The organism is Vibrio sp. 1978 (genome assembly GCF_033344345.1).
Genome location: NZ_JAWPOP010000029.1, coordinates 1 through 54,077 on the forward strand (window position 1 = coordinate 1; position 54,077 = coordinate 54,077).

The following is a 54,077-nucleotide window of genomic DNA, read 5'->3' on the forward strand; positions in this document are numbered from 1 at the left end:
GGTTGAAAGCACCGGTCTTGAAAACCGGCATACGTTAATAGCGTATCTAGGGTTCAAATCCCTATCTCTCCGCCACTATTAAGAAGCCTCGCTAGAAATAGCGAGGCTTTTTTCATTTCCGCACATCTTTATTACTCTATCTGTGCTTGTCAAAAATCAATTCCATATGCGATCTACTTTTCGACAAAGTAATATTGGTATCGGTATTGGTTGTGACGTTTTGATTTTTGCTAAGAAGTGCAGTTGCCTCTAAAGCTGTTCATCCTCATCACTGCATGCTGTCCCGATAAGGTTGTTGGAGATGCTGTTGAACCATCTATTGCCTTATCGTTCTCTTAAAGCACTACCATTGCTTCTCTAGCCCCTTTTACGGGAATAAGCATACTCAAATAGCCACTGTTTCACTGATGTATCTTTTTGTTTTACTCAGTCTAGCGACGCGCGTGCTCTATTGCCTAAATCTAGCTACGTCTTAAAACCATACTTCTACAGGCTAAAGTTACGTATTCCTGCATCTTTTAAAATTGTTTTGGATTCTGCTGGAATGACAGGATCAGAGTAGTCAAAAGAGAAGAGTGAAAGTGAAACGATAGTGAGTTACTAGGAAGTCGGGCACTACTTGGGAGCCAATGAATTTGATAAACATCTTGATGACCAAGGACTAAAGGGTTAGTAGCAGGCAATAAAAAAGCCGACAGTAAGCTGCCGGCTTCGTTAGGTCACCTTTAGTTAGTCATTCTGTACTAGCGTGAGAGCTTTACGAGAGACTTCGTGAGCAGCTTTGGTTAGATTTTGCTTCTCTAGTGTGTCTGCTAGGAATGCATAGTCAGAGACGTCAGAGCGAAGCTTTAAGGCGATCTCAAAGTGATCCTGGGCTTCTTGCCACTTCTCTTGACGGAAATAGAAGTGCGCTAATGCGCTATGGGCAGCGGCGTTATCCGGTTCTTTCTTCACTACTCCCTCTAAGAAGACCACGACAGGGTGGGTATCTGGCAGATTTAGATCTGGCAGTAGTTGATAAAGCTCTGGGGCTGGTTGTTTTTTTAATGCTTCTTTTAGCACGGTAAAGGCTTCTGCATCAGCTTTTCGTGTGATGAGTTCTCGAGCAAAACAGGCAACGAGGTGTGTGTCTTGTTTCACTTTACGTGAGAGGCTATTCCATTGGGAGATTAGCCCTTCGCTACCCTGTTGCTGCGCTACTTCATGGAGTAAGCCGCACTGCGCCTTTTGAATCAGCTCTGCATGTTCTTCTTCCGTGATGAGTTTTGCTTTGGTTAGTTGTGGCAAGAGGTCAATAAGAGGTTGCCACAACTTTAGCTGCATGTACGTTGTTTTCAGCAAGTTCAATACAATAGAGTTACTCGCATACTGACTTTTTAACGATTGCAAGGTATCGAAAGCGGACTCGAACTCGTTGTCGCGGATAAATTGTTTCGCTCGAGTCAGTTCTACTGCGAGATGGGCGTTCTCTTGTTGGCTCGCTAGCTCTAGATAGTGATCTCGTTTTGCTTTATCACCTTGGCCTTGTGCGGCTTCAGACGCAACCAAGTAGCAAAGCAGCGGCATATCGTGATGATTTGCCCAGCGAGTTACTTTCTTCTCAGCACCTTTCCAGTCACCTTCTAGAAGTTTAATAATGCCTTCATTGGTGTATCGGCGGGAATGGCGCATTTTGCGAACACTGAAGTAATTCCATGTTGTAGAACTAGCATAAACTAACTTCTTAATCAGGTACTCAAGCAGAAAAAGACCTGCGAGTGCAGCGATAACGAAAACCACTAATGTCGTTACGCTCATCTCGATCGTTTTCTCGGCAATGGAGATGAGTACATAGCCTTGCTGACCAGAAAACTGGGTGCCAACAAATAGTCCTGCGCCTAGTACAACAAATAGGAAAATAAGACGAAACATTACTTATCCTCCATGCCTGTCATCGTTGTGACTTCACGACGTAGGCGTTCACGGATGACATCTGATAGTTGAGACTGACTTTGCAGTTTTGTTGGGTATTCCACTTGAATATTTTGCTGACTTAGTAGGTTAACCGTTTTGTTGAACTCTTTAACAGAATTATCGTCTTGGTTGAAGAAAGCTAATGCCCATTTGTCTGCTGTTTTTAGAGACGTGGTGTAAATTTCACCTTGCTCTTGGTACACCGCTTTTATTGCCGTTTCCAATTTGGCTTTGATGTTTTCTTTCAGGTAAAAGTGTTGCTCAGGAGAAAGCAGTGGAATGACGTTACCATCGCGCGTGCGGAAGGTAATGAAGTTTTCTGAAAAGTCCTTCAAAGAGGTCATTAAGTTATCTTGCCAGTTTGCGATATCTTCAGACACTTCAGTGTTTTCTACGGCTTCAGCTTCAGGTAGCAGTGCATTGGCGAGAGGGAGCTTGTCTACTTGCTGTTGTAGGGCAGTTAAGCGTAGTACCAATCCATCACGGTCAATTAGCGGGATAGTGCGAAGTTTGGTGATATCGTTCGCCATTGCTTTACGTAGTTTGACGAGGCTAGGGTCATTCAGTGCTGCAATGCGTTGGTCTGCACTTTCCATCAGTTGAGTCGCGCTTTCTACATCGTGCTCTAAGAACAATTTACGACCAGCTAATTTGACAAGGTAATCGGCTTCCGCTAATAGCCAGTCGTTTGGTCGACGACCTTTCACATCGGCAACGGCGAGCTGTAAGCTTTCAATGCTCTTCTGTTGCTGTCCAAGTACCACTTCCGCTTTGTGTGTCACGGTTGTTGCTTTCTCGATGGTTTCTTCTTGTACCCGGCTGAGCTCTTGCTTCATGGAAGCTTGAGTGCTTTCTAGCTGACTTTTTAGTTGGGCGATCTGCGCTTGGTAATCGGCTTGCTGTTGATGCACCTTGTACGCGAGGCCACCGCCAAAAATAATCGATAAGATGATAGCGACCGTGCCTAGTTTGACACCGCGTTTACCTTGTTTTTCTTCAAACTCGACTTTGGTTGGCTCTGCTGTTTTTGGGGGCTCGGCCGCTTGTGGTTGCTCTTTTTTAAGGTCCGCATCCTGCTGCGATGTGGTTTTTTCGACTAGCGGTGCCGATGAGGTTTCTTCGGAAAGGTTTTTATCGTTATTTTTTTGGTCGTTATTTTTACTTGTCATGCCTATATCCTGTGTAGCTAGGGCTGGAGAGCCGCCAGTAATTCTTGGTTGGATGCGCTTCCCGTGCATCTCACGCGAGTGAACCCCCTTTGAATTGCGATGTCAGCGATACGCTGACTGGGGATATACAACTCTTGTTGATTAAGCCAAGTCAATTGCTCCGACGTCAATTGGCTGCACAAATAATCCAGTTGTTCACCACTGGTGACAATAATCTGGTTAATTTGTAGGTTTTTCCATAGTGAGATACAGCTTACTGGATCGAATGGGATGAATTCTCTCTTGTAAGTCTCACTATAGTGAACTTTTGCGCCACGCCTCACCAATGCATCTTTGATCAGCTCTCTTCCGCCGTTACCACGAAGGATAAGAACTTGTTGTTGTGCCACATTGTTGAGCTCTGGCAGTCGCAATAAGTGTTCACTATCACTGACTTGGGGATAGTGTACTTTCTGTTGGGTACATTTGCTTAAATAGTGTGCTGTTTTTTGACCAACGGCAAGGTAAATAGCTTGTTTCGGCCATGACATCCCGTTGCTGGCTAAGATTTGCTGTGCACATTGCACTGCATGTCGACTAACAGCGATAACAATTTGAGCTTGATGTAGATGTTTAGAGAGGTGCGTGTCCGTGAGATCGGCGACAATGTCGATCAGAGGATGGTGATATGCGGAAATGCCGTGCCTTTCGAGCAGAGAGCAAAGCGCGTTGCCTTGCTCTCCCGGCCGAGTGACCAACACTGCCATGGTTATTCGTGATCTGCGTACAGCTTAGTTAGGATTTCACGAGCGCCGTTATCTAGCAGCTCATTGGCTAGCTGCACTCCTAATGCTTCGCCATCTTTACGATGGCCACGAATTTCACCACGAACAATTACGCTGCCATCTGGTTCGCCAACTAATGCGCGTAACCAAATGTTGTCGCCGTCTAGTAGGGCATAGCTGCCGATTGGTACCTGACAGCCGCCTTCTAGGGTCAGATTCATTGCGCGCTCACACAAAACGCGGTCTACGGTGTCTTGGTGGTTAAGTGGCTCAAGCAGCTTAAGCAGTCTTTCATCGTCAAGGCGGCACTCAATACCGACAGCACCTTGGCCTACCGCTGGTAGTGATTGCTCTGGTTCGATAAAGCTACGAATGCGTTCTTCAAGCTTCAATCGTTTGAGGCCAGCCGCAGCAAGAATGATTGCATCATACTCACCCGCATCTAACTTACCAAGGCGAGTGCCCACATTACCGCGAAGCTCTTTGATGATGATGTCCGGACGATATTCTTTCAGTTGGCATTGACGGCGCAAACTGCAAGTACCAACCACGGCACCTTGAGGGAGCTCATCAATGTGGCTATAGGTATTAGAGATGAAGGCATCACGAGGATCTTCACGCTCACAAATGGTCACGAGGCCAAGGCCTTCTGGGAAATCGACGGGTACGTCTTTCATTGAGTGAACGGCGAGGTCTGCGCGTCCTTCTAGCATCGCGACTTCAAGCTCTTTTACGAACAAGCCTTTGCCGCCAACTTTTGCTAGTGGTGTATCTAAAATCACGTCACCTTTGGTCACCATGGTTACTAACTCGACTTCCAAGCCAGGGTGAGCGGCTTGAAGGGCGTCTTTAACAAAGTAAGCTTGCCATAAAGCAAGAGGGCTTTTTCGAGTTGCAATGCGAATCGGTGTGGATTGTGTCATGATCTTCTCAATGCTGTTTGGATTTGGGTTTATCCTACCATTCTCATCAAGAAATGCTTACTGTTAGTTCGTTATCTCTGAAGGCTATGAATGGAATTACATGACGTTATGAAAATAGTGTGACTGGATTCTCAATTAGACTAAGGACTATTATTAGTAATAGGTAATAAGAGCGACACTACCGCGCGATTAATTTTGTGACTAAAGTATGGTTTTGTATCCAGAGTGATACGCGGGCGTGAAGCTTTACCCGCACCAATAAAAGTGTTAAATTGATCACGTTTTTAAGCCATTTTGGTTTAAAACGTCAGCAGATTTTCGTGATTGTTCAACCAAGGAATTCCCCTTGCAGGCTTACACCCAAAAAATCATCCAGCGACTAGATAATTTGAATCAGCAGCGAGTTGATCGCGCGCTGGCGCTTATGGATTCGCAAAGCCAGCAAGTCTTCCATTTGATTCCTGCCTTGTTGAACTACAACCATCCTGTAATTCCTGGCTATTATGATGCCGATGTCCCTTTTGGTGTGCATGGGCTTGAACTAAATAGCATTCAGCAACAATTCATAGATGATATTCAACTTGCCATTGGTCAGCCGCTCAAGACGGTAGAAAAGCCCGCTATATTGGGTTTGTACACCATGGGCAGTACCTCCTCGATTGGTCAAAGTACTTCCAGTGATTTGGATATTTGGGTGTGTATCTCACCAGAGATGGATTGTGACGAACGCGAGTTATTGACCAATAAATGCTTACTCATCACGGATTGGGCACAAAGCAAAGGCGTGGAAGCGAACTTTTTCTTAATGGATAAAGAGCGCTTTAGAAGCAATCATTCTGAGGAGATGACAGGTGATAACTGTGGTTCATCTCAGCACTTACTTTTGCTAGATGAATTCTATCGTAGTGCGGTGCGTATTGCCGGACAGCGTTTGTTATGGCAAATCGTGCCGCCAGAAATGGAAGAGTGTTACGACGAGTACGTTTCTCAACTGTGCAGTGATGGTTACATCGACTGTAGTGAATGGATCGACTTTGGTAAATTGAACTGCATTCCTGCTGAAGAATACTTCGGCTCGAACTTGTGGCAGTTATACAAAAGCATCGACTCTCCCTACAAATCGGTATTAAAAGCCATCTTGCTAGAAGCTTACTCGTGGGAATACCCGCATACTCAATTGTTAAGCATCGACACTAAACGTCGTTTCTTTGCCCATGAGCCTGATCTCTATGGCATGGATGCGTACTACTTAATGTTGGAAAAAGTAACCCGTTACTTAGAGCGAATTCAAGACGATACACGTTTGGATTTAGTGCGTCGCTGTTTCTATCTCAAAACCCATGAAAAATTATCTCGTGAGCCGAATGTTGGCTCAGTAGCTTGGCGTCGTGAAGCGCTGAGCGATATGATTGCAAAATGGAATTGGGATGCCAGTGTCGTTGCAGAGCTCGATGACCGCCGTAATTGGAAGGTTGAACAAGTAAAGGTGGTACATCATGCATTGCTGGATGCGTTGATGCAAAGCTACCGTAACTTGATTCAATTTGCGCGTCGTAACGACATCACTTCTGCTATCAGTCCGCAAGACATCAGTATTTTGGCCCGTAAACTTTACGCAGCTTTTGAAGTATTGCCGGGCAAAGTAACGTTACTAAACCCACAGATTTCACCTGATCTGCACGAGCCTGACTTGAGCTTTATCGAAGTGAAAAAAGGGGGAGTGAACAAGTCTGGTTGGTACCTCTATAAACAACCACTTATTGCGCACCGCATTTTGGGGCAACCATATCTAGAGCATCATGAATACTTGAGTAAGTTGGTTGCTTGGGCATTCTTCAATGGCTTGATTACTGAATCGACTCGTTTACATGCCGTGGTACGTGAAGCGCAGCTAGATATTGATAAGTTTTACCAAATGGTGAGTGACTTACGAAATACTTTTGCGTTGCGTAAGCGTCGTCCATCTATGCAGGCGCTAGCGAGTCCTTGTGAAATAAGCCAGCTTGCGATGTTCATCAACTTTGAAAATGATCCGACGTCTGAACTTTCTGGTCGTTCGTTGAAAGTGGATGTTAAGAACACCGATATTTTTAGCTTTGGTCCAGAACATAAAAATTTAGTCGGCAGTGTTGACCTTGTTTACCGTAATTCTTGGCATGAAGTGCGTACGCTGCATTTCAAAGGGGAAACGGCGATGCTGGATGCACTGAAAACCATTTTGGGCAAAATGCACCAAGATGCGTTGCCACCAGAATCAGTGGATGTGTTCTGCTATGCGAAGAACATGCGTGGTGTGATGCGTAATATGGTTTACCAGCTTTTAGCTGAATGTATCGACTTACGCTTGAAACCAGTAGAGCAAGAGAAACGTCGCCGCTTTAAAGCGATGCGTCTTGGTAACCAGACTTATGGGTTGTTCTTTGAACGTCGTGGTGTGTCGGTGCAGAAGCTAGAAAATTCCATCGATTTCTACCGCAGCATTTCCACTAACAAACTCAAAGGCTCGCCGCTGTTAATGCTCGATCGTGAGCAAGAATATCAAATGCCGGAAGCGGTGGATGGGTTTGCCAGTGAAGGTCTGGTGCAGTTCTTCTTTGAAGATAACGAAGATGGCTTCAATATTTATGTGTTGGATGAGTCAAATCAAGTAGAAGTGTATCACCAATTTAGTGGCTCCAAAGATGAAATGATTTCGTCTGTAAACAGTTTCTACACGTCGGTAAAAGACGATAGTCGCGTCGCGTCGAAGTTTATTAATTTTAACCTGCCTCAGTACTATCAAATTATTCACCCTGAAGAGGGGAATGCGTATATCATTCCTTACCGTAATGACGGTTGTTCACCGAGTCGCCCGACCAAAACTGTGAACGCGTAATTAAACCCGTATCAATAAACAAAAAGAGCACTTCGGTGCTCTTTTTGTTTTGGTGACGATTGACCAGAATTATGCCCAATCAATGGCTTCGCCTGCGTGCTTTTCACACTCTTTCTTCACCATTTCAAATAGCTCCATACCCGTTTTTGAGCAGGTCCATTTACCTTCAATAAGCTTGAAGTGGAAACCACCAGATTTGGACGCTAGCCAGATCTCATGCATCGGCTCTTGGCGATTAATGATGATTTGGCTTCGGTCTTCAAATTCCAATGTCATTACGTTGCCAGTGACTTCGTAATCAATGTCTGCGCCTGAATCATCGATGGATTCTTCGATGATTTGCATCTGCGCATCCACCAGTTGATGAAATTCAGTATCGTTCATCCGTCTATCCTATTGCTTTTCCTGAGTGTGGTGCGATTATAGGGGGCATTGATTCAATAATCACGATATGCGAAATGAAAAAATTAGTTACTGTGTTGTTTGTGATGGTTGCCGCGACCTTAGCGGGGTGTGGTCAGTCTGGCTCACTATACATTCCAGATGACACTCAACAGAATGAGCAATCACAATAAATAACCGCACCTTAGGGTGAAATTAGGGTTCAGCAGTCGAATAAAATAAGGGAAGCGAATTTTGGATTACTTCAACTATCAGGATGATGGCCAGCTTTGGGCCGAAGACGTCCCACTTCAAGCTCTTGCAGAGCAATATGGCACTCCTCTTTATGTATATTCTCGAGCCACGCTAGAGCGCCATTGGAAGGCGTTTGATAGTGCTGTGGGTCAGCATCCTCACCTGGTTTGCTACGCGGTGAAAGCCAACTCAAACTTAGGCGTATTGAACACGCTAGCGCGTTTGGGATCGGGTTTTGACATCGTGTCGGGTGGTGAACTTGAGCGTGTGATTGCCGCAGGCGGTGATCCGAAGAAAGTCGTCTTCTCTGGTGTTGGGAAAACACCGGCAGAGATGAAGCGCGCTCTTGAGCTAGGTATCAAATGTTTCAACGTTGAATCTGAGCCAGAGCTAGAACGTTTGAACAAGGTTGCGGGTGAGCTTGGTGTGATTGCGCCAATTTCTCTGCGTATCAATCCAGATGTCGACGCGAAAACACACCCTTACATTTCGACTGGTCTTCGCGACAATAAATTCGGCATTGCGTTTGATCGTGCGCCAGATGTTTATAAATTCGCGCAAAGCCTGCCGAACTTGAATGTGCAAGGTATCGACTGCCACATTGGTTCTCAGCTGACCAATATAGACCCATTTATCGACGCGACAGACCGTTTATTAGCCCTGATTGATGATTTAAAAGCGCAAGGCATTAACATTCGTCACCTTGACGTCGGCGGTGGTTTGGGTGTGGTCTATCGTGATGAATTACCACCTCAGCCTTCTGATTACGCCAAAGCGTTACTAGGCCGTCTTGAAAATCACCAAGACTTGGAGCTGATCTTTGAGCCAGGCCGTGCAATTGCTGCGAACGCAGGTATATTGCTAACGCGTGTTGAGTTTTTAAAACATACTGAGCATAAAAACTTTGCGATTATCGACGCTGCAATGAACGACTTGATGCGTCCTGCGCTATACCAAGCATGGCAAGATATTGTGCCAGTTTCACCGCGAAAGGGTGAAGCTCAGACTTACGACTTGGTTGGTCCTATTTGTGAAACCGGCGACTTCTTGGGTAAAGATCGCGCACTCGTTTTGCAAGAAGGTGATCTACTCGCGGTTCGTTCAGCAGGTGCCTATGGTTTTGTGATGTCTTCGAACTACAATACTCGTACCCGAGCGGCAGAAGTGATGGTGGACGGTAAACAAAGCCACTTAGTTCGCCAGCGTGAGGAGCTGACCAGTTTGTGGCAGCTGGAACAGATTCTACCGGAGTAACACACAACAAATGCATTTCCACTTTTCCAAAATGCACGGTTTGGGCAACGACTTCATGGTCGTCGACTGTATTACCCAGAACGTGTTTTTCTCGCAAGACCTGATCCGCCGCTTGGCGGATCGTCATACTGGCGTTGGTTTTGACCAATTGCTTGTGGTAGAGGCCCCTTACGACCCTGAAACCGACTTCCATTATCGGATTTTTAATGCCGATGGTAGTGAAGTTGAACAGTGTGGTAACGGTGCACGCTGTTTTGCCCGCTTTGTTCGCTTGAAGGGGCTGACCAATAAATACAGCATCAGCGTGAGCACCAAGAAAGGAAAGATGATTCTCAACATCGAAGATGATGGGGAAGTGACGGTCAACATGGGCGTGCCAGAGTTTGAACCGAACAAAATTCCTTTCAAAGCGAAGCAAAAAGAGAAAACTTACATCATGCGAGCAGGCGACAATACCTTGTTTTGTGGTGCTGTGAGCATGGGTAACCCGCACGTAGTGACCGTGGTCGACGATGTGGATACGGCAGAAGTGGAAACTCTCGGTCCGCTGCTTGAGTCGCATGAGCGTTTCCCAGAGCGCGTCAACGCTGGCTTTATGCAGGTGATGAGTCGTGACCATATTCGTCTTCGAGTTTATGAGCGAGGCGCAGGAGAGACACAAGCTTGTGGTAGTGGTGCATGCGCGGCAGTCGCGGTTGGGATTCTGCAGGGCTTGTTGGATGAAAACGTTAAGGTTTCTCTACCTGGTGGTGAATTGCGAATTGCATGGCAAGGTCCTGGCAAGCCGTTGTTTATGACCGGACCTACAACGCATGTATTTGATGGTCAATTATCTTGCTAGTTGAAGAAAAAGGAAACGGTTTGTCTCAAGTAGAAGCAGATGCCTTAACGGCTGAAGTAGTGGCCGAGTACCTCAAAGATCATCCAGACTTTTTTGTGCAACGTCCGGAGCTTGTGGATCGTTTATCTTTCCCACACTCAGACTTAGGCGCGGTATCTTTGGTGCACATCCAAATGAATCGTCAACGTCAGCGCATTGAAGAGTTAGAGGAAGAGATCACTACACTAATATCGCTTGCGGCGAACAATGATCGCACCTTTTACGAATTTATGGATTTGCAGGGGCAGATTCTAAAGTGTGGTGACTTTAAACAAGTCATTCATTCTATCGAAGATAAAGCCAAAGCATTGGGCTTACGTGCGTTTGTTCGATTGTTTAGTCAATGCGACGCATCGATTCAATTGAGTAAGGAAAGTTATCAACGCTTTGCGACCACTCACTTAAATGGCAAAGATGCGTACTTAGGACGTCTTCGCAAAGTGGATCGTGAAGCTTTGTTTGGCAACATGGAAGTGCCGGAAATGGGTTCCTATGTGGTACTGCCGCTCGTGAAACAGCAAACACTGGGCGTGCTTGCTTTTTCTAGTGAAGATGGCGGCCATTTTCAGCCAGATATGGATACCTTGTTTTTGCGTCACCTATCATTAGTAGTGGCACATCTCGCTCAAACACTGGTATGGCAAAGTTACGATGACGACAACTCCCAACAATCCTCTGCCAAATAGTCTGCAAAAGCCTCTTGAGCGCTTCTATGAATTCTTACGAAGCGAAAAGGGGCTTAGCCTACATACTCAGCGCAATTACAAACAGCAGCTAGAAACTATGGCGCAGCACTTAGCTGAAATGGGGCTCAAAGATTGGTCTCAAGTGGATGCTGGTTGGGTGCGCCAATTAGCAGGTAAGGGCATGCGAGAAGGCATGAAAGCCAGCAGTTTGGCAACGCGACTCTCATCACTGCGTAGCTTTTTCGATTTCCTTATTCTGCGTGGCGAGATGTCTGCTAACCCAGCCAAAGGGGTTTCAGCACCTCGCAAAAAACGCCCGTTGCCCAAAAACCTCGATGTTGACGAAGTGAGCCAATTACTTGAAGTCAACGAGGACGATCCGCTGGCTGTGCGCGATCGCGCCATGATGGAGCTGATGTACGGTGCCGGCTTACGTTTGGCTGAGTTGGTGGGTGTGGATGTACGTGATGTACAACTGCGTAGTGGTGAGCTTCGTGTTATTGGTAAAGGCGATAAAGAACGTAAAGTGCCGTTCTCTGGGATGGCAACCGAGTGGGTCGGGAAGTGGTTACGCGTTCGTGGTGATTTAGCCGCTCCAGGTGAGCCCGCCTTGTTTGTATCTAAGCTCGGAACGCGTATTTCGCATCGTAGCGTGCAAAAGCGCATGGCTGAATGGGGGCAGAAACAGTCTGTCGCAAGCCATATTAGTCCGCATAAACTGCGTCACTCATTTGCGACACATATGCTCGAATCAAGCAATAACTTACGTGCGGTACAGGAGCTTTTAGGGCACGAGAACATTTCGACGACCCAAATCTACACGCACTTGGATTTCCAACATTTGGCGCAAGCCTACGACCAAGCCCACCCACGCGCACGTAAAAAGAACGGGGAGTGAGCCGAAGTATGAAATTTTATCGCCGTATCGAGCCTATTAAGGCAATGACCTTTGACCTAGATGATACCCTCTATGACAACTATCCTGTGATCGTTCGCATGGAGCGTGAGTTGCTATCTTGGCTCAAGCACCATCATCCAGCGGTTGCTCATATGAACAAAGCGGATTGGTTTGCTCTCAAACAGCGTGTTGTGCAGCAACAACCCGAGCTGAAGAGCGATGTCACTTTATGGCGTTTAGTGCAACTTCAGCAAGCCTTCTCCCAAGTAGGCTACGACGAAGACGCAGCACATGCCGCTGCGAAAGCCGCAGTAGACGTTGCGTTGGACTGGCGTAACCGTTTTGAAGTGCCGCAGCAAAGCCTCGATGTACTGGAGGAACTCGCGCAGCACATCCCGTTGGTGGCAATCACCAACGGTAATGTGGATTTAGACCGCATCGGTCTTACGCCTTATTTCCAACAGGTACTTAAAGCAGGACCAGATGGATTGGCGAAACCCGCAACCGATATGTTTACTAAAGCGAAGCGATTCTTGGATATCCCTGCGGAGAATATTCTGCATGTCGGTGATCACCTAACCACGGATGTGCATGGTGCAAAGTTGGCTGGTTTTGCAGCCTGTTGGTTTAATGATATGAATAAAAATGTCATTAACCATTCAAAAACACGTACTTTACCTGATATTGAAATCAATAGTTTGCAGCCGTTACTCACACTTTTTTAATTGCTTTCGCATTAATCCATTCTAATCTCATTTTGTGTCTAGAAAAGCAGCGCAAAGCCACGTAAATTATTCTCTATTAAATAAAAATAGTAACGCCACACGTCGTGGTGAAGATAGTGTTACGGCAGTGGTAGGTCCATGCGAGCTTTTTCAAAACTGGTTCACGATGTCAGTCAACTGAATGACTTTTTAGTCACTTTTCCGACTTCCTCAGATAAACAATATTTAGTACAAATATTGTCGACGCAATCGCGCGAATTTACGACCACACTTGCAGACGCCGTTTTGTCGTCGCTGCCGAATGCTCATGTTATGGGGCATAGTACGCGTAATGTAATTCTGGAAGGGGAGATATTTACCTCTGGTTGCCTAGTGAGTGTGATTGAATTTGAGCAAACCACGCTGACTTCTGCGGTACAAACATACTCTTACTCCCCTGACATTGATGGCGGGGAGCTCAAGCGCTCTCTTCTAATGCAGCATAATTCACAGGTGATCCTCAGCTTTGCTGTGCAAATTGAACGACGTGACTATCCCTTGTTTCAAACCTTCGCCAGTGAAGAAGTAGTGATTTCTGGAGGGTTGGCGCAGAGTATTGACGATGGCTGCTGGGTGCTATATCAAAACCGAGTTTACGATAACGCTGTGGTTGCCGTAGCTTTGCACAGTGATACTTTGAAGCTATGGACTGATGCGTATTCGGAGTGGAACCCGATTGGCATGCCACACAAAGTCACTCATGCAAAAGGAACGCGCTTGTATTGTTTAGGTGAGAAGAAAGCGCTGGACGTATACAAGCGTTACTTGGCGGATGGCCATGACGTGACGCTGAGTCAACTGCTCAGCTTTCCTTTGTATCGAGAAAGCTTAGGGCGAAAGGAAGTTTGTACGGTAACGGAGCTACACGCTGATGGCAGTATGAGCTTCGACAGGCCCTGGTGTCTTGGTGACGAAGTGCAATTTTGCTATAACCATCCCTCGTTAACGCTCGAGCAAGTGCGGCATGGTGTGGTTGAGTTAGCCATGCACCAACCTGAAGTCGTTATGATTTTTAACTGCGCGTCACGGTTAGACTTTATTGACAGCAGCGACGAAGTCCAAGCCTTCAAAGATATTGCGACGACGTTTGGTAGTTACTGTATGGGGGAACTGCATGGTGGTATTGGTCAGCCCGAAATTCTTCATCACAGCCTGACGTATTTAGCGATGCGAGAGGGAGACGAAGTGCAAACATTGAACTTGCCTAAGTCGCCCGTTAGCTCCTCTATTTCACCGTTGTTTAGCTTGATTCGAAATGCGATCGGCGATCTCAACCATATGAACGCGCATATGGGATATCAACTCGATCGCCAAACGCGCAAGTTACAAGAAAGCTATCGACGCGACAGTCGTACGGGGTTACAAAACCGGGTCGCATTGCAAGAGCGGCTGAGTAACATCGATTTGGATGAGCATTTGTTGACTCTAAAGCTACTTAACTTTAGTCATATCAACGAAAAATACGGCTACCGAGTGGGAGATCAATTACTCAAAGATCTCTCAATGCACTTTACGAATCGACTACGAAAGCGTTTCGGCATGCCAACGGCTTTGCAGCTTTATAGTATTGGGGTTGGTGAGTGGGCGTTCATATTTAAAGCTGATCAAAGCAGCGAGACCATCAAACAGCACTTTACGCGTTTTGCTGACGCGGTAGAACAAACTAATTTTGAGCCAATTGGCCTACGTGAAATAGATTATCTTTCTATCTCGCTATGCGGCGGCTTAGTGAGTCGTCGAGACTTTCCATCCGCTTCAGTAGATGAGCTCTTACTCAAAGGCATCGAAGCGAGGCGCTCCGGTGTACGCAGTAATACCCATATCTGTAATGCGAAAGATATTGAAGTCAGTGAGGATGTGCGTAAAGAGCAACTTGGATGGCTAAGTTGCGTCAGTAGAGCCATTCTTAAACAGAATATCATCACTTATAGCCAACCTATTGTGCATGCGGGTAGCCACAAACTGGCAAGCCAAGAATGTTTGGTTCGTATTCTGGAAGCCGATGGAACGGTGATTGCGCCAGGGCGTTTTCTGCCAATTATCTCTGATACGCATCTTTACACTCGACTAAGTCGGCACATGATTCATTCTACGTTGCATTATATGCGAGATAAGCAAGGTGACTTTTCTATAAACTTATCGCCGCAAGATTTGCTCAGTGATAAAACTTTAATGCTTTTAGAGCATGAAATTAGCCAGCTAAATGACCCAAGGCGAATTGGTTTAGAAGTGCTGGAATCTGAGCAGATCAAAGACTACGGCCGAATGATAGAAGTGTGCAGTCATTTTAGAAGCTTAGGGGCGCGTATCATTGTTGATGACTTTGGGTCCGGTTATTCGAATATCGATGAAATCCTAAAGTTGGAGCCAGAAGTCATAAAGCTCGATGGCAGCTTGATTCGTGATATTGATAAAGACTTAAAACAGCGCAAGATCGCTTCCCAGTTGGTGCGTTTGTGCCAGGTGTTTAACGCGGAGACGGTGGCGGAGTTCGTCCACAATCAGGAGGTGTGTACCATTGCACAAGACATGGGGGTGGATTATTTGCAGGGTTACTATCTTGGCGAGCCGACTCGACTGTTTTAATGATGTTTCACGTGAAACTTCTTGTCGTAAAAACGCAGCGTAGGCTGCGTTTTTTGTTTGGTTCTTCTACTGAGCTTAATGGTTAACGCTTAAGAGCGTGTCCACTCTTTTCAGCTTGGAACAGAGCGAGGTAATGGGCAAAAAAGCGCTGCATTTGTTGTTGGTTGTTTTGTTCTCCAAGTTGCCCGAGCAAATGTGCAGCGACTTCAAACGTACACAAATTACCTTGTTGTTGGTTGCGTCGCAGCTGATATTGTGAGTCCGCCGACGCAGACAATCCCATAGTAGGGATACCTTCTAACCAACGGCTCTTATTGATCATCTTGCGCGCCTCTTGCCAGGTGGCATCCAAAATAATAAACAGCGGAGTTTTGGTTTGTTGCTGGCTTTGGAGTACCACATGTTCGAGTGTGATACTTTCTTCACAGGGGAAGAGCAACACCGGATACCGCGACGGATCAGCTAATAGAGTGAGCAATTCTGCTGGTGGCTGTTTGCGATCCCAGATTACTCGCTCAATGTTGAGTTGGCACTGCTCTAGTAGCTGGCCGGTATTAGTATCACGCTTCAGTTCATTCGGATGCATTAACAGCAGGATGTTGTGCTCACTGTTAAGTTTCGGCATTAGCGAGCACATACAATTGAATTGAAAACCGCAGGTTGGACACGGTTGTGACATTACAGACGAACTCCTTCTCGCACCGGGCTTATCCCATCAGAGAACAGACGCACGCCACTGACTTGGTTCGGCGTTGCCGTTGGCGCCATGCTTGGGTTGAGTGGGTAGCTAACCCCAGTGTATTGCATCACATGTTGAGCCGCTTTAGCTCCGCCACCGCTGACATTAAAAATCAGATCTCGCCAACCATGAGAGGTTTGTTGGCCGAGCATAATCGGGCTTTGCACTAGTGTAATGCGGCTATTAAAGCGCCATTCCTTTTCGTGATGTTCAAATATTAGCAATGTACAGCCACCGGAACCACACCAATCCAACTGTACCAATAGCTCTTCGTTACCATCGCTGTTGAGGTCGTAAGTTAGCCAACGGTATTGGTTATTGTTGGGGTTGGTTTGATGGATAAAGAAGTAGTTGCGCACCGCGGCATCTACTTTTGAATCAAACTCTGCACTAGAAGGTACGTCAGCACTACCGATGGGGTTGTTGGTGCGTTTTTCGGCTGGTTGCATGATGCCTTCATCACGAACGGTGGCAGGATAAAGGACTAAACCACCATCGGCGATTGGGTATACCAAGTTACCGACTTTTTCTTTGGTCGCTTTGAGCTGATTGCCTTCTCGAGTAAACAGTCGCTCTAACATTAGCCTTTGCTGTTGATGATGCGTCATGACAACTTGAACCTGAGACGGACTTAACTGTTGCCAGTAACCACGCTCGATTAATGGTGCTTGTCCATTGGCGTAACGGTATTTTGTTGTGGCGCTGTGGTCTGGGTTTAAGGTCATTTGTACTTCAAAGCCTTGTGATTGGGTTGAGGTCGCGACATAGGTATTAGCCCAGCCAAGCGTTGCATCGACGTTTGCAGCCATACCACAACCTTGATACGTCTCGCCATCATGTTTTAGTGTTGCTTTCCAGCCATATAAAGAATCGCTCATTGTGTCTGAGCAGAGGTTTTCTGTTAAGCGAAGCTCACCACCTTGCAGTTGATAAGTGCGCTGGCGAGGTTGAAGCTGACTGCTGTTAATCGCTAATTTTGTGGTTTGTTTGCCGATTTTCTGGAATGTTAGTCCATTAGCCTCAAAGCTTGCCGACCAAGAAGGCTCATTACCAAACACGCGAGTTGGTTTGTTTGGTTGCTGACAACGGTTTGGGTTTTCCGTTGTGAGGAAGTTCACTTGTTCCACTACAAAGTTAGCATCGAAATCAGCAGAAAACCCATCGATGCCCGGTGGGTTGAGGTGGCCGATAACCTCGCCATACATAGTCTGGTAAGGCTCGTTATTTAACTGAATTGCTCGTTGCATTTGCTGTGGTGATAGTTGCAACCAATATTGCTTGTCGCTGCCACAAGGCATGATGTATTGGCTCTCGTGACCGACGATCACTTTTCCGCGTAGCATAAAAGTTTGAGGTTGAATGGTTTCAGGCTTATCTAAGGTTGCTGGTGGAGAGGTTGGGTCAGCAGCACCAGATTGTGGCGGCTGTGAACTACATGCTTGCAGAACCAGCAGGGTGGCAAGCGCCACTGGGTTTTTCAAAGCCTTCATGTTATATCTTCCTCATTATTGTTACTCAATCGGCATCGGATGGCATTATGGCATATTGGTTATTTAAAACTGAACCAGATACCTTTTCTATTGACACGCTTCGAACTCAAAAGGTTTCATGTTGGGAGGGAGTTCGTAATTATCAGGCGCGCAATATGATGCGTGACCAAGTGAAGGTGGGCGATTTAGTCCTGATTTACCACTCTTCTTGTAAACATGTTGGCGTGGCAGGTATTGCTAAAGTTGTGAGAGAAGCCTATCCCGATCATTTCCAATTCGATCCCGAAAGCGATTATTACGATCCAAAGTCAGACCCAGACAACCCGCGTTGGATTATGGTGGATGTAGAGTTTGTACGTAAAACGGCGCGAGTGATTCCGTTGTCGGTGATGAAAGCGATGCCAGAACTTGAGAACATGCCGTTGGTGAAACGTGGAAATCGCTTGTCGATTATGCCCGTGATAGAAGAAGAATGGGACGCGATTCTTGGCAAAGAGAAGCTGCCAAGTCAGCGATAAAAGAAAAGGGCTGCGAATGTGCAGCCCTTCATAATTTGGAGTATTGAAGCTTACAGCAAGTGTTCTTGTAGGTAGTGTGCAACCGCATCTTCTGCATTGCTGCCAATTACTTCATTATTTGGTAGAGCTTTCATCACTTTTTCGTGTGATGTACCCATAACTAGCCCTTTACCTGCCATCGACAGCATTTCTACGTCATTCATGCCATCACCAAATGCTACGCAGTTTTCTAACGTGAGGTCGAGTTTTTTCGCTACCGCTTCAAGAGCATGACCTTTAGACACGCCAGCGCTCATTACTTCCAAACACCAAGGCGTTGAAAATGCGATGTTCAGCTTATCACCAAACTGCTCACGTAGTTTGTTTTCAAATACGACCAAACGTTCGTGGTCTTCTCCAGGATGCGTGAAGAAAACTTTCGCAATACCGTCAGTTGGGGCTTGGTCTTCATCAAATAAGACGTAAGTGAATTCATCGTGGAAGTCACGTAACGTTTCATCATCCTTGTTCATCAACCAGCTATCATTTTGATACATGTGAATAAGTATTTCTTGATCATGTTTGATCGTGTCGATCACGCCTTGTACCAGTTCCGCAGGGACATTCTCGCTGTACATTAGCTGATCTTCCTGGTCATGCACTCGGGCACCATTCGACGTGATCATATAAGCTGGAATGCCAACTTGGCGACGGATGCTCGCAACGTCTACGTGGTGACGGCCGGTTGCAAAGACAAAGGTATAACCCTTTTCATGCAGCGCTTTTAGCGTCTCTTTTGAGTAAGCACTGAGCTGATGGTTAGGTGCGAGTAACGTGCCATCCAGATCAGAGGCAACGATTTTGGTGATCTCTTTGCAAGGTAGCGATGTGCTCATGAAGTCCTCGTAAACGGTTTGGATAGTGTGGAACAGGTGAATTGCAAACGGAGTACAGCAGACTGACTAGATCGTACTGCTCCGAATGCGGGGGAACTTGGGCTCATAGCACTATGCGGTTAAACACAGTGTCAAAGTAGCCAAGTTCAAGCAGTGTACGCCAAAATGAGGATGAAAAAGAGGGTAAATCGATGTGTAGACATTTCCTCTTTAATCTTAGTCGTGAAATGGTCGCCTAGAGTTCTTATTGTGCTTGTTCGTTTGATGGTGATTTAGGGTCATTCATAAAGCGGAAAATCGCATCGAGCGCTTGATTACGATACTTGTCGGTCTCGAACAAGATTTCATGCTGTGCGCCTTCGATAGAAAGCAGCTCCGCGTGCGGGTTGGTTTTCCGCAATTTATCAATAAAACGCTTTTGCGCGAGGTTGCTAACAATCCGATCGTTTCCGGCTTGGATTAGGATTACTGGTATTTTGACTTGGCGAGTTAATAAAAAGCACTGCTTAGCGGCCATGAGCCCTTGCCAAACCCAGCGAGTGCTTGGCCCACCGACTTGCAGTTCCGGTTTTTCCGTATATAGGTTTCGGAACCATTGGTAGCGGCCGTAACTTTGGCTAAGTGGGTTATCTTCAAAGGGCTTAGGGAAGTAGGCCTGATGTCCTGGTGCATAGCGTGGCAAAGTCGATACCGCTGACATAATTTGTGTGACCGGAATCGCTATTGGTGATAGGTACCATGGCAGGTTAATGCCAAACATGGGCGCACTTAGAATCAAACCAGTAAAAGGGTGTTCTGGGTGAGTTTGCAGGTAACGTGTGGCGATCGCGCCGCCCATAGAGTGCGCGATGATGAAGCATTGTTGATATTCGCTAAGGTCGTGTTTTTTTACGACGATGTCCATATCATCAATATAATCAGTAAAGTCATAGACGTGACCCATATCTGAGTCAGATAATAAACGATCTGATAAACCTTGTCCGCGGTGGTCAAAGGAATAGACATCGAAACCTTGGCGGTAGAGATCGTAAAACAGCTCTTGGTATTTCCAGGAAGACTCAATGCGTCCATTTACGATGAGCACGGCTTTTTTATGCTCTGGGTTGGTTAGCTTGCACCAGTAAATGTTCTTTTTCTCAGTCCCTTTAACAAAGCCCTCTTGGCGAGTTTGCCAAAGTGCTGCGATCGGACCACCAATTGCTTGCTCAAATAATGTCTCTTGAGTATAAGTCAAAGGTGAATGGTTAGTCGCCATTAGTTGATTACCTGAAGATACGTTGTTTACGCGATGTATCATCGAAGAATTAGTGAGGAAATGCAATGGATACCCATGTCTGGTTAGCTTATGTAGTAACAGCAATCGTTTTTAGTTTGGCTCCGGGCTCTGGCACGGTGAACTCAATCAGTAATGGTTTGAGTTACGGTACCCGTAAATCACTGGGTGCCATTATTGGCTTACAAATTGGTTTAGTTATCCACATCGCGCTGGTGGGGGCGGGTATTGGTGCGCTTGTCGCGCAGTCAGCAACCGCATTTTCTGTCATTAAATGGGTTGGTGCCGCTTATCTGGTTTGGTTGGGGATTCTGAAATGGCGCGATACGTCAAGCTTAGTCGCAGCTGAAAACCACAACGAGATGTCAGGCACGGCGCTGTTGTACAAGGCTGTGTTAATTAACCTCACCAACCCTAAATCGATTGTTTTTCTGGTGGCGTTGTTCCCGCAGTTTATTGACCCGGCAAAAGACCAAATCACGCAACTGTTGGTGCTTGGCGTCACTACGGTCGTGATTGATGCGTGTGTAATGTTGGGTTACACGAGCTTGGCAGCACAAATGGGACGCTTTATTCGCTCCGATAAAATCATGGGAAAAATAAACAAAGTATTCGGTTCAATGTTCATGGGTTGTGGTGCATTATTAGCAGCTGCAAAGTCATAAGCCATTTATAGGTCCTTCTTTAGCATGAATACAACGTATGTCGCTCGCCAGCCGATCTTTAACCGAAAAAGACAGACGCTGGGTTATGAATTGTTGTTTCGAGACGGGGAGAGTAACGCATACCCTTCACATATTGATTCAAATCGAGCGACATACCGACTGATCGTCGAAAACTTCCTATCACTGGGTACTAACCCAGTGATTGCCTCTTCAAGATGCTTTATTAACTTTCCTCATCAAAGTTTGGTGCGACGTTTGCCGCGCAGTTTGCCGAAAAACAAAATTGTCATCGAAGTGTTGGAAACGTGCCAACCTACGGATGAGCTTCTTGATGCGATTCGTGAGTTTTATCGAGAAGGTTACTTGATCGCTTTGGATGACTTCACCCTAACACCAGAATGGCGCCGTTTTTTGCCATATGTGCATATTGTGAAGCTCGACATTATGGCGATGGGGCTCGAAAAGGCCTGTGAACTTGTCACAACACACCTTGCCAAACGCGTCAAATACCACTTTTTAGCAGAACGTGTTGAAACCGCAGAAGAGTTTGAGCAAGCGAAAGCGGCTGGCTTTAAATTTTTCCAAGGTTATTTTTTTAGCAAGCCACTCGTCTCGCAGACTAAATACGTCAGTCCTGAGCAAGTGTTGGCATTGCAACTGTTTCGTGAAGTTTGTGCTCCTGAGCCTGACTTTACTCGTATCGAGTCCATCATTACGCAAGATGTCGCGTTGTCATATAAATTATTGCGTTTTGTAAATACGCAAGCGCCGAATTTGGCTGTCGAAATCAGCTCTTTTCGTCAGGCATTGATTTATCTTGGCCAGGATAACCTTAAGCAGTTTGTCTCTTTGGTTGTGGCATCGTATATCTCCAGTAACAAGCCTCGAGAGCTGTATCACCTTTCATTGCAACGAGCTCAATTTTGCCAATTGATGTCGCGCTATCAGCCCTTCTCTCACCTCAACGAACAAGGTTTTATGGTTGGTTTGCTGTCGATTCTAGATGCGCTGTTGGATCTTTCGGTGGAATCTTTAGTTAGGCAGTTACCGCTTAGTCATTCAGTACAACAAGCGCTATTACATCGCAAAGGGGTTTATGGTGCACTTATTTCCCTCGAAGAGTGCTACGAGCGTGCCGATTGGTCAGGGGTTGAAAAAATCACGATGCAATTGGGGTTGCCTTTAGAGGAAGTGAAGCTCTCCTTAGGTGAAGCGGTTCGCTGGAGTCAAAGCATCGCGACTGCATAATTTCGTGTCTTATCTTTTATCTCTTTGAATCTCTCTCTTTACAATCAAGCTGTTCGTTAGATGTGAAACTTTTATGACGATGGACGGTTTCCTCTTGACGATATATCTTAATTAAATAAACATATACGCATATCCATATATAGGTATGTTCATTATGCTTCCACATCAGTTTTTTAAGCTGTTATCCGATGAAACACGCGTACGTTGTTTAATGCTCGTGGCCCGTGAAGGTGAAACTTGCGTTGGTGATTTGGCGTTTGCTCTGCAAGAGAGCCAGCCGAAAGTTTCTCGTCATCTTGCTCAGTTACGGTCCAGTGGCATCTTGGTGGATAAACGCCAAGGGCAATGGGTGTATTACGAGTTATCACAGCAATTGCCAGGTTGGGTGCGAAAGTTAATTGAAGACTTAGTGGCATCAAACTGTTTGAAGCAGGAATACCAAGACGACATCACACGCTTACACGATAAAAGTCGTGAGGCTTGCTGTTAACAGCGAATAGAGATTCAAGGTAGAAGATTAGAGGGTAAAACTATGACAATTAAAGTAGGAATTAATGGCTTTGGCCGAATTGGTCGCTTAGCGCTGCGAGCGGCATTTGATTGGCCAGAATTGGAGTTTGTGTTAATCAACGATGTCGCAGGTGACGCCGCTACGCTTGGTCACTTATTAGAATTCGATTCAGTGCAAGGTCGTTGGCATCATGGAGTTCAGGTCGAAGGCAGTGAGCTCGTCATCAACGGCAAGCGTGTCGCCACGACTCAACAACGCGATATCGATGCGGTGAACTGGTCTGATTGTGATGTTGTGATTGAAGCGACAGGCGTACATCGCAAAACATCATTCCTAAACAAATACCTAGAGCAAGGCGTGAAACGTGTCGTGGTAAGCGCACCTGTGAAAGAAGAAGGTATCGCGAACATTGTGGTGGGCGTGAACGACCATATTTTCGACCCTGAAAAACATCGTATCGTGACAGCAGCTTCGTGTACGACTAACTGTATCGCACCTGTGGTTAAAGTCATTCATGAGAAATTGGGTATCGAACAATCTTCTTTTACGACCATTCACGACCTGACGAATACGCAAACTATTTTGGATGCGCCACACAAAGATCTACGCCGTGCAAGAGCATGCGGCATGAGCCTTATCCCGACTACGACGGGTAGCGCGAAGGCGATTGTCGAAATTTTCCCAGAATTAAAAGACAAAATTAATGGTCATGCGGTTCGCGTACCTCTAGCAAACGCATCGTTAACAGACATCATTTTTGATGTGAAGCGTGATACCACAGCAGAAGAAGTGAATGCACTGTTAAAAGAAGCATCTGAAGGTGATTTGAAAGGCATCCTTGGCTTCGAAGAGCGTCCTTTAGTTTCTATCGATTATAAAGGCGACCAACGTTCAACCATCGTTGATGCGCAATCAACCATGGTTGTGGGTTCTCGTATGGTTAAGATTTATGCTTGGTACGATAACGAAATGGGTTATGCAACGCGCACAGCAGAGCTGGTTCGTAACGTTGGTTTGGCTTAAAAGGGGGTCACAATGTCTCATCCTACATGGCAATTAGATTTGGACTCCGGTGCTTTAATCTTAACACCGTGCCCAGGAACGAAAGGTGTCGATTTGCATGCGTCGTTAGAACAGTTGAAAGAGCAGGGTGTTCAAGCGGTCGTTACTGCATTAGATGATAGTGAATTAGCTGCGAAGAATGTCTCTGCATTGGGTGAAGCCACTCAGCAACTGGGTATGAAATGGTTCCAGATCGAGATTGAAGACGACTGCGCACCAAATGAAGAATTTGCGACGAAGTGGCAACAAGCCAGTCCGGAACTGCACGAGATTCTTGCTCAAGGTGGCAAAATTGCGATGCATTGTATGGGTGGTTCGGGGCGCACAGGTTTGTTCGCTGCTCACCTACTCCTAGAAAAGGAATGGCAGTTAGAAGATATCGTGCGAGAAGTGCAGGCATTGCGCCCTGGTGCATTTACAAAACCTGTGCAAGTTGAGTACATCGAACGCGTGGCTCAAGACGCTTGATCAGCTTAAATAGCTTTTGGTTCATTATGATCCAAAAGCTAAATTCGAGCTTCTTCAGGATACGACTGTTTACAAAAAAAGCCATTAATATTAACTAATGCATTGTTTTTAAGGTGTATTTTGCTTTTTATTGATGTTGGGGCATTTTTTAAAAATCACAGCAACATTATATTGGTCAATGTTGCTGTACAGGTTAGAAAGTATTTAGAACATGATGATCTAAATGCTTCTATCGCTGTACATATGAGGTCAATATGATTTCTCAATTAAGCAAAAGTATTCGTCAGTACATGTTAGTGACGTTTAACTATTGGAACTTTACGGTGACCGATGGCGCACTGCGTATGCTGGTGGTGCTCTATTTTCATGACTTAGGTTATTCCACGTTAGCTATTGCCTCACTGTTTCTTTTCTATGAATTTTTTGGTGTGGTGACAAACCTGGTTGGTGGTTGGTTGGGCGCAAGGTTAGGCCTAAATAAAACCATGAACATTGGTTTAGCGATGCAAGTGTTTGCGTTGCTGATGCTCGCAGTACCAAATGCATGGCTGACCATTCCTTGGGTGATGGCAGCGCAAGCTCTGTCGGGGATTGCCAAAGATCTGAACAAAATGAGTGCTAAGAGCGCGATTAAAACGCTAGTACCAGACGAGCAGCAAGGTGCGCTCTACAAATGGGTAGCGATTTTAACTGGCTCGAAGAATGCACTCAAAGGAGCGGGCTTTTTTGTTGGCGGCTTGCTGCTGTCTTGGGTGGGTTTTCAAAACTCGATGTTTATTATGGCGGGTGTACTTACATTAGTGTTTGTTTGCAGCATGATCTGGCTAGAAGCGGACATGGGTAAAGCAAAGAGTAAACCTAAGTTTCGCCAAATATTCTCCAAGTCTGAATCGATAAACATTTTATCCGCAGCTCGCATGTTCTTATTCGGTGCTCGTGATGTGTGGTTTGTCGTTGCTCTGCCTATTTATCTTGGTAGCGTGTTTGGCTGGGATCACTTGTGGGTTGGTAGCTTTCTCGCTGCGTGGGTCATTGCTTATGGGTTTGTGCAAGGCATTGCGCCGCGTATTACTGGCAAAGCGCAAGGTCGTGTGCCTGATGGTAGTGCAGCATTGGTGTGGGCAGGAGTCCTAGCGTTAATTACGGCTGGTATTGCTTATGGTGTGCAAATCGGTTGGCAGCCTGAATTGGTGATTGTGGTAGGTTTGATGATTTTTGGCGCTGTGTTTGCCATTAACTCTTCGCTGCACTCGTACTTGATAGTGAGCTACGCTAAAGGCGATGGCGTCTCGTTGGATGTCGGTTTTTATTACATGGCCAATGCGATGGGACGTTTGATTGGCACGGTATTATCGGGTTGGATCTACCAAGAGGCTGGTCTTGCGGCGTGCTTATGGGTTTCTTTTGCTTTCTTGGCACTGACGACGCTGATTTCAATTAAGTTGCCAAAAGCTGATGTTGCTACTGCGTAACTATCCCCAGTATCGCTATCTGTAGATGGTATAAATGGCTCCAAATCGGAGCCATTTTTGTTTCTTATGCGCCGTTTGGTGTAATCAGATTGTGTCGGTTTGGCATGGAGAGTGAATACTGATGCTTGGTTTTTGGTTCTCGTTAAGTGATTAGAGTGGTGATGAAATCCCCGTTGTAGGTCATTGTTGAGTTAAAAATAAGCAAAAACAGATTGTTAACTATTTCACTGGTTGAGATTTACCCTATGCTATAAACGATAAGCGACTCAAAGTAGGGAAAGGTATGAGAGAAAGGGTTCTGTTTTTTGATTTATTGCGCTGCTTCGCAGCGGTAGCAGTGATCGCCATTCACGTCTTGGCACCGTATCGAAATGAGTTAGGAGTGATTCCATTTGACCAATGGCTGACAGCGGTAGGCGTGAATAGCGTAACCCGCTGGGCAGTGCCAGTTTTTATTTTGATCACCGGAGCGCTAATGCTCAGTGACACTCGACCATTTGACGGTAAGTATTATATCAAAAGGCGTTTGGGCAAAGTTTTAGTTCCATTTCTTATTTGGTCGATGTTTTATGCATACCTTTCAGGCTGGACTTCTCAAGGCTTTGATTTTGAAACCGTAAAAGAGGTATTAAGCAATAGCCCATTCCAAGCAACGTATTACCATCTCGGCTTTTTCTATTACTTTATACCACTGTATTTTGTGATTCCGCTGTTTCAATGGATGGTACGCAACGTGGATGACAACGTCTTGTATACCTATCTCGCATTTTGGCTTTTCACCAGCACTCTGTTCTTGTTCAAGATTGATGGCCCTTGGAGTAATCAGATGTGGCTTTATATGGGTTACCTTCCACTGGGGTATGTTTTATTTCAAAAGGTACCTTTGAATCGCTCTATGGTGACCTTATTTGTTGGGCTAGGACTCGTGGCGTTGGCAGTGACCTTTACGATGGTTGTGACAAATAGCTTAGAGGCGGAGAAGTATACGGTTGGGCGCTGGCTCTCTTATAAAACACTGAATGTGATTCTAGCGGCTTCGATGATTTTTATGATCGGGCGTTACTTTGGTGAAGGCTTATCACCAAAAGTACAAAAAGTGGTCAGTGTGATCAGTCAGCACAGCTTGGGGATTTACTTACTTCACCCTATTTTCTTATGGCCGATGAAAGAGTTCGGTTGGTACACAGGACATCCTGCTTGGGTGATTCCAGTCTGGATCGTTCTAAGTGGATCTGGAGCCTTGGCGATGAGCTATCTCTTTTCTCGTTCTGCCAAGACTCGTTGGTTACTGCCTTAACGTTTGATAGCGAAGTGAAGGAACTTGTTGCCGCGATAGGTCAGTGTTCCCTTATCTCCAGGGTTGAGTGCATGGTAGTAATGTACTCCAATTTGGAATTCACGCTTTGGACCGATAGAACCACGTTGAACGTAAATCCAATACTCTTGATCGTCTTGACCTGGTGGTGCGTTTGGTATGTCTATCGCTTGTTTATCTAAAACCGTTACCTGCGCGCTTTGCTCTGGAGCGTCTTCGCCCACATAGTGCTTACTATAAAAACGGAAAAACACCCACGCGCCCAAGGCAATAAGGGCGAATAGGGCGAAAATAAGTGAGATTGGCATATTAACCTCCAATGTTTTATCGGGTCCCATTCTACAGAACTCGCTGACGAAACGATGAGTTGAGGTAACTTATTCATAATCTAATGAAAGGGACATGAATTTTATTCGGCGCACTTCACGGTTTATCTCAATGGGGACGCGATGAAATTGTTGCTTCATCTGTAAGCTACGTCACTAAAGCTGAACTAAGCAGCTTTCACTTGTCTGGCTATATGAGCTCAAGGGCACAAATTGAAAGTAAAATTGCACTTAACGGCTCGAAAAAGCTCTAAATTTATAGAAGAATAAAAATAATGAACATAGGAAGGGTCTGGTAAGGAGGGTTACGATGTCAGATATTGAAAAAGTAGTCATGCGTACCCGAACGATCGAAAAACTTTTGCGTACTCAGTACCATGCAGAAGGGAAAGGGTTGCACCAACTTATTAATAGTTGTGAAGAACGTTTACCGCATGACGTGATAGCAAAGCTTCGATTCATCGCAACCGTGCGTAACAAAGTGGTGCACGAAGACGATTACAAGCTGGATGATCGTAAAGGCTTTATGGCGGCATGTGATGCTTGTGAAAAAGAGCTGACACCAAGAAGCTCTCGCTTTATTTGGCGTACAGCAATTTTGCTAATGACGTTGATTACGCTGGCCGCTCTTGGTTTCTACTATATGCACTGGGATATTTTGTCTAAGCACATTCAGTAGAGCTATACAGATAAATAAAAAAGGACGCATTTGCGTCCTTTTTTATTTTAAATCATTGGGTTAGTACATCATTGGCAGTGTCATTAAACCCACAACCACTGCAATCATAACCAGCCCTTGTTTTTGAGAAGATGAAATCATAACACTACCCCTTAATCTTTGATGAACTCGATGAATTTAATATAGCACTGTTTTTGGGGTTTGATCAACATATGCTCGTTAATCTTTTCAAAAACCACACTTAACTTGTCTGGTTTTACGTGATTCTGACTAATGAAACTATGTTTTTTGTGCTGTATTTAAAGTGTTCACATTGTTTTATTTCTATCCTTTTTTGTTTTAAGTGTATGATTTTATAATGTTAAATGGTTTGTGATGTTGGCTTTGTAATTGTTTTTTGTTTCGAGTGGTATGTTGGGTGTTTATTTTGTCTGTATTTCTCAAAAATTGAGAAAATTAAAAAATGTGCTATGAGGTTGCATCGTCAAATCGAAAGCATGGAGTGAGATTTTCTTACCTTATGAGAAAATATGGGCTTCAAAAGTGTTTAGTGATTCTATGGTTTATGAAGTCCGCACTTTTATCTGTTATTGAAATTATGGTTTTATTTATCATTGACTTACTTTTCTTGTCTGATGTTTTTTTTACTGAATTAAGGTCGGTTTTCTTAGTTTTTACCCCTAGTCATCAGTGGTTTCTCCTCTCTTAGAGCGCTACTAAGACTATTTTCTATTTTGTGTCTGTTATTTATTCTTGTTGCCTGCATTACATACATCCTGGTGGTTTAATCGTCAGTTTGTGAAATGGCGGCTTACCTGGAGCACTTATCTGTTTTTCAGTTAAATAGTTTTAGAAAGCGTTGGTTATTGTGTCGTGTGATTTGATGGGTTCGGCTGATGAGCAAAGCTTGGCCCCAATGTTTAGTGGCATCATTCAGGCTCATCGGCTTTATTATTACGTAGGCTGAGGGTTACAAAATGTTTCGAATCGCTAGCGAGATCCAACTTTCGTAGATTGTGTCTTTACATCAAAACTGGTCTACCTAGACTAGCGGCGAGTTTAAGTAAAAGGTGTATACTGCATGTGGAGTTGGCTGGCGATAGGGCTATCAGGTGTGTATTCCGTGTTGGGAGCAAAGCAAGCTAACCCGACACAATCCCTCGTGTTTAAAATCTTTACTCTGCTACTTCTTCTTGTGTTGGTGTTAACTCAAGGTGCATCCGCAACATATACCTACTGGATTGCGGGTGGGCTTATTGTGTCTATGGTGGCAGATACGCTGCACTCGTTTAAAACTCGTAAGCTAATCTATTTTACGGCTTATCTGGTTGCCCAGGTATGCTACAGCAAGTCATTTTGGGTGCAGCTTAATGGTGAGATTGTCTGGTGGCTGTTGGCCCTGTTGCTTGCAGCGAGTATCGTGGCGTTCTTTTTGTTGCTACCTCAACTCGACTCTCTAGTATTCCCTGTTGTGATCATGGGGATGATGCTGGTTCAACTTGCTTGGGCAGCCGGTGAAGTTTGGTTACAAGTGCCGAGTTACGCCAATGCTATCGGCTTTAGCGGAACCTTAGTTCTCATCTATTCGGCGCTGGCATACGCGATACACGGTTATCGAAAACCGATGAAACACGCCTATTTGTGGGTGAGTGGCAGTTACTTTTTTGCTCATGCCCTCATTGTTGCCTCAATCATTTACTAATTTAAGTCAAAGCAGCTCTTGAGGATTTCAGTAAACTGAACGCATTGTTCTTAATAACTGGAGTCAATAATGAGTGAAATCCATGCTCACGAGCTGCTAAACCTACTTAGAGAAACACCAATGGATCGCGAAGCCCTCACACAGCACTTTGGTGCTAGCGTTCGCTTTCACACCTGTAAACTGAATGATCTAGACTTAGATGCATTACTAGCATTTTTGCTCAAGCGCGACAAAATTCGTGAGCTTGAAGGTAAGTTTGTGGTCAATATGGCGCGAGTTTGCAATCACTAAACGGCGGCTAAGATCGAGGGTGACTATGGTGTTTTCGCCCTCAGTCATATACTCATGTTGTCAGTTTGCTATACACTGGCCGCCATTTTTGAGGTGAGGCCAGAATATGGACATTCTTTCTGCAGCGACCATGCTGTTTCTAATCATGGACCCTCTCGGTAACTTGCCGATTGTGTTGTCTATTCTCAAACATATCGATCCCAAGCGTCGTCGTAAGGTATTGATTCGTGAACTACTGTTTGCCTTACTGATTTTGATGTTGTTTCTGTTTGCAGGACAAAGCATCTTAAGTTTTTTGCATGTCCAGCCAGAAACGCTCAGCATTTCAGGTGGCATTATTCTCTTCATTATTGCGATTAAGATGATTTTCCCGAGTGCTGGCAGCATCACTGGACTGGCAGCAGGCGAGGAGCCCTTTATTGTTCCGATGGCCATTCCTATGATCGCGGGCCCTTCAGTGATTGCAGCCTTGCTTTTACTGTCTTCGCAACATCCAGAGAAAATGTTGGAAATGTCAGCATCAGTCGTAATTGCGTGGGGCGCAACATTTTTTATACTGATGTTTTATGGCTTCTTTAATCGCTTGTTGGGTGAACGTGGCTTGAAGGCGGTAGAACGCTTAATGGGCTTGTTACTGGTGATGATCTCCACTCAAATGTTCTTGGATGGTGTAAAAAGTTACATTGGGTGACGAACGAAACGCAGAAAAAAGCCGCTCACAAGAGCGGCTTTTTCGTATCTTAGCGATTACATCATGTGTTTACGACGAATATCGAGTAGGGCAAAAATACCAAAAATCAGGATTGAATATTTTTCCCAACTGCTCATTTTTATTTTGTCGCCAAATGCACCAATGAAGATGGCCATTTGTAAACCGTGCATGATGAACAAAAAAGCGGTCATGATGTAAAGCGCAATCGCGGCATTGCCGGGAAAGGGCATAAAAATATTTAGGATTAATACTAACCAAACAAAGGCGATAGCCGCTTTGGCCAGCATAATTAGTGCTTTCATTTAAGTATCCTTTTAAATCGAGGCGTTATGCGGAGGTACGTTCGTAAAGACGATAGCTCACTTGGCCTGCTGTTTTTTCTCGATGTAATTGCCAGTTTTCTGGTAAGTCGGCAATATTGAGTTCTTTTTCTGTTTCAATATAAATCATCGCATCTTCCGCGAGCCAGCCATTTTGTTCTAGCAGAGCCACGGTCTCATCCAATAGACCTTTGCGAAACGGTGGGTCAATAAACACCACATGGTGAGCAGAACCCGGTTGCTTCAAAAAACTCAGTGCGTCGGTATTTACCACTTGGATGTTGTTCGCGTTAAGAGAGGCAACATTCTTTTGTAACTGTTGGAAAGCTTGTGGGTTTAGCTCAACCATGGTCACTTGCTCTGCTTGGCGCGAAGCTGACTCAAATCCCAAGCCGCCAGAGCCAGCAAACAAGTCGAGACATTTTGCCTGTGGTACATCTTGAGCTAACCAGTTAAACAGCGTTTCTTTGACGCGATCTGTCGTGGGGCGTAAGCCTTCAGCATCGTGTACAGGAAGTTTTCTGCCTCTCCATAAGCCACTAATAATGCGAACAAAGCCCGTTGTTGGCTTTTTTTGTGATGAGTTTTGCTGGCGACGTCTTACCATAGATTTTTTGACCGCTAATAAAGTGATACTATATCTAATCGCCCAAGCAATAAGCTTGGAGCTTGGATACAGCCCAGAATATTCAAGATGACAGAGTGTAACACTAATAAGATTAGAATTACCTAATCGGAAAGTTTTCAGAACTTTGTCATTAGCCTTTTTTAGACAGATAATAATCTTGTCAAAAAAGAGTCATTAATAGATAAAAGAACAATCTAGGATAGCCCCAGATGACGGAAAAAAAGAAGCGCGGATTACTTTCGTGGCTAGGTTTTGGTGACGAAGAACAAAGCCCAAAACCAAAAACTGAAGAAACAGTAAAAGAAGAAGCAGTGGAAGCGCCTTCTGAAGAGCAGCAAACCGAAGCGGTTGCTGAGCAAGCGGAAGCAACGCCAGAACTTGAAGAAGAAGAGAAACAATCAGAGGCTGCCCCAGCAGAAGCAGAAGCAGAAGCAGAAGCAGAAGCAGAAGCAGAGGAGCCAGAAGTCGTATCGGCCGCGCCTCGTGTTCAAGAACAAGAAAAGCCAACAGAAAGCTTTTTTGCTCGTCTTAAACGCAGCCTAAGCCGAACAAAAGCAAATATTGGTGCTGGCTTCTTCGGTCTGTTCAGCGGTAAGAAAATCGATGAAGACTTATTTGAAGAGCTAGAAGAGCAACTGCTTATTGCTGATGTGGGCATGAATACCACAACAAAAATTATCAACAACCTGACAGAAAAAGCCACACGTGGCGATCTGAAAGACGGCGAAGCCCTTTATGGTTTGTTGAAAGAAGAAATGGCTGAGATTCTTTCTAAAGTCGAACAGCCACTAGAAATCGATAGCAACAAAACGCCTTACGTCATCTTGATGGTGGGTGTAAATGGCGTGGGTAAAACCACGACCATCGGTAAGCTTGCCAAGCAGTTCCAAACTCAAGGCAAAAAAGTGATGCTTGCAGCGGGAGATACTTTCCGTGCCGCAGCGGTTGAGCAGCTACAAGTGTGGGGTGAACGTAATAATGTTCCTGTGATTGCTCAACATACTGGCGCAGACAGTGCCTCTGTTATCTATGATGCGATTGAAGCGGCAAAAGCACGTGGTGTGGATGTGGTGATTGCTGATACAGCAGGTCGTCTACAGAACAAAGCGAACCTAATGGAAGAGCTGCGTAAGATTGTACGTGTGATGAAGAAAATTGATGACTCTGCACCACATGAGATCATGCTAACGCTTGACGCAGGTACAGGACAAAATGCCATTAGCCAAGCGAAACTTTTCAGTGATGTTGCCCCTCTAACCGGGATTACTTTGACTAAGCTGGATGGTACAGCCAAGGGCGGCGTAATTTTCGCTATCGCTGATCAGTTCGGTATTCCAATTCGTTACATTGGTGTGGGTGAAGGTATCGAAGACTTGCGTCCATTTGAAACTCAAGAGTTTATTGACGCACTGTTTAGTCGTGAAGAATAAAAAGAGTTAGAGGAAATCAACGGTGATCAAATTTCAGCAAGTAAGCAAAGCTTACCGAGGTGGTCGACAAGCACTGCAAAAAGTCGATTTTCACCTGAGGCGCGGTGAAATGGCGTTTTTAGGCGGACATTCCGGGGCTGGTAAAAGTACCTTGCTGAAATTGATCTGCGCGATAGAGCGACCAACCGATGGCAAAATCCATTTTAATGGCCACGACATCACGCGTATTCCAGGCAAAGACATCCCTTTTTTGCGCCGCAATATTGGGATTGTTTTTCAAGATCATCGCCTATTGATGGATCGCAGTGTGTACGACAATGTCGCTCTGCCAATGCGTATCGAATCGATTTCTGAAAACGAAATCAAACGCCGTGTTTCTGCGGCGTTAGATAAAACGGGCTTACTCGATAAAGCTCGTTGTCTACCTAGTCAACTTTCTGGTGGTGAGCAACAGCGCGTCGGTATTGCCCGTGCTGTGGTTAATCGACCAACGTTGCTGGTGGCTGATGAGCCTACGGGTAACCTTGACCCAGAATTATCCAACCGTGTGTTGCGTCTATTCGAAGAATTTAACCGTGCGGGCGTGACAATCTTACTTGCCACGCACGATGTGGGGTTAGTAAACACTCGCCCACAGTATCGTCATTTTGAATTGAACCAAGGCTTCCTAAGTGAGGTAGAAGACTATGGCAGGTAACAAGCACTCCCAAAAGAAGGGGAAAGGCCGCAGTGCCAAGCGTGCGAATACCGATGGTTTTTTCTCTGTCCACGCAAAACAAGCTAAATCCTCTTTTAGCGCCTTATGGCAACGACCACTAGGCAACATTCTGACCCTAGCGGTCATCTCCATGGCACTTGCCATGCCAGCTTGTTTGTATCTATTGGGGAAAAACGTTGCAGGGGCAGCGGAAGATGTCGCTTCTCCTTCACAAGTTAGTGCTTACTTAGTTGAAGGCATGCCGGATGCGCGAGTGATGGTTCTCAAAGATCAAATTGAAACTTGGCCTTTGGTAAAAGAGGTAGAATATATTTCACCGCAACAAGGTCTATCTGATTTAAGCCAATATGCAGGGTTCGACCAAGCTATCAGTCTTTTAAGTGGCTATGCGCTTCCTGGTGTGTTGGTGATTACGCCAGATTCGGAGCTAAAAAGTGATATTCAGTCATTAGCCAAAGACGTTCGAGAGCAACAAGATGTGACCGACGTGAGACTTGACGAAGACTGGCTGGCGCGTCTTGATGCAATCAAAACTCTCGCGAGTATTATTGTCATTACCCTGACAGTGCTGATGCTCGGTGCGGTATTTTTAATCGTTGGCAATACATTGCGATTTAATGTGCTGGCGAATAAAGAAGAGATTCAAACCATGAAACTGATCGGTGCGACGGACAGTTTCATTCTGCGCCCTTACTTGTACACAGGTATGTGGTTTGGCGTGTTAGGTGCCACTATTGCGTGGTTGGTAACGGCTTTAGTGACCATTGTCATGAATAGTGCGGTGGAAGACCTTGCTGCGTTGTACGATAGCCAGTTCCGCCTGATTGGTCTAAGTTGGGATGAATCTTTGTTACTAATCATCATTGGGAGTCTTTTGGGATGTATTGCGGCGCGCTTTTCTGCGCAACGACATTTAAAAGAAATTGAACCAGTTTAAGTGATGGCGGTCTTATTACTTGGATTTTATTAGCACTAGCTAATTTTGAACCCTTGCTTAGACCAAATGTTTATGGATAATTGCTTCCCCTTCTTGAAACTTGTTCATTTTGAGTTCAAGATATCGAAGCTAAATTGCAATGTAATGCTCCAGATCAGAGATTGATGAGGAATTGAATGACAAAAGAAGCGTATCCGATGGCTCTAGTCACGCAAGATAGCCTTGATAGCTATATTCGCTCAGTAAACAGCTACCCAATGCTGACTGCAGACGAAGAGCGTGAGCTGGCAGAACGATTACACTATAAAGGTGAGATTGAGGCTGCAAAAGGTCTAATTCTTTCGCACCTACGATTCGTTGTTCACGTTGCTCGTGGTTACTCTGGCTACGGTTTGCCAATGGCGGATCTTGTGCAAGAGGGTAACATCGGTCTAATGAAAGCCGTTAAGCGTTTTAACCCAGAAGTAGGGGTTCGCTTGGTTTCTTTCGCTGTCCACTGGATCAAAGCAGAGATCCACGAATACGTGCTACGTAACTGGCGTATCGTGAAAATTGCGACCACTAAAGCGCAACGTAAATTGTTCTTCAACCTGCGTAAGTCGAAAAAGCGCTTGGGTTGGTTTAACAACGGTGAAGTGGAAACCGTTGCGCGCGAGTTAGGTGTTGAGCCTTCTGAAGTTCGCGAGATGGAATCACGCTTAGCGGCGGTGGATTCAACCTTTGATATGCCAACTGATGAAGACGACAGTTCAAACGCTTACACAGCGCCGATGCTATACCTAGAAGACAAATCGTCTGATGTGGCCGACAACATTGAAGCCGCCAACTGGGAAATGCATACCAACAATCGCTTGGGTCATGCATTAGCGAGTTTGGATGAGCGTAGTCAGCGCATCGTGCGTTCTCGTTGGTTAGATGATGAGAAAGCAACATTGCAAGACTTAGCTGATGAGTTCGGTGTTTCCGCCGAGCGTATTCGCCAGCTAGAAAAAAATGCAATGAAGAAACTAAAATTGGCCGTGGGTGAATTTTAATTTCCACTGCTAATTGAAAGTAAGATTTTCATAGAAAGCCGAGATCATGTGATCTCGGCTTTTTTATTGTCGATCGAAAATCGATAGCGTTTGCGATCCGGATTTTATGTGCTACCTGTGTATAACTCTGTGAAGTAATTATTTATCAACTGTTCGAAACCCGGACAAAATAAGGGATTCAAGCACTTTTCCATCTGGGGATAGTTATAGATATACACACAGTTAGATCAGGATCATCACTACATATTGTGGATCAAAAGATCCAAATACACTTTATCAACGCAATTCACAGCTTTATCCACAAATGGTTGGAATGTGTACACTTTTGGAAAACCTGATTATCCATGTGTCTAAGTTTGCCGTTGGATAGGTTACAATAGCGGCAGTATACCCAAGCAGCTTCAAATATGGATTTTATGCTGTACCACGGGTGCTGATTAGTACGTTAGGTTCGAGGTTGCTTGGGTATATTAATAAGACAATGAGAAAGTAAATGGATCAGTTTAAGCATATCGATGTACAAGGTGCGCAAGCGCTGCTCGAGCAGGGTGATGCGAAGCTTGTAGATATCCGTGACCCTCAATCGTTTGCCGTTGCGCATGCGGAGTCTGCGTATCATTTAACTAACGATACGATCGTTGCGTTTATGGATGAAGTGGAGTTCGAACAACCTATTCTGGTGATGTGTTACCACGGCATTAGTAGCCAAGGTGCGGCGCAATATTTAGTTAACCAAGGCTTTGAACAGGTGTACAGTGTAGATGGTGGCTTTGAAGCCTGGCATCGAGCAGAACTACCGATAGTGAGAAGTTAATGAAGAGATTGGTAACGTTAAATAATCCACGTATGGCGCAAGCCTTTATTGATTATATGGCCTCTCGCCAAATTGACATCGAAATGATGCCTGAAGGGGATGGGCAATTTGCGCTGTGGCTGACTGATAGCCAGCATGAAATAGAAGCGGAAGCCGAACTTAAGCTGTTCCTTGCTAACCCGTCTGATTCAAAATACAGCGCCGCCTCGTGGGACGTTGCCGATACTCGTAAGAGCACATTTCATTATTCCAGCCCGAGTATCATGAGCATGGTCAAAGCGAAAGCTGGCCCCATGACTTTGCTGATCATGACAGTCTGTATCATCATCTACTTGTTACAAATGTTTGGCTTTGGCAATGGCGTGTTTAAGTTGTTGCACTTCCCGGCTTTTGAGGGGCAACAATGGCAAGTGTGGCGATGGCTAAGTCATGCGTTACTGCACTTTTCAGTAACTCACATCGTGTTTAACTTACTATGGTGGTGGCAGTTGGGGGGCGACATCGAACGTCGTCTCGGTTCCGGTAAGCTATTGCAACTCTTTGTGGTGTCGGCAGCGCTTTCAGGGGCAGGCCAGTTCTATGTTGAAGGGGCTAACTTCGGCGGCTTGTCTGGTGTGGTCTATGCACTGCTTGGTTATTTGTGGATATTGGGTTACCGCTTGCCACATTTAGGCCTTACGCTACCCAAGCCAATCATCGTCTTTATGTTGGTATGGTTAGTTCTTGGTTTTGTGCAGCCATTTATGGCGATTGCAAACACCGCTCACTTAGTTGGGCTACTGTCGGGGATGGCGATTGCGCTGTTTGATTCAGGCAAGATGAAATACCAACAGCAAGCCTAAAGCAGATGAAATGAAAAGACCGCTCAAGAGCGGTCTTTTTTATGTTCAAAACGGATTTGGGTTTATTGATAAAGGTATTTTGTAAACAACAAATCGGCAATGATGGTTTTACCTGTTTCAGGCAAAAGCGTTTCGTTGAGGGTCGTCACTAAGGTTTTGCGCAGATCTTCTCGGCCAGACAGGGACTTAATCGTATCTTCTGTTTGCTTACCCAATAATTCAATCACTGCATCGCGAATCAAAGGTTGGTGATGCTCAACAACTGATAAATCTTGTTGACTCATTACCATGATGTCGATGCGCACTTGCACATAACCTAACTTTTTGCCTTTGGTGTAAAAGTTAGTAGTGAGGTCAGGCTCTAGGGTAAAGTATGCCAACTTAGGTCCAGCTTCTTCCGTTTCAGCCCAACTTGGTGCGGCGAATAGTATGGTTAACGCAAAAATAATTTGGGCTATATAACGTTTGTACATATTTCTAACTTTTCTTTCTCTGGATCGCGATATTCGAATCGCTTCAGTCTTGATACAATGGGCCGTCTATAACAAATAACGGAACTTACGGTTACATACATTACTATGGACGGTAAGTTGTTGCTTTATTGTACGCATAAAGCCTCCAATTGAATACTAGTATGAATCAGCCAACATCACTCTATCTTGCTTCTTTATTGGAAGTAGAGTGGCAAAACCCCGAAGAATTCGAATTTCCAAATGAATTTGCCAAGCATTGGCTTGAAGAGCAAGGGTCTTTGTCACGTCGTTTAAAACAGCACTGCCAAGCGTTAACGGTAGAATTGCTACAAAATCAGATCGTCACTGCAGCGACATTAAAACAGGACGAAAGCCAGTTATTGTCCGAACAAGATTGCTTACTGAGAGAGGTAATTTTGTGCGGTGACAATAATAACTGGGTTATTGGGCGGACATTGATTCCTCGTTCAACCTTAGTTGATCAGCAGTATGATTTGGCTCAACAAGGGGATATCCCATTAGGACTAACTGTGTTTAGCGCAGATAACGTTGAGCGGGACTCTTTGCAAATGGGATGGGTAGCCGTACCAGAAGGACGTTTGTTAGCACGACGCTCAAGGTTGTGGATGAATCACAAACCGATGCTAGTCGCCGAGTTATTCTTATCTAATTCACCAGTTTACGCTAAGGAGACAGTGTAAATGTCCGCAGAAAAAGCCAAAGCATATTGGCAACTGATGCGCATGGATCGCCCGATTGGTTCACTGTTACTGATGTGGCCAACGATTTGGGCGCTAATTATCTCAGCCCAAGGGATGCCAAGTTGGGATGTATTCATCGTGTTTGTATTGGGTGTTTTCCTAATGCGTAGTGCGGGGTGCGTGATTAATGATTTTGCAGATCGCAAAGTCGACGGCCATGTAAAGCGTACTAAGCAACGTCCACTGCCATCAGGGAAAGTGACAGCAAAAGAAGCGATTGGATTATTTTTGGTTTTGGGTATCAGCTCGTTTTTGTTAGTGCTGACCATGAACCCGCTGACGATTCAGCTATCCTTCGCTGGCATTGTGTTGGCGTTCATCTATCCATTTATGAAGCGTTACACTCATATTCCACAGCTATTTTTAGGCTTGGCTTTTAGCTGGGCGATTCCAATGGCGTGGGCTGCACAAACTGGGGAATTACCATTAATTGTTTGGTTTTTGTTCCTCATTAATGCTTTGTGGACCATTGCGTACGACACTCAATATGCGATGGTAGACCGAGATGATGATCTAAAGATTGGCATTAAATCGACGGCAATTCTGTTTGGTCGTCATGACAAGCTTATTATTGGTGTGTTGCAACTGATTACACTCGCGATGTTGGTTTGGTTAGGGCAGTTCTACCAATTGGGACAAAGTTACTACTGGACCCTTTTGATTGCAGCGTCGTTGTTTGTTTATCAGCAGCACTTAATTCGTCACCGTGAGCGTGAGTTGTGCTTTAAGGCTTTCCTTAACAACAATTATGTTGGCATGGTGATAGCGATAGGGTTACTGGTCGCATTTTGGTAAGCGAAGAAATAGAAAAAGGCATCCGATTGGATGCCTTTTTTCTTATTGGACGAAGGTAAAACGGTTACGACCGAAGTTGGTGAATACTCTCTTCGATCGTCAGTTTCACTTCTGGATAAAGCAGAGTGAACAGTAGCCGTGCAAATTGCTGCGTTTTCTTCGTGTCACAGTTACCATCGTTATCGAGGTATTTTTGCTGTTTGAGCGTATTGAACATCGCGGTAAACACACCTTTATCGAAGAATTCTGGCGCATTAATACCGTGCAAACGCCCTAGGCGCTGAGCAATATCTTGGCTCTTCTGCTCTAGGTCCGATTTACCCAGCTCAGGGTAAGCAACAAGCAAGTTCATCGCGATAGAGTAGCGTTGCAGCGTTTCAGTTATCGTACGACCTAGCAGAACCAAAGGCTGGTTGTTCGATTGATTGATCTCTAGCTTATCACCATCAAGACTAATCATTTTCTGATCGGCAAATTCATGCAGCGTTTTAACGACCAATTCATCTAACTCGTCTTCCTGGTAACTTAAGAACAGCTCTTTCTTCAAGAATGGGTAGATTTGCGCGACATTCGCTTGAATCTTGGCTACCGAAAGGTTGCGCTGACGAATGAGCATTTGGGCAATTAATGACGGCAGAGCGAACAAGTGAATGATGTTGTTGCGATAGTAAGTCATCAGGATCGATTGGCTACGGTCCAGCGAAATGATGTCACCCATGCTATCGGTTTCAATCACGAACTTATCAAGCGAAATTGCATGATCGACCAACTCCTCAGCACTTTCGGTAGGGATAGTGGAGGTGCTTGAGTACGGATTATTTTTGAGTAGCTTTAAGTAACACTCGATCTGATTGATCAGCGAGTCACGAGAAAGTGCACGTTGACGAGAAGCAAGCAGTGCGGTTGCACACAAGGTCAACGCGTTTGCTGCCGCCGCATCATTGATGTGCGTCATCATCTTATTAGCAAGGTCGTTGACCACAGGATTCATCCATTGTGGTTTGTTACCACCCATGCTGTCGATGTCTTTCGTCCACTCAGGAGCATGCTCGTTCAAGTATTGGTTGAGCTGAATTGGCTCACCGAAGTTCACATAGCCCAAACCAAAGTTACGCAGTTTACGCAGAGTACGCAGTACAAGCCCTGCGTTTTCTTTCTCTTTGCGTTTGCCACGCAGCTCTTTCGCGTAAGTGCCTACTTCCATTACGTGCTCGTAACCGATGTAGACCGGTACTAGTGTTACTGGGCGGTTTAGACCACGTAGCATTGCTTGGATGGTCATAGCCAGCATACCCGTTTTCGCTTGCAGTAAGCGACCTGTACGTGAACGACCACCTTCACTGAAGTACTCGACTGAATAGCCTTTGGCAAACAGCTCAGCTAGATACTCACGGAAAATGGTTGAGTACAGTTTGTTGCCTTTAAAACTACGACGAATAAAGAACGCCCCACCGCGACGGAAAAGAGGACCGGCCGGGAAGAAGTTCAAGTTAATGCCTGCCGCAATGTGCGGAGGCACCATGCCTTCATGGTATAAAACATAAGACAACAGCAGGTAGTCCATGTGACTACGGTGACACGGAACGTACACAATTTCGTGGCCGTCTTGCGCTAAACGACGCACAGTCGAGGCGTTATTGATGTGCAAACCTTGGTATAGTTTTGTCCATAACCAACTCAGGATGCGGTCGCCGTTTTTCACCAGACTGTAGGAGAAGTCGGCGGCGATTTCATCCATGATGTCGTGGGCTTCTTTACGTGCCTTATCAATCGAGATGTTTTTGCTCTTGGCTTCGTCAGCAATCGCCAGTTCAATAGCTGGAGATTTTAGTAAACGAGCAAACAACACTTGGCGTTGTGGCAAGTTTGGGCCTGAAGCAGCCAGTTTCTGGCGTGAGAAGTGGATACGCGCCACGCGAGCCAGTTTGTGCGCAATTGCGCTGTCGGTACCGTGAGAGTCTGCCATATAACGCAGAGATACCACGGGACTAAAGCGAACTAAGCAGTCGCGTCCCGCCGCTATTACTGCTTTGGCTTTTTGCGGACCATTCATCGGTTGAAGGTAAGGTTTTTGGTTCTCTTCTTTACCTGGCTTACGACCCCAAAGCACGGTTGCAGGGATCATTTGAACATCCAACTCACTATCCAGCTTGTGCAGTTCCAGTAAGTCAGTGAACAGAGAAACAGAATCGGTTGGGACATCATTATCGTTGTTCATCACAGTTGGACGCGCAGCGATAAAGACGAAACGGTTCAGCGTTTTGCCATTGATTTCCAGCGGGCTGAGCGGGTCGGGTAGACCAAGGCTCATGGCTTGTTTTTGCAGTGTCAGCAAATCCACGTTCGAGCGGAACGGCAGGGCATATACAATCGGTTTAGTTAGGTCGATGTTCAGATCTTCAATCGGGTTCGACGGGATTGTGGTGCCCTTTACCAGTACCGATAAAGGTAGTTTTAGTAATGAACGTGAAAATGATTGTCCAGAAGACATAAAGTTCACAGCCTCAATAGGTATTCAAACAGGCCTAACCTTATTTCAGTTTCCGCTTTGCATGTCTTCTCTATAAAAAGAGATGAGTAGGGCAATAGAAATAAGCCTAGGCGATAAAATTTAAGCGCTGCAAGGATACCAGAAACTGGTCAAACCTTTTAATTTTATTGGCTGTAAATTAGTCGAACCCCTAAGTTATTGCTTTGACTTGATTAACTGAAAAGTCGGTGTTTTAAACGAATAAAGAATGAACTTAATCGGTAAGCTGAAAGCTCCCCACAAATAAATTAAAAAACAACCAATTGGGTTTTCATTTGAGCATTTACTGGATATACTCACAGTTAACTGTATAAAAAGACAGGTGAGACATGAAGCCGTTAACGCCACGCCAACAACAAGTCTTCGATTTGATTAAAAGTAAAATCGACGACACCGGAATGCCACCAACTCGTGCAGAGATTGCGCGTGAGCTTGGCTTCCGCTCTGCGAATGCCGCAGAGGAACACCTAAAAGCGCTTGCTCGTAAGCAAGCAATTGAAATTATTCCAGGCGCTTCTCGTGGGATTCGTATCCTGCTTGAAGACGCAGCCAATGATGAGCAGGGTTTGCCTTTGATTGGTCAAGTCGCAGCGGGTGAGCCAATCTTGGCTCAAGAGCACGTAGAGGCGCACTACCAAGTCGATCCTGCGATGTTCAAACCGCAAGCGGATTTCTTACTTCGTGTAAATGGCGAGAGTATGAAAGACATCGGGATTATGGATGGCGATCTGCTCGCGGTGCATAAAACCCAAGACGTGAGAGACGGTCAAGTTGTCGTTGCGCGTGTTGATGATGATGTGACTGTGAAGCGTTTGGAGCGCAAAGGTTCAACCATATTACTGCATGCTGAGAATGAAGAGTTTGCCCCAATTCAAGTGGACTTAACGTCTCAGCACCTTACGATAGAAGGCTTAGCCGTTGGTATTATTCGTAATACCGATTGGATGTAAGTGCATTTAAGCAGCCCAGTTCATCTGGGCTGTTTTGTCTTTTCTCTTTTTCTACTTCCTCCAAAAGCTTGCTCATCATCTTGACCTTGTTTGTTTTGACCAATTTATAAGCTTGATAATGTAATTGATATTCATTATCATCTTTATTAATGTCTATGTTTTCTCTCTGGCGCAGGAAATGCCCATGTCTCAGTCTAAACATCAAGTTCCTAACCATTTATTAAAGCCACTGTTATTGCGTAGCCGTGAAAGCATGGTCGACAATGGCTTGGTGTACGATCCGATAGCTGCTAAAGCGTGTTTGAGCTGTAAGATGGCGCCGGACTGTTTGAGTGGTGATATTGCGCAGAAGCAATTGCTGCACGTGACGCTGACTCAGCTTTGTGACCAGCAGGTTAGTCACTTCTTACAGCAGTATCCCGATGCTTGGATAATCAATGTTGGAGCGGGGTTGGATACCCGCTTTTATCGTTTGGATAATGGACGCTGCCATTGGATAGAGCTGGATGTGACGGAAAATTTGGTATGGCGTCAGCGTTTGTTCCACAAAAATGAACGTTATGAACATCGCTGTGGCAGTGTGGATGAAATGTCGTGGCTAGAGACGTTAGCCATTCCAGAGCAAGCACCGGTACTCATTTTATGTGAAATGGCACTGCTCGATTGCACAGAGCGTCAAGTCGCGAAATTTATTCAAACCTTGGGTCGACATTTTGTTTCTGCTGAACTGTGTATGGTGCTGGCAGGAGATTTAACGGAAACCAAGTGGGGGAAAAAGCTTGGCTCTGATCGTTATGCTCATGGCTTTGAAGCGCCTGCAGCACAGATATTGCAATGGTTACCATGGGCACAATGGGCGAAAGCTTTCTCGCCATTCGATAGATTCTGTTCTCGTTGGAAAGCTTGGCAGCGTTGGCTTAATAAGATTCCAATGTTGAAGCATCGCCTCACGCCAGTCCTCGTTCACATCAAGTGGTAATTGGCTAGTCGTTAAGCGCTCAGGTACACTCGTCGATCTTACTGATGAGGTGCCTGTGACAAATTCAATCTTCTCTCCTTTATCTAACCCAAAAGTTCATCGCCAAGTCTTAGCTTTAGCGATACCTATGGTGCTGTCGAATATTACTGTTCCATTGCTCGGTTTGGTCGATGCTGCGGTGATTGGTCATCTAGACCACGCTTGGTATTTGGGCGGTGTTGCGTTGGGCAGCACCATGATCAGCGTGACGTTTTGGCTGCTTGGTTTTTTGCGTATGTCGACTACAGGGTTGGCGGCGCAGTCCTATGGCGGTGAAGACCGAAAGCAACTTGCCTTGGTGTTTATGCAAGGCTCACTCATGGCACTGCTGTTTGCGTTAGTCTTCCTTATTGCCCATAACCCGATTGCTGATTTGATCTTTGGCTGGAGTGACGCCAGCGCAGAGGTAAAACACTACGGCATGCAATATTTCTCTATCCGTGTGTGGAGTGCCCCCGCTGCGCTAATGAACTTTGTGTTGTTGGGGTGGCTGCTCGGGACGCAAAATTCCAAAGCACCAATGTGGATGGTGATCATCACCAACGTGACTAATATTGCCCTCGATTTGTTGTTTGTGATTGGTTTGGGGTGGAAAGTAGAAGGCGCTGCGCTGGCATCGGTGATTGCTGACTACTCAGGCATGGGTTTTGGTCTCATGTGTGTCTGGAAAACCTGGCGAGAGAGGCAATTACCATCACCTCAAAAGTTGCTAACCAGCACTCAACACGGTTTAGGGCGCTTCGTGAAATTGAATCGCGATATTTTCTTGCGCTCTTTGTGTCTGCAAGCGGCTTTTAGCTTTATGACGTTCCAAGGTGCGAGCTTTGGTGATGAGGTTGTCGCTGCAAATGCGGTTCTGATGAGCTTCCTGATGATTATCTCGTATGGCATGGATGGCTTTGCTTACGCAATGGAGGCCATGGTCGGGAAGGCGATTGGTGCCAAAGATAGGCAACAATTGAGTGAATCGCTTGTCGGCACTTTCTTTTGGAGTTTGGTTATTTGTTTAGGACTGACCGCGCTCTTTGGTTTGGCGGGATCGCAGTTGATCGCCATGATCACTTCAATTGAGGCGGTACAACAGCAAGCAGCGGTGTATCTACCTTGGCTGGTGGTGATGCCACTTGCGTCGATGTGGTGCTTTCTATTGGATGGCATTTTTGTCGGTGCAACCAAAGGCAAAGACATGCGCAATAGTATGTTTGTCGCGACCAGCAGTTTCTTCGTTGTCTTTTACTTGTTCGCCGAGTGGGAAAATCACGCGCTGTGGTTTGCAATGACGAGCTTTATGTTGATGCGGGGTATTGGTTTAGGGGTTATCTTTCTCTACCAATGGCACAAGGATACCTTCCTAGCACAATGTTGATATAAAAACAGCAGGTCCAAGCCTGCTGTTTTTCTGTCTGCTATCAAGAAGCATAGATTAGAACAAGCGGTTCAAACCATTCAACGCAGCGACACGATACGCTTCGGCCATTGTTGGATAGTTGAAGGTGGTATTGACGAAATACTCGATGTTATTCGCTGAGCCTTTTTGTTCCATAATGGCTTGACCGATGTGGATAATTTCCGCGGCACGTTCGCCAAAACAGTGAATCCCTAAAATTTCTTTGGTTTCACGATGGAACAATATCTTCAAGCTACCGATGTCTTTTCCTGCGATCTGTGCACGAGCTAGATGCTTGAACGAAGAGCGTCCTACTTCATACGGTACTTTCGCAGCTGTTAGCTCTTGCTCGGTTTTACCCACAGAGCTAATCTCTGGGATGGTGTAGATACCCGTTGGAATATCATCAATCAGATAGTTTTCTGCCTGACCTTTCGTAATGGCTTGTGCGACAAATCGCCCTTGGTCATAAGCGGCGCTTGCAAGGCTAGGGTAACCGATGACATCGCCTACAGCGTAAATGTGTTCGATATCGGTTTGGTAGTTACGGTTTACTTTTAGTTGTCCGCGAGAGTCCGCTTCCAGACCCACTGCACCCAAATTCAACTTATCGGTGTTACCTGTTCGACCATTCGCATACAACAAGCAGTCTGCCTTCATCTTCTTGCCAGATTGTAGGTGAATAATCACGCCATCTTCTGTGCCTTCGATTTTTTCATAGGTCTCATCATTACGAATTACCACACCGCTGTTCCAGAAGTGGTAAGACAGCGCATCTGACACTTCGTTATCCAAAAACTCCAACAAGCGGTCGCGGGTATTGATAAGGTCGGTTTTCACTCCAAGGCCGCGGAAGATAGAAGCGTATTCACAACCGATAACGCCCGCACCGTAAATGATGATATGGCGAGGGTCGTGTTTCAGGCTCAGAATGGAATCACTGTCGTAGATGCGCTCATGCAAGAAATCTACGTCGTTAGGCTGATACGGGCGAGAACCCGTCGCGATGACAAACTTATCCGCAGAATAGATTTCTTCTGTACCGTCGCTTTGCATCACTGCAATTGAGTAGTTATCGATAAATCGCGCGGTTCCGAACAAAAGTGTGCATGAGTTACGGTCATAAAAGCCCTGACGAAGTCGAGTTTGCTTATCAATGACCGATTTAGCATGACCTAAAATGTCAGAAAATGTTGCATGAACGCTGGTGTTGTTTCGACAAAATAGCGGGTTGCTATTAAATTCGATGATGCGGCTAACGGCATGACGCAGTGCTTTAGATGGAATAGTTCCCCAGTGAGTACAACCGCCGCCGACACTGCTTTCTTTCTCGACAATGGCAACATTCAGTCCCGCTTTGGTTAATCCCATTGCAGCCCCTTCTCCGCCAGGGCCACTACCGATTACGATCACGTCATAGTGATTAACATGCGCCATGATGCCTTCCTTGTTATATTTGCTTAACATTGCTTTAGCGCGATTTTAACTCATTTACTCTATTGGTACACGTAATGCCTGTTAGAGAGTGGAAGTGATCACGCAGAATCGACCAAAAGGGTGATTTGGTATGTTGTATGTCTATAAATTGCATCGAGAACATTGCAATTAGATGCATGCCAATAGTAACGTTCTCGGCGCTCAGAGCGAGCGAAGCAACATATCTTTCTCCGTAGGAGCAAATTGCGTTATATTGAGGCTCTTGTACCCTACAGAAAAAGAGCAAGTTAAGAATGAAATCGATGGGAATCCGCGCACAGCAAAAAGAGAAGACACGTCGATCATTGATCGATGCGGCATTTAGTCAGTTAAGTGCGGATCGCAGCTTTTCCAGCCTTAGCTTGCGAGAAGTCGCCCGAGAGGCAGGGATTGCACCGACTTCTTTTTACCGTCACTTCAAAGATATGGATGAGCTAGGCTTAACTATGGTCGATGAAGGCGGTTTGCTACTACGTCAACTGATGCGTCAGGCGCGTCAACGTATTGTGAAAGAAGGTAGCGTAATTCGTACCTCGGTCGAAACCTTTATGGAATTCATTGAAAGTAGTCCGAACGTTTTTCGTTTGTTGTTGCGTGAGCGCTCCGGCACTTCTGCTGAATTTCGTACCGCTGTTGCTCGAGAAATCCAGCATTTTGCGGCAGAATTAACCGAGTATTTAATGAGCACCGGCGTGACCAGAGAAGAGGCGTATACTCAAGCAGAAGCGTCTGTGACTTTGGTTTTCAGTTCGGGAGCTGAAGCTTTAGATTTAGATCGACGTGAGCGCGATGAACTCGCCGAGCGATTGATCATGCAATTGCGAATGATAGCCAAAGGGGCCTATTGGTATCGCAAAGAACGTGAACGTAACCGATTAAAAGGCGGGATAGAATAATGTCGAATGGAAATCAATCTGAAAAGAAAACGCTGATTTTGGCACTGGTTGCAGGTATGTGTGGTGATGCTTTGTTGTCATGGTTGACCATGAGTGAAGTGTCTTTTTCAATCTTCCCATTGATTGCACTCGTACTGGCTGTACAAGCTCTTTACCAAGAGTACCTAAATAATCCGGTATCAGAAGATATCCCATTAGTTGGCTTGGCGTGTTTCTTCGTAGGTGCGTTTGGTCACTCTGCGTTTATTAAAGCGCAATACCCAGAAGCAGGCTCAAACTTCTTTGCGATCATGGTTTCAATGATCTTACTCGCATGGATTGGTAAGAAGCTAGGTTTTGTCAGCAAGAAGACTTCTGCGGAATAAGTAAAACGAATCAAATTAAAAAAAGCGAGCCATTGAGCTCGCTTTTTTTGTCTGAAGCTGGTGGACTAAGCTTTACGTTCCAATAGCACGCCAGCTTCCATGTGGTGGGTATAAGGGAATTGGTCAAACAGAGCAAAACGCGTCACGTTGTGTGTTTCGCATAGAATGTCCAAGTTCTCTTTTAGAGTCTCAGGGTTACAAGAGATGTACATGATGCGCTCGTAACCTTGCACCATCTTACAAGTATCGACATCCATCCCAGCACGTGGTGGGTCGACAAAAATCGTGTTGCAGTTGTAGCTCTTCAGATCTACACCTGCATCTTGTAGACGACGGAATTCACGCTTACCTTCGATCGCTTGAGTAAATTCCTCGGCTGATAGGCGTAAGATTTGTACGTTATCAATCTTATTGGCGGCGATGTTGTACTGTGCAGATACCACAGATGGCTTCGCTAGCTCAGTTGCCAGTACGCGGTCGAAATTCTGTGCCAACGCCAGCGAGAAGTTACCGTTACCACAGTAAAGCTCTAGTAGGTCGCCAGTGCTTTCTTGGGTACAGTCGACCGCCCATTCCAGCATCTTCTCTGCGACTTTGCCGTTCGGCTGAGTGAAGCTGTTCTCTACTTGTTGGTAGATGTAGCTTTGACCATTTACATCGAGCTTCTCGATAACGTAGTCTCGGTCTAGGACAATCTTCATCTTACGAGCGCGACCAATGATGTTTAGGTTAAAGCCTTCATCATTCAAACGCTGTTTAAGGGCTTTCGTGTTTTCAATCCACTCTTCATCAAGTTGGCGATGGTAAAGGAGTGAAACCAGAATCTCACCACTTAGCGTCGATAGGAAATCCACTTGGAACAGTTTACGACGTAGTGAGTCGTTGTCTTTCATCGCTTCAACCAATAGCGGCATCAGGTCGTTGATCAGACGGCTTGCTGCAGGGAATTGGTCAACACGGTACTTCTCACGAGTTTCTTGGTTGAACATGATGTAGTAAAGATCTTCGCCTTCATGCCAAACACGGAACTCAGCACGCATGCGGTAGTGCTGCTCTGGTGATTCAAACACTTCCAGTTCTGGCATGTTGTATGGCGCGAACATATCCGTGAGACGTTCGACTTTTTCAGCCAGTTGTTCTTGGTAGCGTTGTGGGTTTACATCAAGAGTAGCCATGATCTTACCTTTTATGGTGCATTCAATTTAAGAGCGCAGATTTTATTCAATCTCAATAGGATGTCCAGTTTTGTACTGGAATTGATTTAAAGATAGTGCGTACAGGCAGAGTAGAAAGCAAAATCAATCAAAACGTTACAACTTCTAAGGGCAATATTGGCTGGACAAATAATCAATAGCTGAATAATATTTGCCTCAAGTTGGTGCTATCTAGCAATCTAGATGGCTGAAATGGGAATCTGGTGTGAATCCAGAACTGACGCGCAGCGGTAAAAGAGAACGAACGCTCATCAGACACTGCATTAGTTTATGTGGGAAGTCGAGCAAGTAGGCGGTACACCCGTGCTCTTGAGTCCGAATACCTGCCAACAACTGAGCCACAGCACTGGACTGTCATGATGACAGGGCTCGGAAGGAATTACGCGATTTAGGACAATACAATGAGAAAATCCGCACTGGCGATAACTTTGGCATCGCTGCTTTCACCTGTCTCTTATCTACAGGCCCAAGAAACCTCCACTGACGAAACCATCGTTGTTACTGCAAACCGTTTTGAGCAAGCCGAAAGCCGTACGTTGGCAGATGTCGAAGTAGTTACTCGACAAGACATCGATCGCATTCAAGCGAAAACCCTACCAGATGTATTGCGTCGCCTTACGGGGATTCAAGTTTCACAAAATGGTGGTCGTGGTCAGTTAGCGTCTTTATTTGTTCGTGGAACCAGTTCCGACCAAGTTTTAGTACTGGTTGATGGCGTACGTTTTGCGCGAGCAGCGAAGGGCGCTGTGGACTTTAACCAAATCCCACTTACTTACGTTCAACGTATTGAGTACGTGCGTGGTGCGCGTGCGTCACTTTATGGCTCAGAAGCGATTGGTGGCGTGATCAATATCATCACCATTGCGCGTGCTGACGAAGAAGGAACGAAGTTAAGTGCGGGTTTAGGTAGTTTAGATTATCAAGAATTGAGTGTGGCATCTGGTATTAAAGTCACAGAGAGCGGCCAGCTAAATATCGCGCTTGGTAGTGAAAGTGATGATGGTTATAACGTTCGTCCTGTACCGGGAGTTAATGACGGTGATCGCCATGGCTTTGATACAAAGAATGGTCTGCTAGGTTACGTGCATAACTTCAATGACCAGTGGTCTGCATTTGGTAACCTACGTGCTTACGAAAATGTTTATCAATATGACAGCAGCTACGGCAGTCGCGGTTACTACGAAGCAGAAAAAGATGATCTTTCTGTCACTCTGGGCGGTAAGTATCAGTCTGATAATGTGATGTCAGAACTACAAGTAACGGCACAGAAACAGAAGTCTTGGAACTATGAGCAAGCAAAAGGCAAACACTCAGGTACTGAAGATGAACTTGAGCAGCAAAATGTCCAGTGGACCAACAGTTACTTGCTAAACAACAATACGACGTTTGCTGGTGGTATTGATTGGCGCAACGAGTCTTATAAAGACAAGAGTGCGAATAAAACGTTTGATCGGACCAATGGCGCTCTGTTTGGTATGGCAACCACTAGTATTGATAAAGCAATGCTCGAGGGCAGTGCTCGCCTTGATGATAACGAAGAATACGGTAGTGAGTTCACTTACAGTTTAGCGGCTGGTTACCAGTTTGTACCAGAGTTTGGGGTTAAAGCCTCTTTTGGTACTGCGTTTAAGGCTCCAAACCTATATCAACAGTATGACCCAACATACGGTGAGAAAGATCTGAAACCGGAAGAGTCAGATGCTTGGGAGCTAGCATTCAGCGGTGATGTCCAAGGCGTTTTTTGGTCCGTAACGGGTTATGACTATATAATCACGAATCTTATCGATTACCATCCAACCACATACAAATATTTGAATGTCGATGGTGAAACACATATCCAAGGTGTGGAGCTTGTTGCTGAGTTTGATACAGGGATTGTGCAGCACCAGTTGAGTGCAGATTACAAAGATGCTGAAGACGATAAAGGGCATCAGTTGCAGCGCCGCGCTAAAGAAATGTATAAGTGGAATGCTTTAGTGAGCTTCGATAAAGTGGATTGGTCGGTTAGCTATCAGTACGTCGGTAAGCGTCCAGATGTGGATTACAGCACTTGGCCTTCACAAGATATTACGCTTTCTTCTTACTCGTTGGTTGATACGGCGGTGACTTACTATCCGAATGAGTCGACCTCTATTAGCGCTCGTATCGATAATCTACTTGATGAAGAGTATGAGATGGCAAAAGGTTACCCTGCTGCAGAGCGAGCGTACTATCTCAACGTTGGCTACGAATTCTAATCGTGAATGAGCACAAACCGCCTTCGGGCGGTTTTTAATATTTTGTGGTGGAAAATCGAATGAAGAAACCCAAGCGAGTTGTGATCAGCTGGTCCAGTGGTAAAGATTCGACATTAACGCTTGAGCGCCTTAACGAGAATCCAAATTATCAAGTTGTCGGTTTGTACACGACTTACGTAGGGAAAGAAGTCCCTTTCCAAGCAACTCCGCTTGAAGTCGTACAAATGCAAGCAGACTTACTTGCGCTTCCGCTCATTACTATCGAGCTACATGAAATCTTTCCAAGTAACGACATTTATCAATCGACCATCGTTAATGGATTACAAAGTAGTGGTCTGAACATAGAAGCTGTCGCATTTGGTGATATGTTTTGTAATGGCATTGCCGATTACCGACGCAGCTATATTGAACCTGTTGGCTGGGAATGCGTCTTTCCTCTATTAGGGGAGAGCAGCGAGAAACTAGCGATGGAAATCATAGAGCGTGGTATTCAAACGATGTTAATCACCATCGACGGAAGAGTTCTCCCTCCAGAATGGTGTGGTCGCTGGTATGACAAAGCCCTAATAGAGTCATTACCAAGTCAAATTGATCCCTGTGGGGAAAATGGTGAATTTCACACATTGGTCACGTCTTCGCCATCTTTTCAAGGACATATCGAGTTGACGAAGCGAAATGTAGAATCTGGAGATAGATTCAGCCATCAAAGATACCATGCTAAAGCATTGCCAAAACAAATCTACGCAGTATGATCGCAACGTTTCTGTTCTTTAGGTAAGACTCGTGCGAGTAGCAAGTAAGAAAAAAGTCCTAGTTTTTGACTCTGGTGTTGGTGGTCTTTCTGTATTCCAAGAGATACATCGCCTATTGCCCCAGATAGACTACTTATACTTATTCGATAATCAGGCTTACCCTTATGGTGAACTCGATCAGGCTGTACTCGTTTCACGAGTTAACCAACTGGTATCTTCTTTAGTCGAAGAACACCAAGTCGACATTGTCGTCATTGCTTGCAACACGGCGAGCACCATAGTGCTTCCTTCCTTACGCGAAAATTTATCGATTCCCGTTGTTGGTGTTGTCCCTGCGATTAAACCCGCATCGCTTTTAGCATCAAAAGGGGTAGGGCTGATCGCCACTCCGGCGACAGTAACACGCCAATATACTCACGAGTTAATACGGGACTTTGCGCAAGGCAAACCAGTTGAGCTGGTGGGATCAACTCGCTTGGTAGATATGGCCGAAGAGAAGTTGCGAGGCAACAGCGTTTCTCTCGACGAACTGACAAATATCCTGCTTCCCCTTCGCGATAAAGTCGATGTTGCGGTGCTCGGTTGTACTCACTTCCCTTTAATCAAAGAGGAGATTCATCAAGCTTTGGGTGGGGACGTTACTTTAATTGATTCAGGCGCAGCGATTGCACGTCGAGTAAAAGCATTGCTATTAAGTGATGAAATTGAGGATACAGAAGAGGGAAGTAAGTCGATTTATGCCAGTGCAACTCCTTGGCAGGAAGATGCACTGAACATTTGTTTAAAGAAGCTAGGTTTTAATCCTGTTCAGGTTTACCGCCATCCGGATGTTTAGGATCGTTCGCAATTCTCACTTTTAGCGTTCTCTCCATATATTCCTTTTCATTAAGTTTAGCGATAGCTGGCTTGGCATCTGCCGCAGCCATCACTACAAAACCAAACCCTCTTCTTTTTCCAGTGCGCTTATCTTTCATTAAGCGTACTGCATAGACCTGTCCATATTCAGCAAACAAATCGCGAACATGACTCTCATTGGCCTTATAAGGAAGGTTGCCGACATACAGCGTTTTAGTTGAAGGATCAGGATCCGAAGATTGAAGAACAGGTGTTTTGCTAGAAAATGAAAAAAGAAAAGCAGTAGCGATAACACCAATGAGGAAGCTCAAGGCTGGTGGGATGATGAATTGAGAGAAGATGATTCCCCCAACGATGGCCAGCCCAACACATAAAATCAGATTTTTTTTAGACGTCATTTTAATTACTACACATAGTGATAAAGAGATCGATTGTCCATTAACAGAATAGACACATGAATCTTACGTATATGGTTGGTGTTTTTCCAACCAATTGCTGTGATATGTCTCAAATGTGACGAAGAAATATGCAAATATCGCACTTTTGGCTAATTTGTGACCGATTGGTTTTTTGTTTGCAAAAAACGCTTGTACTAATTTCTCAACTCCCTATACTGCGCATCCACCGACACGGAGTGAGACGAAAGTCACACAGCGAGTCGGGAAGAGAGAAAAAAGAATTTGAAAAAAATGCTTGACTCTCTCACGGTGTGAAGTAAGATACGCACCCCTAACGACGAGCAACTAAGTTGCTGAAAATGTTAGAAAAGCTCTTTAAAAATAAGAACCTATCAATCTGTGTGGGCACTCGTTGATGATAATCCAATTCGATACTTCGGTATCAAATTAGGTTTCAATGAAACGAAGTGACCATTGAATCTTCGGATTCAGCACAGTCAATTCAAGCATTAC

General features: G+C 45.3%; 53 protein-coding genes and 1 riboswitch. Of the genes, 36 read left to right on the forward strand and 17 right to left on the reverse strand.

Annotation, left to right across the window (positions count from 1 at the left end; genetic code table 11):
- Positions 1–729: 729 nt before the first annotated feature.
- Genes R8N49_RS20795 through hemC form a run of 4 tightly spaced genes read right to left on the reverse strand, consistent with a single transcriptional unit; the run spans position 730 to position 4,809 of the window.
- The gene (locus tag R8N49_RS20795) at positions 730–1,911 is read right to left on the reverse strand and encodes a heme biosynthesis protein HemY (protein ID WP_318190068.1); all 1,182 of its coding nucleotides are present in this window, start codon (positions 1,909–1,911) and stop codon (positions 730–732) included.
- Complete coding sequence (locus tag R8N49_RS20800; protein ID WP_104979849.1) at positions 1,911–3,122, reverse strand: uroporphyrinogen-III C-methyltransferase; 1,212 nt, start codon at positions 3,120–3,122, stop codon at positions 1,911–1,913. The genes R8N49_RS20795 and R8N49_RS20800 overlap by 1 nt, the downstream gene beginning before the upstream one ends.
- Before the next feature lie 17 nt (positions 3,123–3,139).
- Complete coding sequence (locus R8N49_RS20805) at positions 3,140–3,868, reverse strand: uroporphyrinogen-III synthase (protein WP_005383386.1); 729 nt, start codon at positions 3,866–3,868, stop codon at positions 3,140–3,142.
- Positions 3,869–3,870: 2 nt separating this feature from the next.
- Complete coding sequence (gene hemC, locus R8N49_RS20810; RefSeq protein ID WP_132937321.1) at positions 3,871–4,809, reverse strand: hydroxymethylbilane synthase; 939 nt, start codon at positions 4,807–4,809, stop codon at positions 3,871–3,873.
- A 346-nt stretch (positions 4,810–5,155) separates the two neighbouring features.
- Here hemC and R8N49_RS20815 point away from each other — a divergent pair, with 346 nt between their 5' ends.
- Positions 5,156–7,684, forward strand: coding sequence for a class I adenylate cyclase (locus R8N49_RS20815; protein WP_053350817.1), 2,529 nt, complete (start codon positions 5,156–5,158; stop codon positions 7,682–7,684).
- A gap of 69 nt (positions 7,685–7,753) precedes the next feature.
- Here the strand turns inward: R8N49_RS20815 and cyaY are convergent, their stop codons facing one another.
- Positions 7,754–8,068 carry an iron donor protein CyaY gene (gene cyaY, locus R8N49_RS20820; protein WP_005378747.1) on the reverse strand — a complete coding sequence of 105 codons (315 nt, stop codon included), beginning with the start codon at positions 8,066–8,068 and terminating at the stop codon, positions 7,754–7,756.
- A 74-nt stretch (positions 8,069–8,142) separates the two neighbouring features.
- Here cyaY and lptM point away from each other — a divergent pair, with 74 nt between their 5' ends.
- The 7 genes from lptM (at position 8,143) to R8N49_RS20855 (ending at position 15,388) form a co-directional block, all read left to right on the forward strand.
- Positions 8,143–8,259: an LPS translocon maturation chaperone LptM gene (lptM, locus tag R8N49_RS31040; RefSeq protein ID WP_005378746.1), complete on the forward strand. Its 117-nt coding sequence runs from the start codon at positions 8,143–8,145 to the stop codon at positions 8,257–8,259.
- A gap of 61 nt (positions 8,260–8,320) precedes the next feature.
- Positions 8,321–9,574 (forward strand): diaminopimelate decarboxylase, encoded by a 1,254-nt coding sequence (lysA, locus tag R8N49_RS20830; RefSeq protein ID WP_005378745.1) that lies wholly within the window; start codon positions 8,321–8,323, stop codon positions 9,572–9,574.
- A 10-nt stretch (positions 9,575–9,584) separates the two neighbouring features.
- On the forward strand, positions 9,585–10,415 hold the full coding sequence (dapF, locus tag R8N49_RS20835; protein ID WP_005378744.1) for a diaminopimelate epimerase: 831 nt from the start codon (positions 9,585–9,587) through the stop codon (positions 10,413–10,415).
- Entirely contained in the window at positions 10,409–11,140 is a 732-nt protein-coding gene (locus tag R8N49_RS20840) for a DUF484 family protein (protein WP_186584592.1), read from the forward strand. Before dapF ends, R8N49_RS20840 begins: the two co-directional genes overlap by 7 nt.
- Positions 11,106–12,038 carry a tyrosine recombinase XerC gene (gene xerC / locus R8N49_RS20845; protein ID WP_132937319.1) on the forward strand — a complete coding sequence of 311 codons (933 nt, stop codon included), beginning with the start codon at positions 11,106–11,108 and terminating at the stop codon, positions 12,036–12,038. The genes R8N49_RS20840 and xerC overlap by 35 nt, the downstream gene beginning before the upstream one ends.
- Positions 12,039–12,046: 8 nt before the next feature.
- Entirely contained in the window at positions 12,047–12,763 is a 717-nt protein-coding gene (gene yigB / locus R8N49_RS20850; RefSeq protein WP_053350826.1) for a 5-amino-6-(5-phospho-D-ribitylamino)uracil phosphatase YigB, read from the forward strand.
- A gap of 138 nt (positions 12,764–12,901) precedes the next feature.
- The gene (locus R8N49_RS20855) at positions 12,902–15,388 is read left to right on the forward strand and encodes an EAL domain-containing protein (protein WP_186584593.1); all 2,487 of its coding nucleotides are present in this window, start codon (positions 12,902–12,904) and stop codon (positions 15,386–15,388) included.
- An 82-nt stretch (positions 15,389–15,470) separates the two neighbouring features.
- Here R8N49_RS20855 and R8N49_RS20860 read toward each other — a convergent pair whose 3' ends face one another.
- Positions 15,471–16,067, reverse strand: coding sequence for a tRNA-uridine aminocarboxypropyltransferase (locus R8N49_RS20860; protein WP_033907272.1), 597 nt, complete (start codon positions 16,065–16,067; stop codon positions 15,471–15,473).
- Entirely contained in the window at positions 16,067–17,617 is a 1,551-nt protein-coding gene (locus R8N49_RS20865) for a COG3650 family protein (RefSeq protein WP_132937318.1), read from the reverse strand. Before R8N49_RS20865 ends, R8N49_RS20860 begins: the two co-directional genes overlap by 1 nt.
- A 47-nt stretch (positions 17,618–17,664) precedes the next feature.
- Here R8N49_RS20865 and R8N49_RS20870 point away from each other — a divergent pair, with 47 nt between their 5' ends.
- Positions 17,665–18,135 carry an EVE domain-containing protein gene (locus R8N49_RS20870; RefSeq protein WP_132937317.1) on the forward strand — a complete coding sequence of 157 codons (471 nt, stop codon included), beginning with the start codon at positions 17,665–17,667 and terminating at the stop codon, positions 18,133–18,135.
- Between the two features lie 50 nt (positions 18,136–18,185).
- Here the strand turns inward: R8N49_RS20870 and R8N49_RS20875 are convergent, their stop codons facing one another.
- Together R8N49_RS20875 and R8N49_RS20880 are read right to left on the reverse strand one after the other, a co-directional pair.
- Positions 18,186–19,010 carry a Cof-type HAD-IIB family hydrolase gene (locus R8N49_RS20875; RefSeq protein ID WP_005378734.1) on the reverse strand — a complete coding sequence of 275 codons (825 nt, stop codon included), beginning with the start codon at positions 19,008–19,010 and terminating at the stop codon, positions 18,186–18,188.
- A 244-nt stretch (positions 19,011–19,254) separates the two neighbouring features.
- Positions 19,255–20,265 carry an alpha/beta fold hydrolase gene (locus tag R8N49_RS20880; RefSeq protein ID WP_005378733.1) on the reverse strand — a complete coding sequence of 337 codons (1,011 nt, stop codon included), beginning with the start codon at positions 20,263–20,265 and terminating at the stop codon, positions 19,255–19,257.
- Positions 20,266–20,330: 65 nt separating this feature from the next.
- Between R8N49_RS20880 and rhtB the strand changes: the two genes are divergently transcribed.
- The 7 genes from rhtB (at position 20,331) to R8N49_RS20915 (ending at position 27,006) form a co-directional block, all read left to right on the forward strand.
- Entirely contained in the window at positions 20,331–20,948 is a 618-nt protein-coding gene (rhtB, locus tag R8N49_RS20885) for a homoserine/homoserine lactone efflux protein (protein WP_132937316.1), read from the forward strand.
- Positions 20,949–20,972: 24 nt separating this feature from the next.
- Positions 20,973–22,196, forward strand: coding sequence for an EAL and HDOD domain-containing protein (locus R8N49_RS20890; RefSeq protein ID WP_017636082.1), 1,224 nt, complete (start codon positions 20,973–20,975; stop codon positions 22,194–22,196).
- A 154-nt stretch (positions 22,197–22,350) separates the two neighbouring features.
- Entirely contained in the window at positions 22,351–22,686 is a 336-nt protein-coding gene (locus R8N49_RS20895; protein ID WP_258489826.1) for a metalloregulator ArsR/SmtB family transcription factor, read from the forward strand.
- Positions 22,687–22,728: 42 nt separating this feature from the next.
- A complete protein-coding gene (locus tag R8N49_RS20900; RefSeq protein ID WP_005383630.1) occupies positions 22,729–23,730 on the forward strand; it encodes an ArsJ-associated glyceraldehyde-3-phosphate dehydrogenase in 1,002 nt (333 codons plus the stop codon).
- A gap of 12 nt (positions 23,731–23,742) precedes the next feature.
- Positions 23,743–24,237 (forward strand): cyclin-dependent kinase inhibitor 3 family protein, encoded by a 495-nt coding sequence (locus tag R8N49_RS20905; protein WP_053307418.1) that lies wholly within the window; start codon positions 23,743–23,745, stop codon positions 24,235–24,237.
- 254 nt (positions 24,238–24,491) lie between these two features.
- The gene (gene arsJ, locus R8N49_RS20910; RefSeq protein ID WP_054575539.1) at positions 24,492–25,709 is read left to right on the forward strand and encodes an organoarsenical effux MFS transporter ArsJ; all 1,218 of its coding nucleotides are present in this window, start codon (positions 24,492–24,494) and stop codon (positions 25,707–25,709) included.
- Between the two features lie 283 nt (positions 25,710–25,992).
- Positions 25,993–27,006 (forward strand): acyltransferase, encoded by a 1,014-nt coding sequence (locus R8N49_RS20915; protein WP_132937315.1) that lies wholly within the window; start codon positions 25,993–25,995, stop codon positions 27,004–27,006.
- On the opposite strand, the gene R8N49_RS20920 is transcribed toward R8N49_RS20915, so the two are convergent.
- Entirely contained in the window at positions 27,003–27,332 is a 330-nt protein-coding gene (locus tag R8N49_RS20920) for a DUF2500 domain-containing protein (RefSeq protein ID WP_005378719.1), read from the reverse strand. The two genes, R8N49_RS20915 and R8N49_RS20920, sit on opposite strands and share 4 nt — an antisense overlap.
- Before the next feature lie 328 nt (positions 27,333–27,660).
- On the opposite strand from R8N49_RS20920, the gene R8N49_RS20925 reads away from it, so the two are divergent.
- The 4 genes from R8N49_RS20925 to R8N49_RS20940 all read left to right on the forward strand — a co-directional run bounded on the left by R8N49_RS20925 (position 27,661) and on the right by R8N49_RS20940 (position 30,713).
- Complete coding sequence (locus R8N49_RS20925; RefSeq protein WP_005378717.1) at positions 27,661–28,029, forward strand: hypothetical protein; 369 nt, start codon at positions 27,661–27,663, stop codon at positions 28,027–28,029.
- Between the two features lie 1,081 nt (positions 28,030–29,110).
- The gene (locus R8N49_RS20930) at positions 29,111–29,731 is read left to right on the forward strand and encodes a lysoplasmalogenase (protein ID WP_005389670.1); all 621 of its coding nucleotides are present in this window, start codon (positions 29,111–29,113) and stop codon (positions 29,729–29,731) included.
- Between the two features lie 69 nt (positions 29,732–29,800).
- Positions 29,801–30,022 carry a YecH family metal-binding protein gene (locus R8N49_RS20935; protein ID WP_005378711.1) on the forward strand — a complete coding sequence of 74 codons (222 nt, stop codon included), beginning with the start codon at positions 29,801–29,803 and terminating at the stop codon, positions 30,020–30,022.
- 106 nt (positions 30,023–30,128) lie between these two features.
- Complete coding sequence (locus tag R8N49_RS20940; protein WP_005389671.1) at positions 30,129–30,713, forward strand: YhgN family NAAT transporter; 585 nt, start codon at positions 30,129–30,131, stop codon at positions 30,711–30,713.
- 56 nt (positions 30,714–30,769) lie between these two features.
- On the opposite strand, the gene R8N49_RS20945 is transcribed toward R8N49_RS20940, so the two are convergent.
- Together R8N49_RS20945 and rsmD are read right to left on the reverse strand one after the other, a co-directional pair.
- Positions 30,770–31,036 carry a DUF1145 domain-containing protein gene (locus R8N49_RS20945; protein ID WP_005378704.1) on the reverse strand — a complete coding sequence of 89 codons (267 nt, stop codon included), beginning with the start codon at positions 31,034–31,036 and terminating at the stop codon, positions 30,770–30,772.
- Positions 31,037–31,061: 25 nt separating this feature from the next.
- Entirely contained in the window at positions 31,062–31,661 is a 600-nt protein-coding gene (rsmD, locus tag R8N49_RS20950) for a 16S rRNA (guanine(966)-N(2))-methyltransferase RsmD (protein WP_005378702.1), read from the reverse strand.
- 230 nt (positions 31,662–31,891) lie between these two features.
- Between rsmD and ftsY the strand changes: the two genes are divergently transcribed.
- From ftsY to glpG, 6 genes are all read left to right on the forward strand, one after another.
- Entirely contained in the window at positions 31,892–33,112 is a 1,221-nt protein-coding gene (ftsY, locus tag R8N49_RS20955) for a signal recognition particle-docking protein FtsY (protein WP_151514319.1), read from the forward strand.
- Between the two features lie 22 nt (positions 33,113–33,134).
- Complete coding sequence (gene ftsE / locus R8N49_RS20960) at positions 33,135–33,809, forward strand: cell division ATP-binding protein FtsE (RefSeq protein ID WP_005378697.1); 675 nt, start codon at positions 33,135–33,137, stop codon at positions 33,807–33,809.
- A complete protein-coding gene (gene ftsX / locus R8N49_RS20965; RefSeq protein WP_005378695.1) occupies positions 33,799–34,767 on the forward strand; it encodes a permease-like cell division protein FtsX in 969 nt (322 codons plus the stop codon). The genes ftsE and ftsX overlap by 11 nt, the downstream gene beginning before the upstream one ends.
- Before the next feature lie 176 nt (positions 34,768–34,943).
- Positions 34,944–35,801 carry an RNA polymerase sigma factor RpoH gene (gene rpoH / locus R8N49_RS20970; RefSeq protein ID WP_005378693.1) on the forward strand — a complete coding sequence of 286 codons (858 nt, stop codon included), beginning with the start codon at positions 34,944–34,946 and terminating at the stop codon, positions 35,799–35,801.
- Positions 35,802–36,294: 493 nt separating this feature from the next.
- Positions 36,295–36,615, forward strand: coding sequence for a thiosulfate sulfurtransferase GlpE (glpE, locus tag R8N49_RS20975; RefSeq protein ID WP_005378691.1), 321 nt, complete (start codon positions 36,295–36,297; stop codon positions 36,613–36,615).
- Positions 36,615–37,457, forward strand: coding sequence for a rhomboid family intramembrane serine protease GlpG (gene glpG / locus R8N49_RS20980; RefSeq protein WP_017636076.1), 843 nt, complete (start codon positions 36,615–36,617; stop codon positions 37,455–37,457). Before glpE ends, glpG begins: the two co-directional genes overlap by 1 nt.
- A 62-nt stretch (positions 37,458–37,519) precedes the next feature.
- Here glpG and R8N49_RS20985 read toward each other — a convergent pair whose 3' ends face one another.
- Complete coding sequence (locus R8N49_RS20985; protein WP_005378687.1) at positions 37,520–37,930, reverse strand: flagellar basal body-associated protein FliL; 411 nt, start codon at positions 37,928–37,930, stop codon at positions 37,520–37,522.
- A 161-nt stretch (positions 37,931–38,091) separates the two neighbouring features.
- Here R8N49_RS20985 and R8N49_RS20990 point away from each other — a divergent pair, with 161 nt between their 5' ends.
- Positions 38,092–38,631: a chorismate lyase gene (locus R8N49_RS20990; protein ID WP_005378686.1), complete on the forward strand. Its 540-nt coding sequence runs from the start codon at positions 38,092–38,094 to the stop codon at positions 38,629–38,631.
- A complete protein-coding gene (ubiA, locus tag R8N49_RS20995) occupies positions 38,632–39,486 on the forward strand; it encodes a 4-hydroxybenzoate octaprenyltransferase (RefSeq protein ID WP_005378684.1) in 855 nt (284 codons plus the stop codon). It begins immediately after the preceding gene.
- Between the two features lie 64 nt (positions 39,487–39,550).
- Here ubiA and plsB read toward each other — a convergent pair whose 3' ends face one another.
- Positions 39,551–41,977 carry a glycerol-3-phosphate 1-O-acyltransferase PlsB gene (gene plsB / locus R8N49_RS21000; RefSeq protein WP_104979835.1) on the reverse strand — a complete coding sequence of 809 codons (2,427 nt, stop codon included), beginning with the start codon at positions 41,975–41,977 and terminating at the stop codon, positions 39,551–39,553.
- Between the two features lie 368 nt (positions 41,978–42,345).
- On the opposite strand from plsB, the gene lexA reads away from it, so the two are divergent.
- The 3 genes from lexA (at position 42,346) to dinF (ending at position 45,350) form a co-directional block, all read left to right on the forward strand.
- A complete protein-coding gene (gene lexA, locus R8N49_RS21005) occupies positions 42,346–42,966 on the forward strand; it encodes a transcriptional repressor LexA (protein WP_005378682.1) in 621 nt (206 codons plus the stop codon).
- Between the two features lie 184 nt (positions 42,967–43,150).
- Complete coding sequence (locus tag R8N49_RS21010; RefSeq protein ID WP_025768172.1) at positions 43,151–43,945, forward strand: class I SAM-dependent methyltransferase; 795 nt, start codon at positions 43,151–43,153, stop codon at positions 43,943–43,945.
- A 55-nt stretch (positions 43,946–44,000) separates the two neighbouring features.
- Positions 44,001–45,350, forward strand: coding sequence for an MATE family efflux transporter DinF (gene dinF, locus R8N49_RS21015; RefSeq protein ID WP_186584595.1), 1,350 nt, complete (start codon positions 44,001–44,003; stop codon positions 45,348–45,350).
- 57 nt (positions 45,351–45,407) lie between these two features.
- Here the strand turns inward: dinF and sthA are convergent, their stop codons facing one another.
- Complete coding sequence (sthA, locus tag R8N49_RS21020; protein ID WP_186584596.1) at positions 45,408–46,838, reverse strand: Si-specific NAD(P)(+) transhydrogenase; 1,431 nt, start codon at positions 46,836–46,838, stop codon at positions 45,408–45,410.
- A gap of 263 nt (positions 46,839–47,101) precedes the next feature.
- Here sthA and fabR point away from each other — a divergent pair, with 263 nt between their 5' ends.
- Positions 47,102–47,743 carry an HTH-type transcriptional repressor FabR gene (gene fabR / locus R8N49_RS21025; protein ID WP_005378632.1) on the forward strand — a complete coding sequence of 214 codons (642 nt, stop codon included), beginning with the start codon at positions 47,102–47,104 and terminating at the stop codon, positions 47,741–47,743.
- Entirely contained in the window at positions 47,743–48,108 is a 366-nt protein-coding gene (locus tag R8N49_RS21030; protein ID WP_186584597.1) for a YijD family membrane protein, read from the forward strand. Before fabR ends, R8N49_RS21030 begins: the two co-directional genes overlap by 1 nt.
- Before the next feature lie 65 nt (positions 48,109–48,173).
- Here R8N49_RS21030 and trmA read toward each other — a convergent pair whose 3' ends face one another.
- Entirely contained in the window at positions 48,174–49,283 is a 1,110-nt protein-coding gene (gene trmA, locus R8N49_RS21035; RefSeq protein WP_186584598.1) for a tRNA (uridine(54)-C5)-methyltransferase TrmA, read from the reverse strand.
- Between the two features lie 184 nt (positions 49,284–49,467).
- Positions 49,468–49,668: riboswitch (cobalamin riboswitch) on the forward strand.
- A gap of 55 nt (positions 49,669–49,723) precedes the next feature.
- On the opposite strand from trmA, the gene btuB reads away from it, so the two are divergent.
- The 3 genes from btuB to murI are packed head-to-tail and all read left to right on the forward strand — an operon-like array spanning position 49,724 to position 53,146.
- Positions 49,724–51,559, forward strand: a complete 1,836-nt coding sequence (gene btuB / locus R8N49_RS21040) for a TonB-dependent vitamin B12 receptor (RefSeq protein ID WP_025768175.1) — start codon at positions 49,724–49,726, stop codon at positions 51,557–51,559.
- Between the two features lie 59 nt (positions 51,560–51,618).
- Positions 51,619–52,311: an adenine nucleotide alpha hydrolase gene (locus tag R8N49_RS21045; protein WP_132937311.1), complete on the forward strand. Its 693-nt coding sequence runs from the start codon at positions 51,619–51,621 to the stop codon at positions 52,309–52,311.
- A 31-nt stretch (positions 52,312–52,342) separates the two neighbouring features.
- Positions 52,343–53,146 (forward strand): glutamate racemase, encoded by an 804-nt coding sequence (gene murI / locus R8N49_RS21050; protein WP_132937310.1) that lies wholly within the window; start codon positions 52,343–52,345, stop codon positions 53,144–53,146.
- On the opposite strand, the gene R8N49_RS21055 is transcribed toward murI, so the two are convergent.
- Positions 53,109–53,564, reverse strand: a complete 456-nt coding sequence (locus tag R8N49_RS21055) for an RNA-binding protein (protein ID WP_017636066.1) — start codon at positions 53,562–53,564, stop codon at positions 53,109–53,111. The genes murI and R8N49_RS21055 overlap by 38 nt on opposite strands.
- Positions 53,565–54,077: the final 513 nt, after the last annotated feature.

Bases quoted from the DNA above. Each gene is read 5' to 3' on its own strand.
- R8N49_RS20985 (WP_005378687.1), bottom strand. From the start codon at position 37,930: ATGTACAAACGTTATATAGCCCAAATTATTTTTGCGTTAACCATACTA.
- R8N49_RS20890 (WP_017636082.1), top strand. From the start codon at position 20,973: ATGAATACAACGTATGTCGCTCGCCAGCCGATCTTTAACCGAAAAAGA.
- xerC (WP_132937319.1), top strand. From the start codon at position 11,106: ATGACGACAACTCCCAACAATCCTCTGCCAAATAGTCTGCAAAAGCCT.
- lexA (WP_005378682.1), top strand. From the start codon at position 42,346: ATGAAGCCGTTAACGCCACGCCAACAACAAGTCTTCGATTTGATTAAA.
- cyaY (WP_005378747.1), bottom strand. From the start codon at position 8,068: ATGAACGATACTGAATTTCATCAACTGGTGGATGCGCAGATGCAAATC.
- R8N49_RS20795 (WP_318190068.1), bottom strand. From the start codon at position 1,911: ATGTTTCGTCTTATTTTCCTATTTGTTGTACTAGGCGCAGGACTATTT.
- trmA (WP_186584598.1), bottom strand. From the start codon at position 49,283: ATGGCTACTCTTGATGTAAACCCACAACGCTACCAAGAACAACTGGCT.
- R8N49_RS21055 (WP_017636066.1), bottom strand. From the start codon at position 53,564: ATGACGTCTAAAAAAAATCTGATTTTATGTGTTGGGCTGGCCATCGTT.
- fabR (WP_005378632.1), top strand. From the start codon at position 47,102: ATGAAATCGATGGGAATCCGCGCACAGCAAAAAGAGAAGACACGTCGA.
- R8N49_RS20880 (WP_005378733.1), bottom strand. From the start codon at position 20,265: ATGGCGACTAACCATTCACCTTTGACTTATACTCAAGAGACATTATTT.
- R8N49_RS20800 (WP_104979849.1), bottom strand. From the start codon at position 3,122: ATGACAAGTAAAAATAACGACCAAAAAAATAACGATAAAAACCTTTCC.
- R8N49_RS20905 (WP_053307418.1), top strand. From the start codon at position 23,743: ATGTCTCATCCTACATGGCAATTAGATTTGGACTCCGGTGCTTTAATC.
- R8N49_RS20855 (WP_186584593.1), top strand. From the start codon at position 12,902: ATGCGAGCTTTTTCAAAACTGGTTCACGATGTCAGTCAACTGAATGAC.
- lptM (WP_005378746.1), top strand. From the start codon at position 8,143: ATGAAAAAATTAGTTACTGTGTTGTTTGTGATGGTTGCCGCGACCTTA.
- rhtB (WP_132937316.1), top strand. From the start codon at position 20,331: ATGGATACCCATGTCTGGTTAGCTTATGTAGTAACAGCAATCGTTTTT.
- hemC (WP_132937321.1), bottom strand. From the start codon at position 4,809: ATGACACAATCCACACCGATTCGCATTGCAACTCGAAAAAGCCCTCTT.
- rpoH (WP_005378693.1), top strand. From the start codon at position 34,944: ATGACAAAAGAAGCGTATCCGATGGCTCTAGTCACGCAAGATAGCCTT.
- R8N49_RS21045 (WP_132937311.1), top strand. From the start codon at position 51,619: ATGAAGAAACCCAAGCGAGTTGTGATCAGCTGGTCCAGTGGTAAAGAT.
- arsJ (WP_054575539.1), top strand. From the start codon at position 24,492: ATGATTTCTCAATTAAGCAAAAGTATTCGTCAGTACATGTTAGTGACG.
- R8N49_RS20900 (WP_005383630.1), top strand. From the start codon at position 22,729: ATGACAATTAAAGTAGGAATTAATGGCTTTGGCCGAATTGGTCGCTTA.
- rsmD (WP_005378702.1), bottom strand. From the start codon at position 31,661: ATGGTAAGACGTCGCCAGCAAAACTCATCACAAAAAAAGCCAACAACG.
- btuB (WP_025768175.1), top strand. From the start codon at position 49,724: ATGAGAAAATCCGCACTGGCGATAACTTTGGCATCGCTGCTTTCACCT.
- R8N49_RS20875 (WP_005378734.1), bottom strand. From the start codon at position 19,010: ATGAGCACATCGCTACCTTGCAAAGAGATCACCAAAATCGTTGCCTCT.
- R8N49_RS21010 (WP_025768172.1), top strand. From the start codon at position 43,151: ATGTCTCAGTCTAAACATCAAGTTCCTAACCATTTATTAAAGCCACTG.
- plsB (WP_104979835.1), bottom strand. From the start codon at position 41,977: ATGTCTTCTGGACAATCATTTTCACGTTCATTACTAAAACTACCTTTA.
- R8N49_RS20895 (WP_258489826.1), top strand. From the start codon at position 22,351: ATGCTTCCACATCAGTTTTTTAAGCTGTTATCCGATGAAACACGCGTA.
- ubiA (WP_005378684.1), top strand. From the start codon at position 38,632: ATGTCCGCAGAAAAAGCCAAAGCATATTGGCAACTGATGCGCATGGAT.
- R8N49_RS20870 (WP_132937317.1), top strand. From the start codon at position 17,665: ATGGCATATTGGTTATTTAAAACTGAACCAGATACCTTTTCTATTGAC.
- R8N49_RS20915 (WP_132937315.1), top strand. From the start codon at position 25,993: ATGAGAGAAAGGGTTCTGTTTTTTGATTTATTGCGCTGCTTCGCAGCG.
- dapF (WP_005378744.1), top strand. From the start codon at position 9,585: ATGCATTTCCACTTTTCCAAAATGCACGGTTTGGGCAACGACTTCATG.
- R8N49_RS20805 (WP_005383386.1), bottom strand. From the start codon at position 3,868: ATGGCAGTGTTGGTCACTCGGCCGGGAGAGCAAGGCAACGCGCTTTGC.
- R8N49_RS21030 (WP_186584597.1), top strand. From the start codon at position 47,743: ATGTCGAATGGAAATCAATCTGAAAAGAAAACGCTGATTTTGGCACTG.
- ftsX (WP_005378695.1), top strand. From the start codon at position 33,799: ATGGCAGGTAACAAGCACTCCCAAAAGAAGGGGAAAGGCCGCAGTGCC.
- R8N49_RS20935 (WP_005378711.1), top strand. From the start codon at position 29,801: ATGAGTGAAATCCATGCTCACGAGCTGCTAAACCTACTTAGAGAAACA.
- yigB (WP_053350826.1), top strand. From the start codon at position 12,047: ATGAAATTTTATCGCCGTATCGAGCCTATTAAGGCAATGACCTTTGAC.
- R8N49_RS20925 (WP_005378717.1), top strand. From the start codon at position 27,661: ATGTCAGATATTGAAAAAGTAGTCATGCGTACCCGAACGATCGAAAAA.
- R8N49_RS20990 (WP_005378686.1), top strand. From the start codon at position 38,092: ATGAATCAGCCAACATCACTCTATCTTGCTTCTTTATTGGAAGTAGAG.
- sthA (WP_186584596.1), bottom strand. From the start codon at position 46,838: ATGTTAAGCAAATATAACAAGGAAGGCATCATGGCGCATGTTAATCAC.
- R8N49_RS20865 (WP_132937318.1), bottom strand. From the start codon at position 17,617: ATGAAGGCTTTGAAAAACCCAGTGGCGCTTGCCACCCTGCTGGTTCTG.
- R8N49_RS20920 (WP_005378719.1), bottom strand. From the start codon at position 27,332: ATGCCAATCTCACTTATTTTCGCCCTATTCGCCCTTATTGCCTTGGGC.
- R8N49_RS20860 (WP_033907272.1), bottom strand. From the start codon at position 16,067: ATGTCACAACCGTGTCCAACCTGCGGTTTTCAATTCAATTGTATGTGC.
- R8N49_RS20945 (WP_005378704.1), bottom strand. From the start codon at position 31,036: ATGAAAGCACTAATTATGCTGGCCAAAGCGGCTATCGCCTTTGTTTGG.
- R8N49_RS20930 (WP_005389670.1), top strand. From the start codon at position 29,111: ATGTGGAGTTGGCTGGCGATAGGGCTATCAGGTGTGTATTCCGTGTTG.
- glpE (WP_005378691.1), top strand. From the start codon at position 36,295: ATGGATCAGTTTAAGCATATCGATGTACAAGGTGCGCAAGCGCTGCTC.
- R8N49_RS20940 (WP_005389671.1), top strand. From the start codon at position 30,129: ATGGACATTCTTTCTGCAGCGACCATGCTGTTTCTAATCATGGACCCT.
- glpG (WP_017636076.1), top strand. From the start codon at position 36,615: ATGAAGAGATTGGTAACGTTAAATAATCCACGTATGGCGCAAGCCTTT.
- ftsY (WP_151514319.1), top strand. From the start codon at position 31,892: ATGACGGAAAAAAAGAAGCGCGGATTACTTTCGTGGCTAGGTTTTGGT.